Below are 56722 nucleotides of genomic sequence, written 5' to 3'. Positions count from 1 at the left end.
CTTGAGCCGCTCCTCGAGCTCGTGCTCGATGGTGCCGATGGCGCGCTGGACCGTCTCGGTGCCCGCGACGTAGTGGGATGCCGGGAAGATCGGCACGCTCTCGAGCCTCTGCACCACATCGCCGGTAAGCGGATGCAGCATGTACAGCGCTTCGATCTCGTCGCCGAAGAGCTCGATCCGCACGGCGTACTCCTCGTACACCGGGATGATCTCGATCGTGTCGCCGCGGACGCGGAAGTTGCCGCGCGAGAAGTCGACGTCGTTGCGGTTGTACTGCATCGCGATGAACTTGCGGATGAGGGCGTCGCGGTCGTACCGCTCCCCCACCTGCAGGGCGACCATCGCGCGCAGGTACTCCTCGGGCGCGCCGAGGCCGTAGATGCACGACACCGTGGACACCACGACGACGTCGCGCCGGCTCAGCAGCGAGTTGGTCGTCGAGTGGCGCAGCCGCTCCACCTCGGCGTTGATCGAGGAGTCCTTCTCGATGAAGGTGTCCGTCTGCGGGACGTACGCCTCGGGCTGGTAGTAGTCGTAATAGCTGACGAAGTACTCGACCGCGTTGTTCGGCATGAGGTCGCGGAACTCGTTGGCGAGCTGCGCCGCGAGCGTCTTGTTGTGCGCGAGCACGAGCGTCGGACGCTGCACCTGCTCGATCAGCCAGGCCGTCGTCGCCGACTTGCCCGTGCCCGTCGCGCCGAGCAGGACGACGTCGGTCTCACCCGCGTTGATGCGGGCGGCGAGGTCGGCGATCGCCTGCGGCTGGTCGCCGCTGGGCTGGTACTCGCTGACGACCTCGAAGGGGCGGACGGAGCGCGTGGTCTGCATGATTCCAGCGTAGGCGCGGCCTCCGACACCGGCTCCGGCGTTCGCCGTCGGCGTGGGTGTCAGCCGGCGAGGCGCTCCCAGAGGGCGTCGACCTGCGACAGCGTCTGCGCCATCGACCCCGACGTGTCGATGACCACGTCGGCGATCGCGAGGCGGCGCTCATCGTCGACCTGCGACGCGATGCGCGCGTCTGCATCGGCGGGGCTCATCCCCCGCAGGGAGACGAGCCGCTCCCGCCGCAGCTCGACGGGCGCGTGGGCCACCACGACGAGCTCCCAGGGGTCCTCCGCGCGCGCCTCGAGCAGCAGGGGGACGTCGTAGACGACGACCGCGCTCGGATCCGCGGCCTGCGCGGCCGCGAAGCGGGCCGCGGATTCGACCCGCACGGCGGGGTGGACGATCGCGTTGAGGCGGCCCACGGCATCCTCGTCACCGAAGACGCGTGAGGCGAGAAGGGGTCGGTCGAGCTCGCCGGTGCCCGTCAGGACGTCGTCGCCGAACGCCGCGGCGATCTCCGCGAGCACCGAGGACCCCGGCTGCTGCACCTCGCGGACGATCGCGTCCGCATCGACGATCACCGCCCCGTGCTCGGCGAGTCGACGCGCGATCGTGGACTTCCCCGACGCGATGCCGCCGGTCAATGCGATGAGTGTCACCCTCCGAGGATGCCACGGCGCCGTCACGCTCGAGGGGCGCCGCCGTCCTCGATCCCGCCGAAGAGAACGGATGCCTCGAGGCTGCGCGACGCGCGCTGCGCCGCGGCACGCGCGGCGTTGAGGAGGACCTCGGGGTCGTATCCGACCGTCTCCGTCAGCGCGACCCCGACGCCGACGATCGGGAGCAGACCCGTGGGATTGCCGGCGAGGTCGTCGATGCAGCCCCGGTAGATGGCCGCGGCCTGGCGACGCGCCTCGGCGGCCGTCCCGGAGACGACGCAGACCGACATCGTCGCGTCGCCGTCCTCCCCCACGAAGGCGGATGCCGGGGCGTGTCGACGCACGGACCGCCGCCATTGGGCCGCGAGCTCGTCCGTGGCATCCGTTCCGAAGGCCGCCGCCATCTCCTCCATCCCGTCGACCCCGACGACGACGACGCTCAGCAGGTCCTGTCGCCAGCTCGCCCGCTCGGCGACGTCACGGAGGGCGTCGCGGTAGGTTCCCGACAGCATCACCCCGTCGGCGGCCACCCCGTTCTCGCTCAACCATTCGAAGCGATGCGTCGCGCTCTTGGTCGATCGCAGGATCGACGTCACGACGACGGCGACCATCGTGAGCACGACGGTCGCGATGTTCGCGGACACCGATCCGAACCAGGTCGTGAAGAAGTCGCCCTCGGGTCCGTCCCACACGAAGGCGACGAGGCGTGCAGCGTAGTAGACCGCCGCCGCCAGGAGGACGACGGCGAACAGTCGCGCGTTGCCGACGCGCCCCATGGGCCGTCGCAACGCCTCGATGCCTCCGACCGCGAAGAGGCCGACGATGGTGACCACCATCACCGTCCACCCTCCCCAGCTGCCGTCCACGGGGACCCGCACCACCGTCGCAACGAACGTCGCGACGGTCAGGACCGCCACGATGACGGCGGGCCGCGCGATGGGTCGATCGTTGAAGCGGCGGTTCCCCAGCCAGATGAAGGCCGGCGTGAGCGCGAAGGAGGCGTTGCCGATCGCGATCGCCACGGAGCCGCCGATGCCGGACGCCCACGAGATGTAGGCGAACGTCGTGGCGGTGCCGCAGAGATAACCGACCGCCCAGAGGCGCCCGGCGCCCGTGTCCCGGCGTCGCAGGGTCTCGACGACGAAGATCCCCGCGGCCGTCAGCGCGACGATCGCCGTCATGACGGTCACCGAGAAGAGGTCGAGACTCATCACTCGCCGTCCCCGGCCGCGGAGCGCAGCGCGCCGTCGCTCGCCGTCTCCGCCGTCGCGGGCAGGCGGACCATGAACGTCGTCCCGAGACCCGGGGTCGATGTCACCGTGATGTCGCCGCCGTGCGCGCGCACGATCTCGCGGCTGATGGCGAGACCGAGCCCGGTTCCCGGCACACCGCTCTCCGCCCGGAAGAACCGCTCGAAGACCCGCTCCTGGTCCTCGGCCGACAGCCCGATCCCGGTGTCGCGCACGAGGAACCAGGAGTGCCGGCCGTCGGTCGAGGAGCCCACCGTGATCGTGCCGCCGTCGCGGTTGAACTTGATCGCGTTGCTGAGCAGGTTGTCGGCGACCTGCCGGATGCGTGCCGCGTCGATGAACGCGGGGGTCGGGAGGAGGTCGCTCGTGTCGATCCGGATCGCCCGGTCGCGCGCCACCGGTCCGAGATCGGATGCCGCTGCCGCCACGACGTCGGCGAGGTCTGTCTCCTGCGGCGAGAGGGTGACCTCGACCGACATCCGCGACGCCGTCGAGGCGGCGAGGATCCCCGACACGATCCCGAGGAGGCGCTCGCTGTTGCGGTAGGCGACATCGACCTGTCGGGCGATCTCCGGAGGCAGGTCCTCGTGGTCGAGGACGAGCTCGAGGTACCCGATGATCGAGGTCAGCGGCGTCCGCAGTTCGTGGGAGACCGACGCGACCAGACTGTCGCGCGCCTTGAGGGCGGTGCGCTCCTCACTCACGTCGCGCGCGACGAGCACGATGCCGGCGGGGCGACCGTCGGCATCCTTCATCCGCCGCGCGGTCAGGCTGATCGCGGCCCGTCGGGACTCGGAGACGGCGTACCAGACCACGAGGTCGCTGAACGTCTCGCCTCGGAGGATGCGGGCGAGCGGCCGCTCGTGCGGTGCGAGCGGGGTCTCGCCGTCCGCGGCGTAGATGGTCTGCGTGGCGTCGATGCGACCGAAACTCGGGATGCGCTGCTGGAACTTGCCGAGAGCGTCGTTGACGAACGTGATCTCGCCGTCGGTACCGATGCGGAGGACGCCGAAGTCGACGGTGTCCAGGACCTCGGTGAGCAGCTGCTCCTGCCTGCTGGCGTGGCGCAGCGCCGCCGCCAGACGGACGTTCTGCTTGTCGAGGAGGGCGCGTTGCGCCTGGAAACGGCGGGTGCCGTTGTAGGTGGAGACACCGATCGCGATGACCACGGCCGGGAGGACGATGATGCCCCAGGTGAACTCGAACGACGGCGCGAGGGCGAGCGCGATCCAGTAGGCGCTGATCGATCCGACGCAGCCCACGATCAGCCAGATCCGCCCGAGGCTCGACAGCCACATCGTGGGGAACGCCCACAGCAGAGCGATCCCCGGGACGTCGGAGGTGCGCATCAGTCCGATCGCGACGATGTCCACCACGGGGACGATCGCGACCCACGACGGGTTTATGCGGGACCACGGCACCGCGAGGCTCGCGAGGGCAGCGACGACGACGAGCACGACGCCGGCCGCGAACGAGGAGGCCTGCGCCAGCCAGCCGCCGGGGAAACCCGACAGGAAGATGCCCGCGACGATCGCGGTGAGGAGGATCTGGTTGTTCGCGACGACGCGGTCGCGCAGCTCCGTCAGCGGCACGCGCGGGCGCGACGCCCGGTGGGGGCGCTCGCCGGGGGCGGGCGAAGGCGCGGGCGCGCGGTCGGCGGAAGCCGCCTCCTGATCCGCATGTGCCACAGGAGAACGTTACCGGCCCGGATGCCCCGGCGTCAGACGCCCGGAAACGGCCGAGGGGCCAGAGCACATGGCTCCGACCCCTCGGTCGTGGTGGTGTCGATCAGCGACCGGACAGCTTCTCGCGGAGAGCAGCCAGCGCCTCGTCGTCGGCGAGGGTGCCGGCACCGCTCGAGACCTCGGACGAGAAGGACGACGAACCCGAGTCGGCGGGAGCGGCGGCCTCGGCCTCGAGGGCCTTGGCGACGGCGGCCTTGTGAGCCTCCCAGCGACCCTGAGCAGCGGCGTACTCGGCCTCCCAGGCGAGGCGGGCCTCGTCGAAGCCTTCCTTCCACTGGTTGGTCTCGGGGTCGAAGCCCTCGGGGTACTTGTACTCGCCGTTCTCGTCGTACTCGGTGACCATGCCGTAGAGGGCCGGGTCGAACTCGGTGCCGTTGGGGTCGACCGACTCGTTGGCCTGCTTCAGCGACAGCGAGATACGGCGACGCTCGAGGTCGATGTCGATGATCTTGACGAAGACCTCTTCACCGACGGAGACGACCTGCTCGGCGAGCTCGACGTGCTTGCCCGACAGCTCGGAGATGTGCACGAGGCCCTCGATGCCGTCGGCGACGCGGACGAACGCACCGAACGGAACGAGCTTGGTGACCTTGCCCGGCGCGACCTGACCGATCGCGTGGGTGCGGGCGAAGACCTGCCACGGGTCCTCCTGCGTCGCCTTCAGCGACAGGGAGACGCGCTCGCGGTCGAGGTCGACCTCGAGGATCTCGACGGTGACCTCCTGGCCGACCTCGACGACCTCGGATGCGTGCTCGATGTGCTTCCACGAGAGCTCCGAGACGTGGACGAGACCGTCGACGCCACCGAGGTCGACGAACGCACCGAAGTTGACGATCGACGAGACGGTGCCCTTGCGGACCTGACCCTTGTGGAGGTTGTTGAGGAAGTTCGAACGCGACTCGGACTGCGTCTGCTCGAGCAGGGCGCGGCGCGAGAGGACGACGTTGTTGCGGTTCTTGTCGAGCTCGAGGATCTTGGCCTCGATCTCCTGGCCGAGGTACGGCGTCAGGTCGCGAACGCGACGCAGCTCGATGAGCGACGCCGGGAGGAAGCCGCGGAGGCCGATGTCGACGATGAGACCACCCTTGACGACCTCGATGACGGAGCCGGTGACGACACCGTCGTTCTCCTTGATCTTCTCGACGTCTCCCCAGGCACGCTCGTACTGCGCGCGCTTCTTGGAGAGGATCAGGCGGCCTTCCTTGTCCTCCTTCTGGAGGACGAGGGCCTCGACCTGGTCGCCGACGTTGACGACCTCGTTGGGGTCGACGTCGTGCTTGATCGAGAGCTCACGCGAGGGGATGACGCCCTCGGTCTTGTAGCCGACGTCGAGGAGGACCTCGTCGCGGTCGATCTTCACGACGGTGCCTTCGATGAGGTCTCCGTCGTTGAAGAACTTCAGGGTCTTCTCGACCGCGGCCAGGAAGTCCTCAGCAGATCCGATGTCGTTGATGGCGACCTGCTTGGTGGCCGGGGCGGTCGTTGCGTTAGTCATGTAGGGGGTTGTCCTTGGATGGTGTTGTGTTCGGGCCACGGAGCCAGTCCGCACGAGGACGTGCGGCAGCCGATCGCGGCAGGGTGGTTGGTTCGTGCGATGTCACGCGGGCGCGGCACAAGGGCCACGCGTGTGACGCTCCAGGGTATCAGAGAGCGTCCGCGTAGTACCAGCGCCCCGCGCGCCGCACGAACCGGCTGTCCTCCTCGAGGACGCCCTGATCCCCGGTGTCGCCGTCGGACCATCGCGCTCGGAAGCTCACCCGCCCGGATCGGCCGTCGGCGGCCGTCTCGGAACGCAGGACCTCCAGCCCGAGCCAGGTGGTCGCGGCATCCACCGACACCTCGTCCGGACGTGTCGCGGGGAACCAGGTGTCGGCCAGATGCCGGGCGTCTCCCAAGGCGAACGCGGTGTAGCGCGACCGCATGAGATCCTCGGGCGTCTCGGCGGGAACGCCGGCGAGGACGGGCCCGCAGCAAGATCCAAACGCGCGTCGGCCGCAGGGGCAGAGCGAGTCCGGCGCGGGTCGACGCCCTCGATGAGCGGATGCCGCGGCTCCGAACGACATGATCCCCTCCCCACCCGGTGGATGACGCCAGCGAGCCTACGCGCTGTGGAGAACCGACCGAGTGAGCGCGCACGGTCACTACCGTGGTCGCATGACCGCTCGACGTTCTGCAGCGCTGCTCGCGGCGACCGCGCTCGCCGCCGCTCTCACCGCGTGCGCTCCGGCCTCCGCCCCGACGCCCTCCCCCACGCCGACCGGGTTCGCGTCGGAAGAAGAGGCGTTCGCCGCCGCCGAAGCGACCTACCGCGCGTACGTCGACGCCCTGAACCAGGTCGACCTCAGCGACCCCGCGACGTTCGAGCCGGTGTATGCGCTGCTGGACGGCGAGGCCCTCGCGAGCGAGAAGAAGACCCTAACGAAAATGCATGCGGACGGGTGGAGCGTGTCCGGAGAAACCGAGGTGCCGTCGATTTTCAAAGGGAACACGGCCGGAGAGATCCTGGTCTGTCAGGACGTTTCGAAAGTCGCGGTGATCAACGCTGCCGGAGAATCTCAAGTCTCGCCCGATAGGCCTGACGTCTTCGCACTCGACGTCACGGTTGTACACGATACGAGGTCATCGACAGGCGCCCGCGTCGTCGCGAGCAAGGCCATTGAGGACGACAGGTGCTGAGTAGGCCGCGCAAAGCGCTACTACTCGTCGGACTCCTCACTCTTGCCGGGATCGGGGGCGCAACTTCTGCTTCAGCCGCGGAGGGAGAATGCTTCGGCTCCAATACGTGGACCGATTGTGAAGTCTCATCGGACTCCTCCTCGGTGTCCATCGGAGCCACCCGCACGGAAACCACCACACCCCGCGCACCCTCACGCAACAACAACGGCAACAACAACGGCGGTGGCAGCGCCCCGATCCTCGCCCCGCCCCCGCCGCGCGACCCGAACGCGTACTACCCCGGCGGCCGCACACGCGATCAGTGGCTGGCGGACTGCGCCTTCGATCTCGCCTGCTCGGCTCCGATCACGGCCCCCGGCGGTGCGCCGCTGCCCGGCGCCGAGCAGGCCGATCAGGAGCCCGCCGAGCCGGCGCCGGCCCCCGCCGCACCCGACCCGACGACCGCCACGATCGACGACGTGGCGCAGTTCGCGCCGGCACCCCCGCGGGTCGTCGGCGAGCCCGACGGGTTCGGAGTGGTCGGCATGCCCACGAACTTCGTCGTCGGCGCCACGGAGCACACGGTCGACGGCGAGATCTTCGACGTCCCCGTGACCGTCCGGTTCACACCGGTGTCCTTCCTCTTCGACTACGGCGACGGCGCCACCCGCGAGACGACGACCCCCGGAACGTCCTGGCAGGACCTCGACGTCCCGCAGTTCACCGCCACCGACACGAGCCACAGCTACTCTGAGCCCGGTGAATACGAGGCCCGCGCGACGATCCGCTACGTCGCCGAAGCCGACGCCGGCGGAGGCTGGTTCGCCGTCCCCGGGATCCTCGAGATCGGCACCGCCGCGACCGTCATCCGCGTCGTGGACGTCGACACGGCCCTCGTCGAGCAGACCTGCGACGAAGACCCCGGCGGTCCCGGTTGCTGAATGCGAGGATGAGCGCGTGACCGGACGCCTCATGCTGCTCGACTCCGCCAGCCTCTACTTCCGCGCCTTCTACGGCGTGCCCGACACGGTGAAGGCGCCCGATGGTCGCCCCGTCAACGCCGCGCGCGGATTCCTCGACATGATCGCCAAGCTCGTCGGCACCTACGAGCCGACGCACCTCGTCGCCTGCTGGGACGACGACTGGCGTCCGCAGTGGCGCGTCGACCTGATCCCGTCGTACAAGGCCCACCGCGTCGCGCAGGAGGTGGAGTCCGCGCCGGACGTCGAGGAGGTCCCCGATCCCCTCGAGATCCAGGTGCCGGTGATCCGTGAGGCACTCGGCACCCTCGGCATCCCGATCATCGGCGCACCCGACCACGAGGCCGACGACGTCATCGGCACGCTCGCCTCGACCAGCGATATCCCCGTCGACGTCATCACGGGCGACCGCGACCTGTTCCAACTCGTCGACGACGCCCGCGGCGTCCGCGTCGTCTACACCGGGCGCGGAATGAGCAAGCTCGAAGAACTGACGGATGCCGTCATCGTCAGCAAGTACGGCATCCTCCCGACGCAGTACGCGGACTTCGCCGCGATGCGCGGCGATGCGTCCGACGGCCTCCCCGGGGTCGCGGGTGTCGGCGAGAAGACGGCCGCGACGCTCCTCGCCGCCCACGGCGACCTCGCCGGCATCAGGCGGGCAGCCGAAGCCGGCGAGGGGATGAGCGCCGGCGTGCGGAACAAGATCCTCGCCGCGGCCGACTACCTCGACGTCGCGCCCCGCGTCGTCGAGGTCGTCCGCACCCTCGACCTCCCCGCGGTCGACACCCGCATCACCGCTCCCGACGAGGCGGCCGTCGCACGCCTCGCGGAGGCGTGGTCGCTCGGATCCTCCGCCACGCGCGCCGCGTCGGCGCTGTCCGCGCGGGCCTGACTCAGCGCGACGCCTTCCACTCCCGCAGCCGCGCCAGCGGCCATGTGGTGATGATGCGTTCCGGGGGCACACCCGCGCGTTCCGCACGGACCGCGCCGTGATCGAGCAGCGACAGCTGACCGGGCGCGTGCGCATCCGAGTCGATCGAGAACAGGCATCCCACCTCGATCGCGAGGGCGAGCAGATCGTCCGGCGGGTCCTCGCGCTCGGGCCGGGAGTTGATCTCCACGGCGGTGCCGTGCGCGGCGCAGGCCTCGAAGACCGCCCGCGCGTCGAACACGGACGGCGGACGCGTGCCGCGTGATCCCGAGACGAGCCGCCCCGTCACGTGACCCAGCACGTCGACACGCGGATCGGATGCCGCGGCCACCAGCCGCCGCGTCATCGGACCGCGCTCCATCCGTAGCGCCGAATGCGCCGATGCGACGACGATGTCGAGGGATCGGAGCAGCCCGTCCTCCTGGTCGAGCGAGCCGTCGTCGAGGATGTCGACCTCGATGCCGCTGAGGAGAGTGAAATCTGCGTCGCAGAACCCCGGGAGGAGCGCCAGTTGCTCGCGCAGCCGCTCCGCGGACAGGCCCCGCGCGACGCGCAGCCGCGGCGAGTGGTCCGTGAGCGCGAGGTATTCGTGACCGAGCGCCCTGGCCGCCTCCACCATGAGGTCGATGGACGTCAGCCCGTCCGACCATTCGGAGTGCGCATGCAGGTCGCCGCGCAGCTGCGACCGCAGAGCGGATGCCTGTGGCGGCGCCACGCGCTCCCGGAGATCCGCCAGATACGTGGGGACGCGGCCCGAGACCGCCTCGCTGATCACGGCGAAGGTGGAGTCGCCGATGCCCTTCCGAGCACGGATCCCACGGAGGTCGGTCCGCTCGTCCGCGCTCAACTCCGCCAGGGTCTTCGCGGCGGCGCGGAACGCCTTCGACTTGTACCGCGAGGCGCGATCACGCTCCAGGAGCTCCGCGATCTCCGTCAGCGCCTCGACCGGGTCCATGTCGGCCTCAGCGCCCGGATGCCGCGACCCACGCGTCGAGCTTGGCTGCGGCCGCACCCGAGTCGACCGCCGCCGCCGCCTCGGCGTGGGCCTCGGCGAGGCGCTCGACAAAGGGTCGCTGGAGCTCGCCCGCATCCCGGAACAGTCGGTACGAAACGATCCCGGCGGCGGCGTTGAGCAGCACGATGTCGCGCACCGGACCGGACTCGCCCTGCAGCACGCGACGGACCACCTCGGCGTTGTGCGGGGCGTCGCCCCCGAGGAGGTCGGAGATCTCCGCCCGCGGGATCCCGAGATCACGCGGATCGAGGTCATGCTCGCGGACGTCGCCCCGGCTGATCTCCCACACCCGGCTGTGCCCGGTGGTGGTGAGTTCGTCCATGCCGTCGTCGCCGCGGAAGACGAGCGCCGTCGCACCGCGCGTTCGGAAGACCCCGGTGATGAGCGGCACACGGTCCAGGTGCGCAACCCCCACGGCGTTGGCCTCGGCACGCGCCGGATTGCAAAGCGGTCCGAGGAAGTTGAAGACGGTCGGGATGCCGAGCTCGGCGCGCGTGGGACCGGCATGGCGGAACCCGGGGTGGAACGCGGACGCGAACGCGAACGTGATCCCCACCTCGTCGAGCACCGCGGCGACCCGTTCGGGCGGATTCATCAGGTCGACACCGAGGGCCGCCAGCACGTCCGACGATCCCGACTTCGAGCTCGCGGCGCGGTTGCCGTGCTTGACGACGGGGATGCCGGTGGCCGCCACGACCACCGATGCGGTCGTCGAGACGTTCACGGTCCCGTAACGATCGCCGCCGGTGCCGACGATGTCGAGCACCTCGGCCGGCACCGGGAGGGGGACGGCCGCCTCGAGGATGGCGTCGCGGAAGCCGACGACCTCGTCGACGGTCTCACCCTTGGCGCGCAGCGCGACGAGGAACGCCGCGAGCTGCGACGGGGTCGCCGCGCCCTGCATCACCTGGCGCATCGCCCAGGTCGACTCGGACACGCTGAGGTCCTGACCGGAGAGCACCGAGGTGAGGATTTCGGGCCAGGAGTACATGTCCGCCATGCCTCCCGATCCTACTCAGCACTCTGTCAGCCGACTCGCGGCCCGTGCATCACGCGATCCGATGCCGGAGAAAGGGACGAGTACCTTCAGGAATGCGAAACCCTCCCCCAACATCGGCCATAATGGGGAGCGTGACGACCACTCCCGCGAAATACAACCAGGCACTGCGTTCGGTGAAACGACCGGACCCGGTGGCCGTCGGCACGATCGTGTGGCTCGGCAGCGAGGTCATGTTCTTCGCCGGCCTCTTCGCCATCTACTTCACGATCCGCAACACCTCGCCGGAGCTGTGGGCTGCCCGCACCGACCTGCTGAACATCCCGTTCGCCGCGGTGAACACCCTCATCCTGGTGCTGTCGTCGTTCACGGCGCAGGCCGGTGTCTTCGCGGCCGAGCGCTTCCAGCCCTACCGTCGCGGATCCCTCTGGAACTTCCGCCAGTGGGGCATGGTCGAGTGGTTCTACGTGACCTTCATCATGGGTGCGGTCTTCGTCTCGGGTCAGGTGTGGGAGTACGCCACCCTGATCGCCGAGGGCATGCCCATCAGCGCCGACTCCTACGCGTCGGCCTTCTACCTGACGACCGGCTTCCACGCCCTGCACGTGACGGGTGGCCTCATCGCCTTCCTGCTCATCATCGGGCGCGCCTTCGCCGTCAAGAACTTCGGCCGCAAGGAGATGACCTCCGCGATCGTCGTGTCGTACTACTGGCACTTCGTCGACGTCGTGTGGATCATCCTCTTCGCCGTCATCTACTTCATCCGGTAACACAGAGCGGAGCTGAGTTCCTCAATGGCATCCAAGACCCCGCGTCGGCAGACGGGCCGTCGCAGCAAGTGGGCGGCCGCCGCTCTGATCGGCGTCGGCCTGCTGCTCACGGGTGGCATCTACGCCGGTGCGTCCGCCGCCATGGCGTCGACGACGTCGACCGAGACGTCCACGCTCACCGTCGAGGACGGCAAGAAGCTGTTCCAGGCGAACTGCGCGACCTGCCACGGCCTCAACCTCCAAGGCACGCCCGACGGCCCCTCGCTCTACGGCGTCGGGGAGCTGTCCGTCGAGTTCCAGGTCGCGACCGGCCGTATGCCCCTGCAGAACCAGGGTCCGCAGGCACCGAAGAAGTCGCCGCAGTTCACCGAGGACCAGATCAAGGCGATGGCCGCCTGGGTGCAGTCCGTCGCCCCCGGACCCACCTACCCCGACGAGCGCACCCTCGACGGCGAGGGCAACCTGACCCAGGGCGCCGAGCTCTTCCGCATCAACTGCGCGATGTGCCACAACGTCGCCGCCGCCGGTGGTGCTCTGACCGAGGGCAAGTACGCTCCCGCGCTCACCGAGACCAGCCCGCTGCACATCTACGCGGCGATGGTCACGGGCCCGCAGAACATGCCCGTCTTCAACGACATGACCATCACGCCCGACGAGAAGCGCGACATCATCTCGTCCCTGATGTACCTGCAGAAGAGCGAACCCGTCGGTGGGTTCACGCTCGGTTCGCTCGGACCGGTCTCCGAAGGCCTGTTCATCTGGATCTTCGGCATCGGCACGCTGATCGGCATCTCGGTGTGGATCACCGCGAAGTCCAACTGACCCACCACTGACGCACAGAATTTCACGGACGAGGAGCAGAATGTCACACGAGGAAGAGCCGCAGGCGCTCGAGAAGGCTCCTCAGCCTTCGTCGGGTCTCGTCGTCGCGGTCGCCGACCCCGTGCAGAACCCGGGTCTGCCGCCGCACCGCGAGCGGATGACCGATAAGGACCAGGCGGCGATGGCCCGCGCGGTCCGCACCGTCTACACACTGTTCTACATCTCGCTCGCCGCCAGCCTCTGGGCGGTGGCCGCGTACATGCTGTTCCCGATCGAGAGCGGCGCCTTCGGCGACATCCGCGCGAACAACCTGTTCATCGGACTCGGGATCGGGTTCGCCCTCCTCACCATCGGCATCGCTGCGATCCACTGGTCGAAGGCGATCATGCCCGACAAGGAGCACATCGAGCAGCGCCACCCGACCCGCGGCAAAGAGTCCACCCGCGAAGCGGCCGTCGACGTCTTCCGCGAGGCCAACGAGGAATCCGGCTTCGGCCGTCGCACCGCCATCCGCGGTGGTCTCATCGCCGCCCTGGTCGCCTCGATCGTCCCGGGTGTGACGCTGTTCCGCGGCCTCGCTCCCCACGCATCCGAGGAGAACCCGCTCGCCGGTGACCCCGTCGCGCTGCTGAAGCACACGATGTGGAAGGAGGGTGAGCGCCTGGCGCACGACCCGTCCGGCCTCCCCATCCGCGCCGCCGACGTCGCGCTCGGCTCCGCCGTGCACGTCATCCCGGAGTCCCTCAAGGACGTCGACCACCTGGATGGATACCTCGAGGAGAAGGCCAAGGCCATCGTCCTCCTCATGCGGCTGCTCCCCGAGCAGCTGCCCGCCGAGTACAACCGCCTCGACTGGTCCTACGACGGGATCGTGGCGTACTCGAAGGTCTGCACGCACGTCGGATGCCCCGTCGCGCTGTACGAGCAGCAGACCCACCATCTGCTCTGCCCCTGCCACCAGTCGCAGTTCGACGTGTCGCGCGGCGCCGAGGTCATCTTCGGACCCGCCGCCCGCCCGCTCCCCCAGCTGCCCATCACGGTCGACGCAGACGGATATCTCATCGCCAAGAGCGACTTCGAAGAGCCCGTCGGGCCGAGTTTCTGGGAGCGTCGTTGAGCACCGTGACTGAATCCTCGTCTACCACAGCGGTGGCCAAGCCGGCGGAGAAGCCGCTCGGCGGCCGCTTCATCGGCGCCACGGCCAACTACCTCGACGAGCGAACGAGCATCTCCGGTCTCGTCAAGGAGATCGGGCGCAAGATCTTCCCCGACCACTGGTCGTTCATGCTCGGTGAGATCGCCCTCTGGAGCTTCGTCGTCGTCTTCCTGTCGGGCTCGTTCCTGACGTTCTTCTTCGAGGCGTCGATGGCGCCCACGCACTACAACGGCGCATACGTACCGCTGCGTGGCATCGAGATGTCGGCTGCCCTCGAGTCGACGCTGAACATTTCGTTCGACCTCCGTGGCGGTCTCCTCGTGCGGCAGCTTCACCACTGGGCGGCGCTGCTGTTCATCGCCGCGATCGGCGTGCACATGCTGCGCGTGTTCTTCACCGGCGCGTTCCGCAAGCCGCGTGAGCTCAACTGGGTGATCGGGTTCGTCCTGTTCATCCTCGCCATGGCACTCGGCTTCACCGGTTACTCGCTCCCCGACGACCTGCTCTCGGGCAACGGCCTCCGCATCATCGACGGCATGATCAAGGGTCTGCCGCTGATCGGCACCTGGACCTCGTATCTGCTCTTCGGCGGCGAGTTCCCGGGCATGGCGATCGTCGGTCGTCTGTACACGCTGCACATCCTGCTGCTGCCGCTGATCCTCATCGCGCTCATCGCCGCGCACCTCATGCTGATGATCATCAACAAGCACACGCAGTTCGCCGGCCCCGGCCGCACGAACGACAACGTCGTGGGCTACCCGATGGTCCCGATCTACATGTCGAAGATGGGCGGCTTCCTGTTCATCACGTTCGGTGTGCTCGTCCTCATCGCCTCGATGTTCACGATCAACCCGATCTGGAACTACGGCCCGTACGACCCGTCCCCCGTCTCGGCCGGCACCCAGCCCGACTGGTACATCGGCTTCGCGGACGGCGCGCTCCGTCTCGCGCCCTCGAACCTGGACCTCGTCCTGTTCGACCGCACCTTCTCGTTCGGCATCCTGCTGCCGGTCGCGGTGCTGGGCCTGTTCATCGTGCTCGTCGCGGTGTACCCCTTCATCGAGGCGTGGGTCACGGGTGACAAGCGCGAGCACCACATCGCGCAGCGTCCCCGCCACGCGCCGACCCGCACGGCCATCGGCGTCGCCGGCGTCATCTTCTACGCCGTTCTGTGGGCCGCCGCCTCCTCGGACATCATCGCCACGCACTTCTCGCTGACGATGGAGGGGGTCATCCACTCCCTCCAGGCGCTGCTGTTCATCGGCCCGATCGTCGGCTACTTCGTGACGAAGCGGATCGCGATCGCGCTCCAGAAGAAGGACCGCGAGATCGCCCTGCACGGGTACGAGTCGGGTCGCATCGTCCGCCTTCCCGGCGGCGAGTACATCGAGGTCCACCAGCCCGTCGACGCGTACGAGCGCGTGAAGCTGATCGACTTCGAGGTGCACGAGCCCCTGGTCGTCCGTCCGAACGACAACGGCCGGATCCCGTGGCACCAGAACGTCCGCGCCTCGCTGTCGCGCTGGTTCTTCGAGGACCGTCTGTCGCCGGTCACGCAGACCGAGCTGGATGCCGCGATCGCCCACCAGCACCACGCACTCGAGCACATCGAGCACGAGGAGCAGGAGGAGATCCGCGGTGCCCACGAGCGCGCCGGTGTCCCCGACGCGCCGCTGCACCCGATCGACGACGGTCACAACCCGGAGACCGCGAACCGCCCGTCGAACATCATCGTGGTCGACGACGCTCCGCGGAAGAAGGACGACGGCGCGAAGAGCTGATCCTCTCTGGCAGGATTGCGGCGGGGTCTGACCGAAAGGTCAGGCCCCGCCGCTTCTCTGTTCCCGTAGCGTCGAGACATGACCACCTCCCCCGTCGACGCACTCACCTACTTCCGGACGAAGCTCCACCACGAAACGGACCCCAGCGACGTCTACGCGGCGCAGAAGGCCGGCGAGCACTTCGTCCTCGTCGATGTGCGCAACCAGGAGGCCTGGGACCAGGGACACGCACGAGGCGCGCTGCACATGCCCCACCGCGAGATCGCGGCCCGCGCGCCGCAAGAGATTCCCGCGGACACCCCCGTCGTCGTGTACTGCTGGAGTCCCGGCTGCAACGGCGGCGCCCGTGGCGCCGTGGAGTTCGCGCAGCTCGGCTACAGCGTCCGCGAGATGATCGGCGGCTACGAGTACTGGGCACGGGAAGGGATGCCGGTGGACGCCGCATCCGGCTCACTCCCCCGCATCTTCGATCCGCTCGTCATGCCGGTCCGATCCGACTCCTGAGCGCCCCTGTGGGAGCGTTCAGGCGCTCGCCAGACCGGCCTCGATGACCTCGGTCCACCGGGAAGCTGCCGCGCCAGCGATGACGGGGACGGCGGCGATGTCGGGCACGCCGTCGATCACGTCGCACACGACCGCGGTGACGTTGTCGCGTGAGGCCGCCTGCAGCGCGAGCTCGACGATCATCCGCGACGCCGCGACGGGATCGGCGACGCCACCCACGATCTCGGCGAGGGCATCCTCGGGGACGTAGTCGGTGACGCCGTCGCTGCAGAGGAACCAGCGGTCGCCGATGCGCACGTCGCGCGTCTCGACCCGGATCACGTCCTCCTCGTTGCCGCCCAGCGAGGCCGTGATGATGTTGCGGCGCGGATGCGTCCAGGCATCCTCGGGACGGATGAGTCCGCGGTCGACCAACGCCTGCACGAAGGAGTCGTCACGCGTCTGCCGTGCCAGCTCACGGTCCCGCAGGAGATAGGCGCGGGAGTCCCCCGTGTGGGCGACGACGAGTCCGCCGTCCCCCGTGAGCCAGACGCCGGTCAGTGTGCTCGCCATACCCGCGAGGGCGGCGTCGCGGCGGATGTGAGCACCGATGTCCCAGTTGGCGGCCTTGACCCGGCCGATGAGGTCTTCGGCGCTGGGAAGAGCGCCGCGCAGCGTGATCAGCTTGTGGATGATCGCGGCCGACGCGAGATCACCGGAGGGACCACCGCCGACGCCGTCCGCCACAGCTGCGGCAAACGGCGAGGCGAAAGCGGCGTCCTGGTTGACGTCCCGGTAGCCTCCGACGTCGGAGAAGACGCCCGCATGGATGCGCATGGAGACTCAGCGGGCGAAGTAGCCCCGGTAGTACTCGTAGACCCACCCGACGATGGCGACGACGAAGATGGCGAAACCGATCGGGATCATGAACTCACCGACGGCGAGACCGATGAAGGCCACGGCCGCCGAGCCGGCGAGCACGAGCGGCCACCACGACCACGGCGAGAACTCGCCCATCTCAGGGTCGCCGTCGTCGATGTCGGCCGTGAGGGAGTCCTCGGGGAGGACGCCGCCCTGGGCCTTCTCGACGCGGCTCGTGTAGAACGCGATCATCGCAGCCATGGCCATCACGAAGACGAGTGCCACGGACCCGACCCACTCGATCCGGTTGAAGACCGGCAGCTGCGGGTGGGCGATGATGTTCCACACCACGTAGACGACGGCGACGAGGCCGAAGAACGCGGTCAGGATCCACCAGAGGTTGACGTTCGTCTTCACTTACTTGACCTCACCGTTCGTCAGCTCGACCACCGGGGCGTCGGGCGCGTCCTTGGCAGGACCCACACCGACGGGGATGCCGGCTTCGGGGTGGTTCAGGTCGAATGCGGGCCGCTCGCTGCGGATGCGCGGGATCGACGTGAAGTTGTGGCGCGGCGGCGGGCAGCTGGTCGCCCACTCGAGCGAACCGCCGTAGCCCCACGGGTCGTTGACCGTGACGCGCGGCGCGGTGCGTGCCGTGATCCAGACGTTCAGGAGGAACGGCACCATCGAGGCGGCGAGGATCATGGAGCCGATCGTCGACACCTGGTTCTGCCAGGTCCAGCCGTCCTGCATGGCGTAGTCGGCGTAGCGTCGCGGCATGCCGTCCGCGCCCAGCCAGTGCTGGATGAGGAACGTCATGTGGAAGCCGATGAACAGCAGCCAGAAGTGCACGAGACCCAGACGCTCGTTCAGCATCTTGCCCGTCCATTTGGGCCACCAGAAGTAGAAGCCCGCGAACATCGCGAAGACGACGGTTCCGAAGACGACGTAGTGGAAGTGCGCCACGACGAAGTACGAGTCGGAGACGGCGAAGTCCAGCGGCGGCGAGGACAGGATGACGCCGGTCAGACCACCGAAGACGAACGTTACGAGGAAGCCCAGGGCGAACACCATCGGCGTTTCGAAGGTGATGGATCCACGCCACATCGTGCCGATCCAGTTGAAGATCTTCACACCCGTCGGGACCGCGATGAGCATCGTCATGAGCGCGAAGAACGGCAGCAGGACGGCACCCGTGACGTACATGTGGTGAGCCCAGACCGAGACCGACAGCGCGGCGATCGCGATCGTCGCGTAGACGAGCGTCTTGTAGCCGAAGATCGGCTTGCGACTGAAGACCGGGAAGATCTCCGACACGATGCCGAAGAACGGCAGCGCGATGATGTACACCTCGGGGTGCCCGAAGAACCAGAACAGGTGCTGCCAGAGGAGGACGCCACCGTTGGCCGGGTCGTAGATGTGGGCGCCGAGGATGCGGTCGGCCGCCGCAGCGAAGATCGCCGCCGCCAGAACCGGGAAGGCCATCAGGATCAGGATGCTGGTGATCAGCGTGTTCCAGCTGAAGATCGGCATGCGCCACATCGTCATACCGGGCGCACGCATCGTCATGATCGTGGTGATGAAGTTGACACCACCGAGGATCGTGCCGAAACCGCTCATGCCGAGGCCCAGCATCCAGAGGTCACCACCGGCACCCGGGCTGAAGCTCTCGCTCGCCAGCGGCTGGTACGCGAACCACCCGAACGCGGCGGCACCCTGCGGGGTGAGGAAGCCGGCGACGGCGATGGTCGACCCGAACGTGAAGAGCCAGAAGGCGAAGGCGTTCAGACGCGGGAACGCGACGTCGGGCGCTCCGATCTGCAGCGGCAGCAGCACGTTGGCGAAACCGGCGAACAGCGGCGTCGCGAACATGAGCAGCATAATCGTGCCGTGCATCGTGAACAGCTGGTTGTACTGCTCCTTCGTCGGCACCACCTGCATGCCCGGCTCGAAGAGCTCGGCGCGGATGATCAGCGCCATCACGCCGCCGAGCATGAAGAACAGGACCGACGCGATCAGGTACATGTACCCGATGGTCTTGTGGTCGGTGGAGGTGATCCACTTCACCACGATGTTGCCCTTGTGCTCGACGCGCGAGCGGCTCAGCAGCGCCGCCTGGCGAGGGGGAAGGGTCTGTGCCGGAGGCGTGATGGTGGCCATCAGTTGTTCTCTCCCTCGGCGGCAGGTGCGCCGGTGCCCGGTGCGTTCTGCTGTCGGTCAAGGTCGTCATCGATGTCGCCGGTCTGACCCTTGGCCTCGAGCGACGCGATGTACGACTGGTATTCGGACTCGGAGACGACCTTCACGTTGAAGAGCATCATCGAGTGGTACTGGCCGCAGAGCTCGGCGCACTTGCCGACGTACTCGCCCTCCTTGGTGGGGACGAACGACCAGTAGTTGTCACGGCCCGGGATCATGTCCTTCTTGTAGAGGAAGTCCACGATCCAGAACGAGTGGATGACGTCGCGCGACTCGAGCTGCAGCGTCACCTTCTTGTCGACCGGCAGCACCAGCTCGGGGAGCTCGTTGGTGATGTTGCCCTGGGCGTCGGTCTGCGCCTGGACACCCATGGTCCAGACGGACTCTTCGGTGTCGTTGCAGTCGGAGCCGTTGTACTGGAAGTCCCAGGCCCATTGCTTGCCGATCGCGGTGATGCAGACATCGGGGGTCTCGTGCTGTTTCTCGATGATCGTCTGGTCGCGGGCGGTGAACGCGAAGAAGCCGAGCACCAGGATGACCGGCGCGATCGTGAAGAACATCTCGATCGGCATGTTGTAGCGCAGCTGCACCGGCAGCCCTGACTGGCCCTTGCGGCGCCGGTAGGCGATCGCGGCCCAGCCCATGAGGGCCCAGGTGATGACGCCGACGGCGAGGACGACGATCCACGACGTGGTCCAGAGGCCGGCGATCATCGACGTGCGGTTCGTCGCCTGGCCGCCCTCCTCATCGAAGCCGGGGAGGAAGCCGTTCGCTGTCGTGGGGCTGCAGCCCGCCAGCGCGACCGCGGAGGCGATCGTGAGCGGGAGAGCTACCCAACGGAGTCGGCGGTTGACGCGCACGGTGCACCTTTCGGGGACATGAAGGTCAGACTCATGCCAGTCTAGGGCAACCTCTTACAAAGTTCCGGCCATCCGCTCAGGATGCCGGGACCGATGGAGGCGACCCGGGATGGATCAGTGGAAGCTGTCGCCGCAGGCGCAGCTGCCGGCGGCGTTGGGGTTGTCGATCGTGAAGCCCTGCTCTGAGATCGTGTCCTTGAAATCGATCTTCGCGCCGTCGAGGTAGGGCACCGACATGTCGTCGACGATGACCTCGACGCCGTCGAAGTCGACCGTCTTGTCGCCGTCGAGATAGCGCTCGTCGAAGTACAGCTGATAGATCAGACCCGAGCAACCGCCCGGCTGGACGGCGACGCGGAGCCGGAGGTCGTCACGGTTCTCCTGCGACAGCAGGCTCTTCACCTTCTCGGCAGCGGCCTCGGTGAGGGCGACGCCGTGGGCGGGAACGGTCTCGGTGGACTGCGTGGCGATGTCGGTCATGACTCTCCCCATGGTCGGGCCGCCAGTGCTCTTGAGGAACGGCGGCGACGTGTTCTCTCGATTCTACGTCCCGGTGCGCCTCTCGGCCCGGCGACGCGGGTGATCGTGCCGCCGTTCAGTCGGAGGCGTCGAGCGAGGCGAGCAGCAGCGCCTCGGTCACCAGGGCGTTGCGGAACGTCTCGACGTGCAGCGACTCGTTGGGGCTGTGGGCCCGGGCGTGCGGGTCCTCGACACCGGTCACGAGGATCTCGGCCCCCGGGAACTCCCGCACGAGGTCGGCGATGAAGGGGATCGACCCTCCCACGCCGATGTCGACCGGAGTGCGGCCGTACCCGCTCTCGAGGGCGGCGCGCGCCGCTTCGACGGCGGGGCCGGACGTGTCGACGAGGAACGGGTCGCCGAAATCGACGTCGCGGAAGGTCAGCCGCGCCCCGAACGGCGCATGGCTGCGGAGGTGCGCCTCGATCGCGGCGAACGCGTCGGCGGCGGCCTGCCCCGGGGCGACCCGGGTGCTGATCACGACCGAGACCTTCGGTGTCAGCGTGTTGGACGCGTTCCGGACGCTCGGGGCGTCGATGCCGGTGATCGTGATCGACGGCTTGTTCCAGATGCGGCTGAGGATCTCGTCGCGTCCGATCGGCGACACCCCCTGGGGGAGACCAGCCTCGCTGCGAAGGGTCTCCTCCGAGTACGGCGGTGTGGCGGCATCCCGGGATTCCAGTCCGGCGACGGCGACGGCACCGTCCTCGTCCCAGAGCGTCGCGAGGAGGGTGACCGCTGCGAGCATCGCGTCGGGCACAGCCCCACCGAACATGCCGGAGTGCGAGGCGTGATCGAGCGTCTCGATGTCGAGGGTGAAGCGGGCGTTGCCGCGCAGCGACACCGTCAGGGCGGGCGTCTCGGAATCCCAGTTGCCGGAATCGGCGACGACGATCACGTCGGCGCGGAGCGCATCCGCGTTGTCGCTGAGGAACTGGGCGAAGGATGCCGACCCCGCCTCCTCCTCCCCCTCGAAGAAGAGGTTGACGCCGAGGTCGAAGTCCGTGCCCACGGCGTCGACGAGCGCACGCAACGCCCCGATGTGGGCCATGATGCCGGCCTTGTCGTCGGCCGCGCCGCGACCGTAGATCCGGCCGTCGCGCAGAGTCGGCTCGAAGGGCGGCGACTCCCACAGGGACTCGTCCCCGACGGGCTGCACGTCGTGGTGGGCGTAGAGGAGGATCGTCGGGCGACCGTTGCGGGCGGGGCGCGTCGCCAGCACCGCCGGCATCCCCTCCTCCCCCGTCTCGGGGACGACGGCGGTCGCGATCTCGACGCGTCCGAAGATGCCGAGGCCCTCGACGAGCGTCTTCACGGCCTCGGCGCTGCGCTGCACCTCGGCCCGGTCGAACCCGGGGAACGCGATCGAGGGGATGCGGACGAGCGAGCCCAGGTCGGCGAGGGCGGCGGGCACCTGGGTGAGGGCCGCTTCGCGCACCGCAGCGGACCGGGTGGTGTCGGAAGTCATGCGGGTAATCTTATGTCGCACGCCTTTTTCGCCGATTCCGAGGAACCGCCCCGTGGCAAAGACACCGCCCCCCGCCGACACCGCCCCCGACGCCCCCACCGGCGCGGGGAAGAACCGCCCGACGCCCACGCGCGCCGAGCAGGAAGCGGCGCGCAAGCGGCCCCTCGTCGCGAACACGAAGGAGGCGCGCGCCCGCGCCAAGGCCGAGCTCGCCGCCCAGCGCGAAAAGGCCCGGATCGGCATGGCCAACGGCGACGAGCGTTACCTCACGCCCCGCGACCGCGGGCCGCAGCGGCGGTTCGCCCGCGACTACACGGATGCCGGCTGGCACTTCGGCGAGCTCGTCATGCCGCTGCTGGTGATCGTCATCCTCTTCGCCCTGGTCCCGAACACCGCCGTCGTCTTCTACGCCTACATCGGCCTCTGGGCCTACCTCCTCTTCGTCGTCGCCGACATGATCATGCTCTCGCGCAAGGTCAAGAAGCTCGCCGCCGCGAAGTGGGGCGACCGCCGCGAGAAGGGCCTCGGCTGGTACGCGGCGATGCGCTCGGTGCAGATGCGGTTCATGCGTCTGCCCAAGCCCCAGGTCAAGCGCGGCGAGTACCCGAGCTGAGTCCGAGATCCGCAACGGGCCCGCACCGATAGGTGCGGGCCCGTTCTCGTGGGGGGCGGATGCCGAAGCTCAGCGCACCAGGCCGCGGTTGATCTCGCGCGCCCAGAGGGGGCCGCGGTACACGAACGCGCTGTAGCCCTGCACCAGGTCGGCACCGGCCGCGAGCCGCTCGCGGACGTCGGCCGCGGTCTCCACTCCCCCGGCGGCGATGACGCAGAAGTCGGCGGGGACGGCGGCACGGACCCGGCGGAGCACCTCGAGCGAACGCTCGCGCAACGGCGCGCCGGAGAGCCCGCCGGCGCCCATGGCCTCGACACGTGCGGCATCCGTCGTGAGGCCCGTCCGGGCGATCGTCGTGTTGGTCGCGACGATGCCCGCCAGCCCCGTGTCGACGGCGAGGGCCGAGATGCCGTCGATCTCGTCGTCGGTGAGGTCGGGGGCGATCTTCACGAGGAGCGGGGTGCCGCCGGCGGCATCCTTCACCGCTGACAGCAGCGGACGGAGCGTCTCGACGGCCTGCAGGCCGCGGAGCCCGGGCGTGTTCGGGGACGACACGTTCACGACGAGGTAGTCGGCGACCGGGGCGACGAGGCGCGTGCTGGCGACGTAATCGGCCGTCGCGTCGGCGACGTCCACGACGCGCGACTTGCCGATGTTCGCGCCGAGCACCGGACGCTTCGTGCGACGGCGCATGCGCGCGAGGCGGCCCGCCACGACGGCCGCGCCCTCGTTGTTGAACCCCATGCGGTTGATCAGCGCACGATCGGCGGGCAGCCGGAACAGCCGCGGCTTCGGGTTGCCGTCCTGCGGGATCGCGGTGACCGTGCCCACCTCGATGTGGCCGAATCCCAGCGTGTGCAGGCCGAGCGCTCCGATGGCGTTCTTGTCGAAGCCGGCGGCGACGCCGAAGGGCGAGTCGAAGACGAGACCGAGGGCCTCGGTGCGCAGCTGCGGGGCCGGGCGGGTGAGGGCGCGGGCGATCCACGAGAACGGCGGCACCGCGGCGAGACGGATGACGACCATCCCGAGGTGGTGGGCCGTCTCGGGGTCCAGGCGGCGGAGGACGAGGTCGAAGAGGAGTCGGTACATCGGCTCCCAGCCTAGGGCGAGGGGCGCACCCCCGTGATCAGACCTCTTCGCGCTGGGCCCGCTGCGCGTGATCCGCCCGCAGCAGCGCGATCGCCTCGTCGAAGTCGTCGAGGGTCTCGAACGCCTGGTAGACGCTCGCGAAACGCAGGTAGGCGATCTCGTCGAGCTCGCGCAGGGGCCCGAGGATCGCGAGTCCGATCTCATTCGTGTCGATCTGCGAGACACCGGTCTGACGGACCGCCTCCTCGACGGCCTGGGCCAGCATCGCGAGATCCGCCTCGGTGACGGGACGGCCCTGACACGCCTTGCGGACGCCCGACATGACCTTCTCGCGACTGAACGACTCGATCACGCCGGACCGCTTGATGACGTTCAGGCTCGCCGTCTCGATCGTCGAGAACCGACCGCCGCACTCGGGGCACTGACGCCGGCGACGGATGCTGAGCCCGTCGTCGCTCGTGCGGGAGTCGATGACACGGGAATCGGAGTGACGGCAGAACGGGCAGTGCATGGCGGCATCCAGCCTACGCGTCGAAGCGCGCCGTGACGGCTTCACCGTGCGCGGGCAGGACCTCGGCGTTCGCGAGCGTGACGATGTCGTCGTGGACCGCTTTCAGTGCGTCACGGTCGTACACGATCACCTGCTGCGGACGCAGGAAGGTGGATGCCGACAGTCCCGACGCATAGCGCGCCTGACCTCCCGTGGGCAGCACGTGATTGCTGCCGGCGAGGTAGTCGCCGAGGCTCACCGGGGTCCACGCGCCGACGAACACGGCACCGGCGTTGACGTACTCCTCAGGGCGCGGGTCGCGCAGGTGCAGCTCGAGGTGCTCGGGAGCGTAGGCGTTGCTGAACGCCGTCGCCGTGGCGATGTCGTCGACGAGCACGACGGCGGACTGCGGCCCCGACAACGCCTGCGCGACGCGGGCGGCGTGGTGCGTCGCGGCTGCGCGCTTCTCGACCTGGACCACGACCGCCTCCGCGAGCGCCGCGGAGTCGGTGACGAGGACGGCCGCCGCCTGCTCGTCGTGCTCGGCCTGGCTCACGAGGTCGGCGGCCACCAGCCGGGCATCCGCTGACTCGTCCGCGACGATGAGGATCTCGGTCGCGCCGGCTTCGGAGTCCGTGCCGACCATGCCCGCCACGACGCGCTTCGCCAGCGCGACGAAGTTGTTGCCGGGGCCCGAGATGACGTCGACCGGGTCGAGACCGAGGGCCGGGACACCGTGGGCGTAGGCGCCGATCGCCCCCGCGCCGCCCATCGCGTACACCTCGGTGATGCCGAGCAGACGAGCCGCGGCGAGGATGACGGGGTGCACTCGGCCGCCGTGGTCGCGCTGCGGCGGCGAGGCGAGGGCGACCTGTGCGACGCCGGCCACCTGCGCGGGGACGACGTTCATCACGACGCTCGACGGGTAGACCGCCTTGCCGCCGGGGACGTAGACACCGGCCCGCCGCACGGGTCGCCAGTGCTGCTCGACGCGGGCACCGGGACCGATGTCCGTCACGACGGATGCCGGGACCTGCGCGGCCGAGGCGCGCCGGACCCGGTCGATGGCGTTCTCGAGCGCCCGACGGATCGCCGGGTCGAGGGCGTCGAGCGCCTCCTCGAGGTGCGCGGCCGGGACGCGGACGTCGTGACCCTCCACGCCGTCGAAGCGGGCGGCCTGTTCGCGCAGCGACGCCTCCCCCCGCGCCGCGACGTCCGCGACGACGGCGGCCGCCGTCGCCAGCGCCTCGTCGCGGGCAGCGGTGGCCCGGGGGACGGCAGCGAGGAGGTCAGCCGGAGTGACGGCGCGACCCCGGAGGTCGATCGTGCGAAGCATCCCTCCAGGGTACCGGCGCGTCAGCCCCGGGTGACGCCCGAGACGTCGGTGAGGTAGCCGATCCGACCGTCCTCGTGGCGCACGACGAACGAGTCGCCGCGGTCCTCGATGACGAGGGCCCAGGCGGTCGGGCCGATGCGGAACAGGGGCGCGCCGTTCTCGTCGACGACGTCCCGTTCGACGGGTGCGAGCGCCCAGAACGCCTGCTGCGCCGAGGCCGGAGCCGGTGCCGGCTCGTCGTCGTCGATCGGGTCGCCGAGCGGTGCCGGGTCGGGGTCGACGGACGGCGCCGCCATCGTGAAGCGGGCGTCCGAGATCGGACGGGCGACGACCGGGCGGGCACCGCGGGCGACGCGGTGCGAGACCGTCTCGCTGCGGTGCAGGAAGTCCTCGTGGAACGGCGGGATGAAGGGGGCGATGACCGTGAGGGCGACACCCGCCGCCATCAGGATGACCTCGACCCAGACGACCCAGCTGCTCAGCCAGACACCCGTCGCGGCGCCGCGGGCGATGTTGATCCAGAGCCAGCTGAGCCAGAGCACCGCCGAGACCGAGAAGGCGACGGAGGCGAACTGGTCGATACCCAGGGAACCGACCCGGCGGATGCCGGTGGGCGAGAAGCGACGCAGGACGATGAGGAACACCGCGACCGTCGGCACGCCGATGGCGAGGATCCAGTCGATGCCCGAGCCCCAGACGTTCCCGCCGCCGAGGAGCTGCGTGTACGGGCCGTCGCTGTAGAGCGGGAAGAACGAGAAGAGGAAGGCGAGCGCCCAGACGCCCAGCAGCGACACCTCACGCAGCGAGAACGGGCCGATCCCGTACTGCGGCGGGACGTGGCCCGCCTCGGGAGCCTGGTCGACATCGGCGGGGGTGGTGTCGACGTACGGCGCAGGAGCCGCCGCGGCGGCCGGGGCGTCGTCCACGGGGGCGGATGCCTCGGCTGCCGGCGCGTCGGCTGCGGCCGGCGCGGAGGACGCCGCATCCCTCTCGAAGTCGTACGCCTCGGTCTCACTGTCGACGCGGGACGCGTCGTACACCGCGGTCTCGGGCTCCCGGACGACGGTGATGTCGAGGTCCTCGACGGTGCCCCCCGTCTCGTCGGGCGTTTCGGGGGTCGGCTTCTGGTCGGTCACGATGCTCCTTCCGCACAGCGCCGGGGGGGCGCCGCCTGCGATCCTACCCCGCGGGCTGTGGACGACTCAGCCGAGACACTGGGGTCCCAGCAGACCCTTCAACTCGCCGTAGAGGTCGACCGTCACGCCCACCTGCGCGGGCACCTCGAAGACCTTCGCGACGCCGCCGCGGTGGAGCTTCAGGGTCACCTCGGTGCTGCCCGGATGCCGGTCGAGGACGGCGGCGAGCTGACCGATCGTCGTCTCGGTCGCCCGGTGCTCGGGGAGCAGGAGGACGAGCGGGCCGGCGGCATCCACCGATCCGAGGTCGGGGACGAACGCGGACTGCCCGTGGAGGTTGCGCCCGTCGTCGCGCTGCGAGACGCGTCCGCGCACGACGAGGATCGAGTCGGCCTGCAGCATCGACTGGAACTCGGTGTACGTCTTGCCCATGAACATGACGGTCACCTCGCCGTCGAAGTCCTCGACGGTGATCATGCCGTACGGATTGCCGCTCTGCTTCGCGACGCGGTGCTGCACGCTGGTGACCAGGCCCGCGATCGTGACGATGTCGCCGTCGGAGATGTCCTCGGAGACGAGCAGGTCGTGGATCGAGGTCGACGCGTGTTTGGCGAGCGGGATCTCGAGCCCGGCGAGCGGGTGGTCCGACACGTAGAGCCCGAGCATCTCGCGTTCGAAGGCGAGCTTGTCCTTTTTGGTCCACTCGGGACGCTCCGGGACGCGGGCGACCTGCTGCGGCTCGTCGTCGCCCCACAGGCTGTCGAAGTCGAAGCCGACCTCGCCATTGGCCTCGCGCCGTTTGTCGAGCACGGCCTGCTCGGTGGCGTCCTCGTGTATCTCCATGAGCGCGCGCCGCGTCGAGCCGAGCGAGTCGAACGCGCCGGCCTTGATGAGAGACTCCACCGTGCGTTTGTTGGCGACGTGGGCGGGGACCTTTGCGAGGAAGTCGTGGAAGCTCGTGTAGGGACCGTCGGCCCGCGCCGCGACGATGCCGTCGACGACGTTGCTGCCGACGTTGCGGACGGCGCCCAGACCGAAGCGGATGTCCTCACCAACGGCCGCGAAGTAGCGGATCGACTCCCCCACGTCGGGCGGGAGGACGCGGATGCCCATGCGGCGGCACTCGTTGAGGTACACCGCCATCTTGTCCTTCGAGTCGCCGACGCTCGTGAGGAGCGCGGCCATGTACTCGGCGGGATAGTGGGCCTTCAGGTACGCGGTCCAGTAGGAGACGAGGCCGTAGGCGGCGGAGTGGGCTTTGTTGAAGGCGTAGTCGGAGAACGGCAGCAGGATGTCCCAGAGGGCCTTGATCGCTGCCTCACCGAAGCCGCGTTCCTTCATGCCGCCCGAGAAGCCCTCGTACTGCTTGTCGAGCTCGGACTTCTTCTTCTTGCCCATCGCGCGGCGCAGGATGTCCGCCTGACCGAGCGAGAAGCCGGCCACCTTCTGCGCGATCGCCATGACCTGCTCCTGATAGATGATCAGGCCGTAGGTCGTGTCGAGGATCTCACGCAGCGGCTCTTCGAGCTCGGGGTGGATGGGTGTGATCGGCTGCACGCCGTTCTTTCGCAGTGCGTAGTTGGTGTGCGAGTTCGCGCCCATCGGACCCGGTCGGTACAGCGCGATGACGGCCGAGATGTCCTCGAAGTTGTCGGGCTTCATGAGGCGCAGGAGCGAGCGCATCGGGCCGCCGTCGAGCTGGAAGACGCCGAGCGTGTCGCCGCGGCTGAGCAGGTCGTACGCGGCGCGGTCGTCGAGTTCGAGGTGCTCGAGGTCGAGTTCCTCGCCGCGGTTGCTGCGGATGTTGTCGAGGGCGTCGGAGATGATCGTGAGGTTGCGGAGCCCCAGGAAGTCCATCTTGATGAGCCCGAGGGTCTCGCACGACGGGTAGTCGAACTGCGTGACGATCTGGCCGTCCTGCTCGCGGCGCATGATCGGGATGATGTCGATCAGCGGTTCGCTCGACATGATGACACCGGCCGCGTGGACACCCCACTGCCGCTTCAGGCCCTCGAGGCCGATCGCGCGGTCGAAGACGGTCTTCGCCTCGGGATCGGTGTCGATGAGCGAGCGGAACTCGCTCGCCTCCTTGTACCGCGGATGCTTCGGGTCGAACATGCCGCCGAGCTCCATGTCCTTGCCCATGACGGGCGGCGGCATGGCCTTGGTGAGCCGCTCGCCCATGGAGAAGGGGAAGCCGAGGACACGACCGGCATCCTTCAGCGCCTGCTTCGACTTGATCGTGCCGTACGTGACGATCTGTGCGACGCGCTCGGAGCCGTACTTCTCGGTCACGTAGTCGATGACCTCGCCACGGCGACGGTCGTCGAAGTCGACGTCGAAGTCGGGCATCGAGACGCGGTCGGGGTTGAGGAACCGCTCGAAGATCAGACCGTGCTCGAGCGGGTCGAGGTCGGTGATGCGCATGGCGTACGCGACCATCGAACCGGCACCGGAACCGCGGCCGGGACCGACGCGGATGCCGTTGTCCTTGGCCCAGTTGATGAAGTCGGCGACGACGAGGAAGTACCCCGGGAAACCCATCTGGAGGATGATGCCGGTCTCGTACTCCGCCTGCTTGCGCACCCGGTCGGGGATGCCGTCGGGGTACCGGTAGTGGAGGCCGGCCTCGACCTCCTTGATCAGCCAGCTGTCCTCGGTCTCGCCCTCGGGCACCGGGAAGCGCGGCATGTAGTTGGCGGAGGTGTTGAACTCGACCTCGCAGCGCTCGGCGATGAGGAGCGTGTTGTCGCTGGCCTCGGGGTGGTCGCGGAAGAGCTGCCGCATCTCCTGGGCCGTCTTGATGTAGTACCCGTCGCCGTCGAACTTGAAACGGTTCGGGTCGTCGAGGGTCGAGCCGGACTGCACGCAGAGGAGGGCGGCGTGCGCGTCGGCCTCGTGCTGATGCGTGTAGTGCGAGTCGTTGGTCGCGACGAGCGGGATGCCGAGGTCCTTCGAGAGCCGGATGAGGTCGGTCATGACACGACGCTCGATCGACAGCCCGTGGTCCATGATCTCGGCGAAGTAGTTCTCCTTGCCGAAGATGTCCTGGAACTCTGCGGCCGCGGCACGGGCCGCCTCGTACTGCCCGAGACGCAGGCGGGTCTGCACCTCCCCCGACGGGCAGCCGGTCGTGGCGATCAGTCCCTTGCCGTAGGTCTGCAGCAGCTCGCGGTCCATGCGCGGCTTGAAGTAGTAGCCCTCGATGCTCGAGAGCGAACTGAGCCGGAAGAGGTTGTGCATCCCCTCCGTGCTCTGGCTCCACATCGTCATGTGGGTGTAGGCACCGGAACCCGAGACGTCGTCGCTCTTCTGGTCGGGCGAGCCCCAGGCGACGCGGGACTTGTCGCTGCGGTGGGTGCCCGGGGTGACGTAGGCCTCGAGACCGATGATCGGCTTGACGCCCGCGGACTGGGCGGCACGGTAGAACTCGAACGCCGCGAACGTGTTGCCGTGATCGGTGACGGCGATCGCCGGCATCCCGTACTCGGCTGCCGCCTGCGTCATCGCGCCGATCTTCGCGGCCCCGTCGAGCATCGAGTATTCGCTGTGCACGTGCAGATGGACGAAGGAATCGGATGCCACGGATCGAGTCTACGTTCCGGGTCCGACACGGGACCTAGGCTGGTCGGCATGGCCACTCCCGAGTTCGTCCTCGCCCTCCGCGAGAAGATCGGCACCGCTCCCCTCCCCCTCGTCGGCGTCACCGCGATCGTCTTCCGTGACGAGAAGGTGCTCATCGGACGGCGGGCGGACAACGGCTCGTGGCAGCCCGTCTCGGGCATCGTCGACCCCGGCGAGGAGCCCGCCGACGCGGCGGTCCGGGAGTGTCGCGAGGAGGCGGGGATAGTCGTCCGAGCGACCCGACTGGCCGCCGTGCAGCAGATCCCCCGCATCGAGTACGCCAACGGCGACCAGGTCGACTACCTCGACCTCGTCTTCCGCTGCGACTGGGTCTCGGGCGAGCCGCATCCCGCCGACGGAGAACTCACCGACGTCGGGTGGTTCGGGCTCGGCGAGCTGGTCGACGTCGATCAGACCCACGTCCGGAAGATCGCGCTCGCGATCGCGGAGGACGACCCCGCGAGCTTCGCCGGCGGCCGCTGACCGTCAGCGCAGATCGAACAGGCTTCGGGTGCCGACCTAGGCCATCGTGAGGTCGACCTTCTCGCCCCTGTCGTCGACGGGGTACCCCCCGATCGCCGGCGCACCCTGCGACCTCGCGAACTCCACCACGCCCGCCAGCAGGGCGTGGGAGATACCCTTCCCGCGACGCCCCGGGCGGCCCCTCCGCCACGAGGTCCCGCACCCGCCCGCCGCGTGCGGGACCGGAGAGGGCCCGATGCTCGGGACCCGGAAGCCGGTAGGTGAGGCACCAGCAGACGTTGGCGTCGGGACGCTTCGGTCCCACCATCGTCGCGACGTCGTCGAAGGAGGTGGCGGGGCGGACGTCGACGGTCATGACAGCAGGATGCCGCGGGCCGCCGACGTTCGCACCCCCTTCCGCCGAGTCGGCTCACGCGTGGTCGCGCAGCATTTCCAGGGCGTGAGCGAGGTCCGCCGGGTACTCCGAGCGGAAGGTCGACCACTCCCCCGTCGCGGGGTGCGCGAATGACAGTTCGTGGGCGTGGAGCCACTGCCGCGTCAGCCCCAAGCGCTGGGCGAGCGTCGGGTCGCCTCCGTAGAGGGGATCGCCGACGCACGGATGCCGGTGGGCGGCCATGTGGACGCGGATCTGGTGCGTGCGTCCGGTCTCGAGGTGCACCTCGAGCAGCGAGGCACGGGGGAAGGCCTCGAGCGTCTCGTAGTGCGTCACCGAGGCCTTGCCGTCGGGCGTGACCGCGAACTTCCACGAGTGGCTGGGGTGACGGCCGATGGGTGCCTCGATGGTCCCCACCAGCGGATCGGGGTGGCCCTGCACGACCGTGTGGTAGATCTTGTCGACCTCGCGTTCCTTGAACGCCCGCTTCAGCGCGGTGTAGGAGCGCTCGGTCTTCGCGACGACCATCAGGCCGCTCGTGCCCACGTCGAGGCGGTGCACGACGCCCTGACGCTCGGGAGCGCCGGAGGTGGCGATGCGGAACCCCGCGGCGGCGAGGGCGCCGACGACCGTCGGACCCTCCCATCCCAGCGAGGGGTGCGCGGCGACACCGGCGGGCTTGTCGACGACGACGATCTCGTCGTCGTCGTGGACGATGCCGAGGTCGGGTACCGCGATGGGGACGATCTCGGGACCGCGCTTGTCCTCCCAGTCGACCTGCAACCAGCCCCCGGCGACGAGCTTCTCGGACTTGCCGACGGTGCGCCCGTCGAGTTCGACTCCCCCACCCTCGGCGACCTCGGCCGCGAACGTGCGTGAGAAGCCGAGCAGCTTGGCCAGCGCGGCGTCGACCCGGGTGCCGTCGAGGCCGTCCGGGACGGGGAGGCTACGGCTGGGCATGGGGATCGGCGGATGCCGGCTGCGCCTCGTCGTCCGCCGTCGCCGCGGCATCCTTCTCCCGCGACCCGTCGAAACGGACGCCGAGCAGGACCAGGATCGCGACGGCGAGCATCATCGTGACGATGAAAGAGTCGGCGACGTTGTAGATGGCCGACGGGAAGCCCAACCAGAGCCACGGCGTGTGGATGAAGTCGACGACGTGCCCGACGAGGAACCCGGGTGCGCGGAACAGTCGGTCACCCAGGTTGCCGAGGATGCCGCCGAGCAGCAGCCCGAGGACGATGGCCCACGCCCGCGACCGCACGCGGGTCACGGCGAGGACGATGATCGTGACGGCAGCGGCGGCGAGCACGAGGGTGAAGACCCAGGTGACGCCCTCCCCGAGCGAGAACGCCGCGCCGGGGTTGAAGGTCAGATAGAGCTGGAGGAAGTCCCCGAGCACCGGGACGGCCTGCCGCTCGGGCAGGTTCTCGAGAGCGAGGAACTTCGTGAACTGGTCAGCGGCCAGCACCAGCACCGCGAGGATCGCGATGGTGGTGCCGGCCGCTGCGGCGCGCAGTGTCGTCCGCGACGCGGACGTTCGGCTCGACAACGTGCGAGCGGTCAGGACGCGGGGATGGGCGTCGAGCCCGAGGTGCCGGCGACGTCGAGATCGCGCAGCTTCTCCTCGATGAAGCCGCGCAGCTGGACGCGGTAGTCGCGCTCGAACTGACGCAGCTCGCTGATGCGACCCTCGAGGGTGCCGCGCTCGCTCTCGAGGCGGGTGAGCTCGTCCTTGGCCTTGGTGCGGGCCTCGTTGAGGATGGCGTCGGCCTCGGCCTGCGCCTCGGAGATGAGCTTCTCCTTCTGCGCCTTGCCCTCGGCGACGTGCTCGTCGTGCAGGCGCTGCGCCAGCTCGATGATGCCGGCGGACGCGGCCGCGGGAGCGGTCGCTCCGGCTGCGGGGGTCTCGGCGACGGGCTCGGCCTGAGCCGGGGCCTCCTCGACGACCTCTTCCTCGGCGGCGGGGGCGGCGGCCTCCGGAGCGGGGGTCTCGCCGGACTCGTACGCGGCGAGCTTCGCCTTCAGCTCCTCGTTCTCGGCGATCGTCTTGCGCCACTCGACGACGATCTCGTCGAGGAAGTCATCGACCTCGTCCGGGTCGAAACCCTCCTTGAAACGAACATGCTGGAACTGCTTGGTGACGACGTCTTCGGGAGTCAAAGGCATGTGTCTTTCCTCTTTCGGGGCTCAGGAAGCGGGCCGGTCAACGAAGACCCGCGAGGCGCGAGCCGTACCCCGACAGCATAGTCCGCGGCTGTCGTGGGTGCGACGACGACGACCTCACACGCGGCTCAGCACCTGCGTGACGGACAGGAGCACGAAGCAGCACAGCATCGTGATCGGGAAGGCGAGATCGAGCGCGATGGGACCGATGCGCAGCGGCGGGATGAAGCGGCGGAAGAACTTCAGCGGCGGGTCGGTCACGGTGAACACGACCTCAGCGAAGACGAGCCAGCCGCCGCGCGGACGCCACTCCCGGTTGAACATCGGGATGTACTCCAACACCAGACGTGCCAGGAGGAACAGCACGTAGATGAGCAGGAGCGCGTTGAGGATCCCGGCGATGAGGCCGATGGCCGACACGACGTCAGTGCGTGAAGGGGGCGGAGTCGGCGTCGCCCTGGGCGATCGCCCCCTCGCCGGATACCGCGACGTTCTCGGGCGAGAGCAGGAAGACCTTGCTCGTCACGCGCTCGATACGGCCGTACAGACCCAGCGAGAGTCCGCTCGCGAAGTCGATGAGGCGGCGGGCGTCCGCATCGCTCATCTGCGAGAGGTTGATGATGATGGGGATGCCGTCGCGGAAGTTCTCGGCGATCATCTGCGCGTCGCGGTACTGCTTCGGGTGCACCGTGACGATCTCGCTCACGGTGGCCGGAGCGGGCTGGCGCACGACGGCTGGACGGTGGATGGGCGTCACCGGGGCGGTCTTGTTCTCGACCTGCTTCTCCCGGCTCTCGCGGCGGGGAGCCGGCTCCTCGTAGACCTCTTCCTCGTCGGCGAGGCCCAGGTACACCATGGTCTTCTTGAGCGGGTTCGACATCGCATCCTCCGTATTGCTCGTCTGTGATGAGGCTAACCGTGCAGGGGCCTCGGGCCTGTGATTGCCGAACCGATGCGCAGGTGTGTCGCACCCGCGGCGATCGCCTCGGCGAAGTCGCCGGTCATTCCGGCGGAGATCCAGTCGGCATCCGGCACCACACGGCGCAGCCGTGCGGCATGATCCGCGAGCCGGGCGAAGGCCGCGGCGGGGTCCTCGTCGAGCGGGGCGACGGCCATCACGCCCCGCAACCGCAGCGAGGCGCAGGATGCGGCGACGTGCTCGGCGAGCTCCTCGACACCCGACGGCTGGACTCCCCCGCGACCGGGGTCGTCGGTGAGGTTGACCTGGATGAGGACGTCGAGCACGCTCTCGTCGCCTTCGGCGCGGGCGCCGTGGAGCGCGTCGGCGAGCCGCGCGCGGTCGAGGGAGTGCACCGCGTCGGCATCCCGACGCACCGCTTTCGCCTTGTTCGTCTGCGCCTGGCCGATGAAGTGCCAGCGCAGCGCCGGGCCGTCGTAGTCGGCGCGTTTGGCGCTGAGTTCCTGCTGCCGGTTCTCGCCGACGTCGGTGACGCCGAGGGCAGCGAGACCCTGCACGAGCTCGACGGGGTGGAACTTCGTGACGACGATCCGCGTGATCGTCGCGGGATCGCGGCCCGCCGACCGAGCGGCATCCGAGATGCGCGCGTCGATGTCGGCGAGCCGCGAACGAAGATCCACGACGGCGTTACTTCAGGAAGTCGGGGATGTCGAGGTCGTCATCGCCGAAGGCCGAGTCGTAGTCGCTCGACGACGACGCGGGCGCCGACACCGACACCGACTCGCGTCCGCTGTTCTCCGCCGCGGCGAGGTCGCGCGCGACCGTGTCGGCGGGCAGCGGCGGCAGCACGGGGGCGGATGCCGGGCGGCTGGCCGTGATCGGCTCGACCTTCACCTGGGGCTCGCCGCCGTCGAAGCCGGCCGCGATGACCGTGACCCGGACCTCGTCGCCCAGGGTGTCGTCGATGACGGTACCGAAGATGATGTTGGCCTCGGGGTGCGCGGCTTCCTTGACGAGCTGCGCGGCGTCGTTGATCTCGAAGATGCCGAGGTTCGAACCACCCTGGATCGACAGCAGCACGCCGTGCGCGCCCTCGATCGACGCCTCGAGCAGCGGCGACTCGACGGCCAGTTCGGCGGCCTTGATCGCACGGTCGGCGCCGCGGGCCGAGCCGATGCCCATGAGTGCGGAGCCCGCGCCCTGCATGACCGACTTGACGTCGGCGAAGTCGAGGTTGATGAGACCGGGCGTCGTGATGAGGTCGGTGATGCCCTGCACACCGGCGAGCAGCACCTGGTCGGCCGTGGCGAAGGCCTCGATCATGGAGATGCCGCGGTCGCTGATCTCGAGCAGGCGGTCGTTCGGCACCACGATGAGGGTGTCGACCTCTTCCTTGAGCTTCGAGACGCCCGCCTCGGCCTGGGTCTGGCGACGACGACCCTCGAAGGAGAAGGGCTTGGTGACGACACCGATGGTGAGGGCGCCGATCGACTTCGCGATCCGCGCGACGACCGGGGCGCCACCGGTGCCCGTACCGCCGCCCTCGCCGGCCGTGACGAAGACCATGTCGGCGCCCGCGAGGGCCTCCTCGATCTCCTCGGCGTGGTCCTCGGCGGCACGACGGCCGACCTCGGGGTCGGCGCCCGCGCCGAGACCGCGCGTGAGCTCGCGGCCCACGTCGAGCTTGATGTCGGCGTCGCTCATCAGCAGCGCCTGGGCGTCCGTGTTGACGGCGATGAACTCGACGCCGCGAAGGCCGAGCTCGATCATGCGGTTGACGGCGTTGACACCGCCACCACCCACGCCAACGACCTTGATCACAGCAAGGTAGTTCTGGTTCTGGCTCACGCCGGCCTCCGTATCGTCCTGAACCTCGAGTGCAAACCTTCAACCTCAACCAGAGGTTTAAAAAATTGCCGAGTATGCAATTCCCGATTCCGAACGTAGGCGGCGCAGCGCCGCTCAGCCGCAGCGTCGTGGGCGTGTCGCGCGATCTGATTCCGCGTCAGCGGATGACGACCGCGTCCGGCGACGAGATGTCGTACTCGTCGACCTCGGACGGCGGCTTCGCGGTCATCGCGGCCTGCAGGACGCGAGCCTTCTCGACGGGGTCGTCGGAGCTCCCCCACACGACCTCCGCCCCCTCGATCGTGAGGGTGACATCGTCGGGCGTCGTCGCCGCCATCGCCGTCACCTGCGTGCGCAGGTCGGCCGGGAGCGAGCGGTAGACGGCCCCCACGGCGCGGAACGCGCGCGACCCGGCCCCGCCGGTCGCCTCGATCACCGGGTACCCCTCGGGCGCGTTCTCGCTGGTGGAGAGGACGACGCCGGCCGCGTCGACGAGCGAGAATGCGCCGCGCGTCGACACCACCCCCACGGGGGTGCGTTCGATGATCCGCACGACGAGCTCCTGCGGCGGACGCGCTTCGATCGAGTAGCTCTCGACGAGCGGGAACCCGACCAGCGCAGCCTTGACCGCGCTGGAGTCGACGAGCGCGAGCGGGGTGCCCTTCTCCCCCGCGAGCGCCTGCTCGACGGCACCGCGATCGAGCCGATCGGTGCCCAGGACGGTGATCTTCGAGACGGCGAACAACGGGCTGTAGGCGGTCGCCACGGCCCCGAGCCCGACGAGCACGACGGCGGCGAGCGACGCCAGCCACGCGTAGCGACGCCGCCGCTGACGGACGGTGAACCGTCGTACCTCGCGGCGGAGGGCACGCCGGCGGGCGCGGGCCGCCGCCCAGACGTCGCGCAGACCGAGCGGGCGGTCGCCCTCGGCATCCGGAGTCCGTTCGTCGCGCCCGACGTCGTCGACCTCGGCCACCGGCTGAGCGAACGGGACGAGGCGGCCCGGCCGCGAGGGCTCGATGACCTCGGTGACCTGCTCCTCCGCCGGTTCAGGATCGTGCACGGGCTGCTCCGCCCGAGGCTGCGGGACGGGCTCCGACTGCGGAGCCGCCGTCGGGGCGGATCGACGTGCCGGCGGCGTCGTCGGCAGGGGGGACGGCCGCCGCACGGTCAGTCCTGCCCGAGGGCGTCGAGGACCTGCGGGATGATGCGGTACACGTCACCGCAGCCGAGGGTGATGACGTAGTCGCCGGGACGGGCGATGGATGCCGTGTACTCGGCCGCCTGCTGCCAGTCCGCCACGAAGCGCACCCGGTCCTGGTCGGCGAAGGCACCGCTGACGAGGGCGCCGGTCACCCCGGGGACGGGATCCTCGCGGGCGCCGTAGACGTCGAGGACGACCGTGTGGTCGGCGCGGGATTCGAGGACCTCCGCGAACTCGCGGTACATGGCCTGCGTGCGGGAGTAGGTGTGGGGCTGGTGGACAGCGATGATGCGTCCCTCCCCGACGACGGTGCGCGCCGCTGCGAGGGCGGCGTCGACCTCGGTCGGGTGGTGGGCGTAGTCGTCGTAGACCGACACGCCCGCGCGGACGCCGTGCAGCTCGAACCGGCGGATCGTGCCGCCGAACTGCTCGACCGCGCGCAGCGCCGGCTCGAGCTCGAATCCGAGGGTGAGGAGGACGGCGACCGCGCCGGCCGCGTTGACCGCGTTGTGCGCTCCGGGGACGCTCAGGGCGCCCGACGCCGAGCGTCCGTCGTGGTGGAGAGTGAAGGAGACCGGGCCCTCGGTGACGATGTCGCTCACGCGGACGTCCGCCTCGGCGGCCGTGCCGAAGGTGACCACGGTGCGGTGGGACAGCGAGGCGGCGACCTCGCGGGCACCGGGGTCGTCGGAGGAGATGACGACGGCCTGGGATGCGGCATCCGCGAATCGGACGAAACCCTCGTAGAAGGCCTCGCGCGACCCCCAGTGGTCGAGGTGGTCGGGATCGACGTTCGTGATGAGGGCGACCGCGGTGTCGTAGAGGAGGAACGAGCCGTCGGACTCGTCGGCCTCGATGACGAACAGGTCGTCGGACCCGGTGCCGCTCGAGACGCCGAGGGAGGCGATGACGCCGCCGTTGACGAACGTCGGATCGGCGCCGATCGCGCGGAGGCCCGTGACGATCATCCCGGTCGAGGTGGTCTTGCCGTGCGCGCCCGCGACGCTCACCAGTCGACGACCGCCGACCAGCCAGTGCAGCGCCTGCGAGCGGTGCAGCACGGGCACGCCCCGCTCCTGAGCACGCAGGTACTCCGGGTTCTCGGGCCAGATGGCGCCCGTGAACACGACCGCATCCACGTCGTCGGGGAGATTCGCCGCGTCGTGGCCGACGTGGACCTCCGCGCCGCGCGCCGCGAGCGCCTGCATGGCCGCGCTGTCGGAGCGGTCGGAACCCGACACGCGGATGCCGCGATCGAGGAACATGCCGGCGAGCCCCGACATCCCGGAACCGCCGATCCCGATGAAGTGGGCGGCGGTGATGTCCGCGGGGATGGGGAGCGTGAGATCGGGGCGAATCATGGCCCGACAAGTCTAGGTCGGGGTGGGCGGCGGGGACGCCGCGGCGCGCTGTGCCGGGCTGCTCAGCGGGTCAGGGCGCGGTCGATCAGTCCGACGACGTTCTCACTCCCCGAACGGGTGCCGACCTGCGCCGCGGCGGCGCGCATGTGCTCGAGCGACGCCGCATCGGACAGGAGCGGCACGACGGTCGAACGGATGCGGTCCCCGGTCAGCTCGGCATCGGGGATCAGCACCGCCGCCCCCGCCGCGACCGCGGACGCGGCGTTGAGGGCCTGCTCGCCGTTGCCGACCGCGTAGGGGACGTAGACGGCCGGGATCCCGAGCGCGCTGAGCTCGCTCACGGTCGCCGCCCCCGACCGCGAGACGACGGCGTCGGCGAGGGCGAACGCGAGGTCCATGCGATCGATGTAGGGCACGATCCGGTAGGACGGGTCGTCGGGGTCGGCGATGTCGTTGCGCTCCCCCGCGGCGTGCAGGATCTGCCACCCCGCCGCGACGACGTCCTGCCACGCATCGGCGAAGGCGCGATTCAGCCGCACCGCCCCGAGCGATCCGCCGAAGACGAGGAGGACGGGCCGGTCGGCATCCATCCCGAAGGCCGCAGCCGCCTCCTCGCGCAGCGCGGCGCGGTCGAGGTTCACGATCTCGGGGCGCAGCGGCATCCCGACGACCTCGGCACCGCGCAGCGGCGTTCCCTCGAAGGCGACACCGGATGCCGCGGCCCCCCGCGCGCCGAGCACGTTGGCGAGCCCCGGCTTGGCGTTCGCCTCGTGGACGACCACGGGGACGTGGGTGCGGCGGGCGGCGACGTAGGCGGGCGCCGAGGCGTACCCGCCGAAGCCGACGACGACGTCGACGGCGCGATCGCGGATGTGGTGCCGGACCTGGCGCACGGCGCGGGCGAACCGTGCCGGAAAGCGGAGCGCCGCGGCATCCGGTCGACGCGGGAAGGGGACCTTGTCGACGAACAGCAGCTCGTATCCCCGCTGCGGCACCAGTCGGGCTTCGAGGCCCTCACGGGTGCCGAGGACGAGGACGGTCGCGCCCGGGTCACGAGCCATCAGGGTGTCGGCGACGGCGAGCAGCGGATTGACGTGGCCCGCGGTGCCACCGCCGGCCAGGAGGTACGTGGTCACCGGATCGAGCCTACCGGCGGGTCGGAGCGGTGACCGGCGCCGAGGTGGGCAGCGTCCGCGCGAAGGCGAGGAGCACCCCGCACGCCATCAGCACCGAGACGAGCGACGTACCACCCTGTGACATGAACGGCAGCGGCACACCCAGCACCGGGAACACCCGGAGCACGACGCCGATGTTGATGAGCGCCTGCCCGACGATCCAGACGGTGATGCCGCCGGCGGCGATGCGGATGAACGGATCGTGGGTCTTGCGGATGACGTGGAAGGCGCCGACCGCGAACAACGTGAACAGCGCGAGCACGACGATGCACCCGATGAGGCCGAGTTCCTCGCCCACGATCGCGAAGATGTAGTCGTGGGATGCCGCGGGCAGCCACGCGTACTTCTCGCGGGAGTTGCCGAGCCCGAGGCCGAAGACACCGCCGCTCGCCAGACCCCAGATCCCGTGGAGAGGCTGGTAACAGCCGTCGTAGTAGTCGTCGATGCAGTTCGGGTCGAGGAAGCTCGTGATGCGCGCCATGCGGTTCGCACTCGTGAGCGCCAGGACAGCGACGACGACGGCGGCGGCGACGACCGGGATGATGAACACCCGGAGCTTCACTCCGGAGAAGAACAACGCCCCCAGCAGGATCAGCACGAGGATCATCGCCGTACCGAGGTCCTTACCTGCCAGCACTGAGCCGATGACCATGATCGAGACCGGGACGACCGGGATGAAGACGTGACGCCACAGGCCGAGGAGGGTGTGCTTGCGATAGAGGACGTACCCGAGCCAGAGCGCGAAGGCCAGCTTCAGGAACTCCGACGGCTGCGCCTGGACACCCGCGATCGAGATCCAGTTGCGGTTCCCGTCGAAGTCGTAACCGAGCCCGGTGAACACGAGCAGCTGGAACGCCTGAGCGAGGCCCAGCGCGATCCACGAGATCCGCTTCCAGAACAGCACTGGCAAGCGACTGAACACGAACATCAGCGGCACGCCGAGGATCGCGAACATGGCCTGCCGCATGACGGTCTGGAAGGGCCCGCCCTCGCCGGACGTGGCCATCGTCGCCGACAGCACCATGACGAGTCCGAAGATCGTGAGGATCAGCGCCGTCGAGGCGATGAGCAGGAACTCGCTCGGGACCGGCGCGAAGACCTTGCCGAGGGCGACGCGCGCCGTGAAGGCGGAGGAGCCGCGGTCAGCCGGATCCGACGGGGCCGGACGGTCGGTCGTGGTCGTCACCGGCGTCCTTTCCCATCCGTGCGTTCACCGCGTCGGCGAAGCGCCGGCCGCGATCCGAGTACGAGGCGAACTGGTCGAACGATGCCGCAGCCGGAGCGAGGAGGACCACGTCTCCGTCCTGCGCGACGTCCGACGCCAACGCGACGACCTCGGTCATGACGTCCTCAGTCTGAGCGTGATCGACCTCGAACAGCGGCACCGCCGGCGCGTGTCGCGCGAATGCCGCGACGATCGTGGACCGTTCGACGCCGATGACGATCGCGGCCTTCACCCCGGGACCGCGCGCGGCGACGAGGTCGTCGATGTCGACGCCCTTCAGCAGCCCGCCGAGGACCCAGACCGCGCCGGGGTACGCCTGGAGGGAGGATGCCGCGGCGTGCGGATTCGTCGCCTTGGAGTCGTCGATCCAGGTGACACCGTCGGCGACGCCCACGACCTCGATCCGGTGCGGGTCGAGGCGGAAGCCACGGAGAGCGTCGCGGATCGCCGCGGGCGGGACGTCGAGGGACCGGGCGAGCGCGGCGGCAGCGAGGATGTTCGCAACGACGTGCGGAGCGGCGAGCCCGGCGTCGGCGAGCTCCGCCACGGTCGCGAGCTCGAGCGCGTTGGTGCGCCGCTCCTCGAGGAACGCACGGTCGACGAGGATGCCGTCCACGACGCCGAGATCGCTCGGCCCCGGGACGCCGAGATCGAAGCCGATGGCGCGGCATCCTTCGATCACCTCCGCGTCCTCGACCATCTCGCGGGTCGCAACGTCGCTCTTGTTGTAAACGCAGGCGACCCGGGTGAGCTGGTAGACGACGGCCTTCGCGTCGCGGTACGCGTCGAAGGACCCGTGCCATTCGAGATGGTCGGCGGCGAGGTTCAGGCAGACGCTGGCGTACGGCGAGACGCGGTCGTCGCCGTCCTGGAGGCCGAGGTACCAGAGCTGGTGGCTCGAGACCTCGATGACGAGCACGTCGAACCCGGCCGGGTCGCGCACCGCGTCGAGCACCGGGACGCCGATGTTGCCGCACGGCGCTGCCCGCAGGCCGCCGGCGACGAGCATCGTGGCCGTCAGTTGCGTCGTGGTGGTCTTGCCGTTCGTCCCCGTGATGAGCACCCAGTCCGCGGGCGACCCGTCGGCGCGCAGCACCTTGTCGCGGACGCGCCAGGCGAGCTCGATGTCGCCCCAGACAGCGACACCCGCCTCGCGGGCCCACGTGACGACGGGGTGGTGCGGCGGGAATCCGGGCGAGGCCACGACGACGTCGGGACGGTGCGCCGTGAGCTCCTCGGGGACGGTGTCGAGCGGGCCCTGCCACATCCGCGCCCCGATGACGGGGACGAGTCGGGCATACTCCTCGGCGGCGTCCTCGGTCACGACCAGGACGTCGGCGCCGAGCTCGGCGAGCGTGTCGGCGACGGAGAATCCCGTCATCGACAACCCGAGGACGACGACCCGGAGCCCCGACCAGTCGGCGTGCCAGCTCGTCAGCCGGCGGAGGTCGGCGGTCATACGGCGGCCAGCCAGCCGACGTAGAAGAGGGCGACACCGAAGATCGCGAAAATGCCGGCGATGACCCACATCCGGACGACGATCGTGATCTCGGGCCACCCGCGCATCTCGAGATGGTGGTGGAACGGGCTCATGAGGAAGAGGCGTTTGCCACCGGTCGCCTTGAAGTAATACCGCTGCAGGATCACCGAGGCCGGGGCGATGATGAAGACGCCCGCGAGGATGACCGAGAGGATCTCGGTGCGGCTGAGGACGGCCATCGCGACGATCACGCCGCCGATCGCCATCGAGCCCGTGTCACCCATGAACAGCTTCGCCTTGGGCGCGTTCCACCAGAGGAAGCCGACAAGGGCTCCGACGAAGGATGCCGCGACGATCGTCAGGCCCATCGGGTCGCGGGTGTCGTAGCAGGCGGCGGTGTACTCGGTGGCGAGCGCGGCGGAGTGGCAGCGCTGCTGCAGCTGCCAGAACGTGACCAAGCTGTACGCCGAGACGGTGAAGATCCCCGCACCGGTCGCCAGACCGTCGAGGCCGTCGGTGAGGTTCGACGCGTTGGACCAGGCCACCGACATGAACGAGATCCACAGGAGGTAGAGGATCCATCCGGCGACCGCCCCGAGCGCCATGAAGGAGAGCGTCGGGATGTCGCGGAAGAAGGAGATGTAGGCGGAGCCCGGGGTCTCGCCGTACTGGTTCGGGAAGTTCAATGCCATCACGCCGAACGGGACGGCGACGGCCACCTGTCCGACGATCTTGCGCCAGCCCGAGAGCCCGAGGCTGCGCTGCGACCGGACCTTCATGTAGTCGTCGATGAAGCCGATGATGCCGAGACCCACCATCATCCAGAGGACGAGCAGGCCGGACACGGTGGGTTCCGTGCCCCCCGTGTAGCTGCCGACGAAGAAGCCCACCATCGTCCCCACGATGAAGACGATGCCGCCCATCGTGGGCGTCCCGCGCTTGGTGTGGTGGCTCGGGTTGTTGATGTCCTCCGGCGTGCGGATGACCTGGCCCCACCCGATCTTCCGGAAGACCCGGATGAACAAGGGCGTGAGGAACAGGGTGAATGCCAGCGAGATCGTCGCAGCGGCCAGCAGGGATCTCACGAGAACGATTCTCCCAGACGATCGCCCAGGAACCTGAGCCCCGCCGCGTTCGAGGACTTCACGAGAACCCGGTCGCCGTCGCGGAGCTCGGTCATCAGGTAGTCGTAGGCCTCATCGGCGGTCTCGAAGAACACGGCCTCACCGTCCCAGGAGCCTTCGCTGATGGCGGCGAGGTACAGGCGCCGGGCGGCGGAACCGACCACGACGATGCGCTCGTAGCGGAGGCGGACGGCCTGGAGTCCGATGCGGTCGTGCTCCTCCCCCGCCTGCTCACCGAGTTCGGTCATCGCCCCGAGGACGGCGACCTTGCGCTGCCCGGGTGCGGTGATCTGCGCGACGGTACGGAGGGCTGCGGCCATGGAGTCCGGGCTGGCGTTGTAGGCGTCGTTGATGACACGCACGCGCTCGCTCCCGAGCGGCTGCATCCGCCAGCGCTCGGCGATCTCGACCGTGCCGATCCGTTCGATGGCATCGGCGGGATCCACCCCCAGCAGTTGGGCGACGGTGATGGCGGCCAGCGCGTTCATGACGTGGTGCTCACCCAGCACCCGCAGGTGCAGCGGCAGGCGCCGACCGTCGACGAGGATCGTCGCGGTCGTGCCGGATGCCGTGACGTCGACGTCCTCGGCGCGCACGTCGGCCGACGGGCCCCGCCCGAACCAGCGGACGGCGACGGCGCGCTCCTCGGCGACGGCGGCCATCGCCGCGACGCGGGCGTCGTCGGCGTTGAGGACGGCCGTGCCGCCGGGACGGAGCGCCTGGACGAGTTCGGTCTTCGCCTTCTGCGTCGCCTCGACACCGCCGAACCCGCCGGCGTGGGCGAGGCCCACCATGAGGACGGCACCGATGTCGGGCGTGATGAGGCCGGCCAGTTCGGCGATGCGGCCGGGACGGGACGCCCCGAGCTCGCTCACCAGGAAGCGGGTGTCTTCCGTGACGCGCAGCATCGTCACCGGAGCGCCGACCTCGTTGTTGAACGACGCCCGGGGGGCGACGGTGGGGGCTTCGTCCTGCAGGATGCGGGCGAGCAGGTTCTTCGTCGTCGTCTTGCCGTTCGACCCGGTGATCCCCACCACCTGCAGGCCTCCGTGCGCGCGGACGCGGGCGACCACCTCACGGGCGAGGGCGCCGAGGGCGGCGACGGCGTCGGGCACCACGATCTGCGAGACCGGCGCGCCGACGGGGCGCTGCACGATCGCGAGGGACGCCCCCGCCGTGACGGCGGCGTCGACGAACAGGTGGCCGTCGGTCGCGTCGCCGGGCTTGGCGACGAAGACGGAGCCGGGCCCCATCTCGCGGGAATCGGTGTCGACCGTGCCCGAGACGACGGTCTCCGGGGTGTCGGTGCCGTGGAGCTGAAGGGTGCCGCCGACGGCGTGCGTCACCTCGGCGAGCGTCATCCGGATCATGCTGGGGTGTCTCCTCGTGCGCTCGGGTTCAGCCTGTGACGGGCAGGAGGGGGGTCTCCGAGCCCGACGGCATGACGCGGTAGTGCGTGAGCACCTGCGCCATCGCCTTCTTGAACACCGAGCGGTTGGCCGACGACATCCGCTGCTTCTTGGGCTCGTCGAAGACCGTCAGGACAACATACTTCGGATCCTCGGCGGGAGCGAAGCCGACGAGGGACGTGAAGTACAGGTTCGGCTTGTATCCGCCCTTGCCGTCGGAGATCTGCGCCGTGCCGGTCTTGCCGCCCATCCGGTAGCCGGGGAGGGCGATGTCGTCGGCGAGCGTCCCCTGCGCGAAGACGTTCTCGAGCATGAGCGAGACCTCGTCGGCGGTCTCCTTCTTGATGACCTGCTCAGGGGCGGCGAGCTTCGGCTCGACGACGGTGCCGTCGGGCTTCGTGCAGGACTCGACGAGCGATGCCGGCATCCGCAGACCGTGGTTGGCGAACGTCTGGTACGCGCTGGCGACCTGGACGGCGGTGACGGTGAAGGCCTGCCCGAAGGTGGTCGCGTAATTCGTCTGGTTGTCCCACGTGTCCGCGGGGGCGATCGTCGTCTTCGGCTCACCCGACCAGTCCAGACCGGTCGGCTGACCGGCGCCGAACTTGGTCAGGTACTCGTACCGCGTCTGCGGGTCGACCATGCCGCCGAACTGCGACATCGCGACGTTCGACGAGGTGACCAGACCGCCGTTGAGCGTCAGGTTCTCGGTCGCGTGGTTCTCGGAGTCGTTGACGACCGCGCCGTTGTCGAACACCATCCGGTCGGGCACCCTGACCGTCGATTCCGGCGTCACGCCGGCCTGCTCGATCGCCGTCGCCGCAGTGACCGGCTTGAAGGTGGAACCCGGCTCGAAGGAGAACCGGAGCAGCCGCGATCCGCGGTCCTCAGGCTCGCTGGCGCCGGGATCGTTCGGGTCGACCGTGGGGGTCTCCGCGAGCGCGCGGATCTTGCCCGTCGCGACCTCCATCACGATGATCCCGCCCCAGTCCGCCTGGTAGCGCGAGGTCTCCTCGGCGATGAGCTGCTGCATGTACCACTGCAGGTCGGCGTCGATCGTGAGGGCGAGGGTGCCGCCGTTCTTCGCGGGCTGCTCGACCGCCGTTCCGGGGATGACCACCCCGTCGGCGCCCTTCTGATAGCGGATGCTGCCGTCGGTGGGTGCGAGGCAGGAGTTCTGGAGCGACTCGACGCCTTCGAGGGGCTTGCCGTCGGAACCGACGAAACCGAGGATGTTGCCCGCGACCGCGCCGTTCGGGTACGCGCGCGAGGCGACCGGGTCGAACGAGATGAAAGGGATCTGCAGGTCGGCCAGGGCGCGGAACTCCGCCGTGGGGACCGATCGTTTGATCCGCGCCCAGCGCGAACCCGCGTCTTTCGCGATCGCGTCGTCGGCGATGGCCTGGACCTCGGCGGCATCCTGGCCAGTGATCTCGGCGATCTGCGCCGCGATCTCCGGCCACGTCGCACGGACCGCCGTCTTGCCGTCGTCCTCCTTGACGAGGGAACCGTTTTCGTCGCGCAGGGACATACCCTTCTCAGCCAGCATCGGGTCGACGATCACGTCATAGCGCAGCAGGCTCGTCGCGAGCGGGGTGCCGTTCGTGTCGACGATCGTTCCCCGCGCTCCCTCGAGCTTCGAGGTGACCCGCATCCCCTTGCTGAAGGCGTCGCCGACGTGCTGGCTCGCGTTGACGATCTGGATGTCGACCAGGCGGACGACGAAGGAGACCAGGACCACCAGGACGACGGCGAGGGCGACGACGGTGCGACGGCGCGGGCCTCGGGTTGCTCGTGTCGTCATGTTCTCAGTGTGTGCTGGGGGTCGGCAGTCCGTCGGTGATCGAGGGGGGTGTCGGCGTATTGGCCAGCAGGTCCTCGTCGATGGACACACCCGAGTCCAGGCTCGCCTCGGGGTCCGTCACGAGCGGGACATCCGCAACGAGGGCGTTGGAGACCGCCGCCCGCGACAGCGCCTCGATCGAGGAGGCATCCGACGCGCCCTTCTGCGGACCGAGGGTCGCGCCGTCGCTCAGGCGCAGGTAGTTGGGCTCGCCGCCGGCGACGAGGCCGAGGGCGGCGGCGTTGGCGGCGAGGAACTGCGGCGAGCTGAGCCCCGCGATCTCCTCCTCGAGGATCTGCTTCTGGTAGTTCGCGTCCCGCTGCTGCGCCGTGAGGTCCTTGACCTCGTAGGCGCCCTGCGTCGTGACGATCGACAGCCCCATCTGCACACCGGCGATGGCGAGGGCGCCGGCGACCGCGACGAGGCCGAACACGAGCCGCGGACGGCGTCGCGGCTGCGGCGCGATGCCGACGCCGGGGCGACCCAGCGGACGGAGGACCGGTGCCGCCGAACCGAGGACGACCTCATCGCCTGCGCTGTCGATGGCAGTGGTGGCCAGGGCCGGAACGGTCATGACGCCTCCCTCACTCGCTCTGCCGCACGCAGACGCACCGGTGTGGCGCGCGGGTTGCGGGACTTCTCTTCGTCTGATGCCACTTCGGCGCCCTTGGTGAGGAGGCGGAAGCGGGGGGCGTGCTCGGGTGGTTCGATCGGGAGGCCCGCCGGCGCCGTGGACCGCGTCGCCTCGGCGAACACCCGCTTGACGAGGCGGTCCTCGAGGGACTGGTACGACATGACGACGATGCGACCGCCGACGGGCAGGATGCCGAGGGCCTCGGGCAGGGCGCGTTCGAGCACCGCGAGCTCGCCGTTGACCTCGATGCGCAGCGCCTGGAACACACGCTTGGCGGGGTGACCGCTGCGCTCGCGCTGCACGGCCACCGGCGTCGCGGCGATGAGGATCTCGACGAGGCGGGCGGAACGGTCGATGGGCGCCTCCTCGCGCGCGGCGATGATGGCTCGGGCGTACCGGCCGGCGAGCTTCTCCTCGCCGTACCGCTCGAAGATCCGGCGGAGGTCGCCCTCACCGTAGGTGGCGACGATGTCGGCCGCCGTGGTCGAGGCGGTCTGGTCCATCCGCATGTCGAGCGGGGCATCCTTCGCGTACGCGAACCCGCGGTCCGCCTCGTCGAGCTGGAGGGAGGACACCCCCAGGTCGAACAGGATGCCGTCGACCTTCGTCGCTCCGGCGCTGCGCACCGCGTCGGCGATGTCGTCGTACACGGTGTGGACGAGGGTCACGCGGTCCCCGAACCGGGCGAGCCGCTCCCCCGCGATCCGAAGGGCGTCGGTGTCGCGGTCGAGGCCGATCAGCCGCACCTGGGGGAAGCGCTCGAGGAGCGCTTCGGAGTGGCCGCCCATGCCCTCGGTGGCGTCGACGACGACGGCGCCGTCGCGCTGGAGCGCGGGTGCGAGCAGCTCGACGCAGCGGTCGAGGAGGACGGGGGTGTGGATGTCGTCGTAGGCCATGGTGCGTTCGGTTCTGCAGAGGCCCTCGGCCCCGATCCCCATCCGCTCCGACCTGGCGCCGGGGAAGTGCGTCAGGGCGAGCGGCTGGGAGTCGCGGTCGAGGATCAGAAGAGTCCCGGGATCACCTCCTGCTCCATGTCCGAGTACGTGTCTTCGTTGCTGTCCGCGTAGGCGTTCCAGGCATCGGCGTTCCAGATCTCGGCGTGCGCGCCGACACCCGTCACGACCAGTTCGCGCTCCAGAGCCGCGTAGGTCCGAAGGTGCGGCGGGATCGTGATCCGGTTCTGCGAATCGGGCTTCTCCGCACTCGCGCCGGAGAGGAACATGCGCTGGAAGTCGCGCGCCTGCTTGTTGGTCAAGGGGGCTTCGCGGATGCGCTCGTACACCCGCTCGAACTCCGCCGAGCTGAAGACGTAAAGGCAGCGCTCCTGGCCGCGGGTGATCACGACGCCGGGGCCGAGGTCGTCGCGAAACTTCGCCGGCAGGATGACCCGACCTTTGTCGTCCAGCTTCGGGGTGTGGGTGCCCAACAACATCGCTCGGTCACCCCCTTCGTCCGGCCCGCTCCAGGATGACGCCACTTTACTCCACTTTCCTCCACTCCGCGACAGATTCCCGCCCCGATGCGCTCTCGTCTGCGCTCATCGGGGTCGGCCACGCCGGGCGGGCCCCGCCCGCGCTCCCTGCGAGGGCACAAAAAAAGCACCGACCCGGAGGTCGGTGCTTCAGAAGTGGAGGAGTGTGGAGGAACTCAGATCATCGATCGTCGTTGCGTCGATCCCACCGGTCGTTCATGCGATCCATGAAGGAGGCGGATGCCGGCGCCTTCGCGGCGCGCGGCTTGCGCGACCCCGTCGCGGCCCGGGCTGCAGCGGCACCCTTAGCCGGGGTGAAGGCGAGGACGACACCGCCCACCATCACGACAAAGGCGATGACGCCGATGACGACGAGGGACGTGGCCACGCCGACGACGAGCCCGGCGATGCCGAGGAGGACGATGACGGACCCGTAGACGATGTTGCGATAGCTGAGGGGGGCCGCGCCCCGGTCCGCGCTGACAACATCGGCGTCGTTGCGCATGAGATGGCGTTCCATCTCGTCCAGCAGACGCTGCTCCTGCTCTGACAGTGGCATGCATCCCCCTCGGGTCGGTCCATCAAGTGTACGCGTGCGCGCGATCACTAGGCTAGGCCCGTGTCCTCTTCCCCCGACCCGATCGTGGCCGTTTCCCAGCGAGTCGAGAGGTTCCTGCAGGCGCAGCGCGATGCGGTCGCGGATTTCGGCGAGGAGGCCCGGTCGTTCGTGGATTCCGGCGCCGCCGCCGCCACCGGCGGGAAGGGCTTCCGCGCCCGCTTCTGCCTCGCCGGATGGCGCGCGGTGGCCACGGCCGAGGCGCCCGCGCCCGGCCACGTGCCGGAGGTCGTGACCGCGGCATCCGCGGCATTGGAGGTCTTCCACGCCGCCGCCCTCGTGCACGACGACGTCATCGACCGTTCCGACACCCGCCGAGGGCGCCCCGCCGCCCACCGCGCGTGGGAGGCGGCGCACCGCGCAGGCCGCTGGGCGGGCGACGCGGCGGGCTTCGGCACGTCGGCGGCCATCCTCCTGGGCGACCTCCTGGTGGCGTGGAGCGACGACCTCCTCGAAGAGGGCCTGCTGGCCGCCGAACCGAGCGCCGCCGCCCGCGCGCGCGCCGAGTTCGCCCGCATGCGCCGGGAGGTCACCGTCGGTCAGTTCCTCGACATCGCCGAGGAGTCGGTCCACGTCGTCGCGCCCGTCGACACGCACCCCGACCGCGCCCTGCGCGTGGCGTCGCTGAAGTCCGCGCGCTACAGCGTGCAGCATCCTCTCCAGCTCGGCGCGGTGCTCGCAGGCGCGGACGACGACCAGTACGCCGCCCTCGCCGCGTTCGGTCACCCCGTCGGCCTCGCCTTCCAGTTGCGGGACGACGTGCTCGGCGTCTTCGGCGACACGACCGTCACGGGTAAGCCCGTGGGAGACGACCTGCGCGAAGGCAAACGGACGCTCCTCGTCGCCTACACCCGGGCCGCCCTGGCACCGGGGGCCCTCGCCGTCTTCGACGAGCTGATCGGCGACCGGGACCTGACGCCCGAACAGGTGTCGCACCTGCAGCAGACGATCGTCGACACCGGTGCGCTCGCGCGCGTCGAGGATCGGATCGCGGGATGGGCAGCCGAGGCCGACCGTGCCTTCCGCGGCGCACGCCTGGGGCACGCAGCCGTCAGCGAACTCCGCGACCTGGCGCGCGCGGCGACCGTCCGCACCGCCTGAGCGACGACCGCCCCGGCGTCAGACCCCGCGAGGGGTCAGGCCAAGGACTGCGCGACGCGACGGACCTCGCTCTTGCGCCCCTGCCGGAGGGCATCGATCGGTGCGACGCCGATCGAGTCCTCGGGCGCCAGCAGCCAGTCGATCGCCTCGTCGTCCGAGAACCCCGCGTCCTGCAGGACGATGATCGTCCCCCGGAGGGCGGAGATCGGCGCTCCGTCCACGAGGAAGACGGAGGGGACCCGAGGCGCCCCGAATCGCCGCGACGCGATCAGCTGGTGCTCGTCGAGCATCCGGCGCACGCGTCCGAGGGGTTCGCCGGTCAGCTCGACCAGCTCGGGAAGACTCAGCCAATCAGTGGACACGATCGCGTCAGAACTCACCCCTCCACTATCGCATCCGCGCCGACGCGGCGTTCATCACACAAGTCACATGCGCCTCATCCATTGACACCAGCAACACGGCCGTGACACGGTTCTGCGGGGGGGATCGACGAGCTGGGACCGAACGAAGGAACACCTGTGCGCCGTAACGACCTCCTGTCCACCGCCCTGCGCGACAAGCGCACCCCTGCCGTCATCGGCTCGATAGCACTCTCGATGTCGCTCCTGCCGATGGACGCCGCACAGGCCGAGGAGCCCCGGCGGAACACCCCGGAACCCGTCACGGCCAGATCCGCGACCGAGTCCGCCACCGCGGCCACCGTCGTCGGCAGCCCGGCGGCGCGGAAGGCCGTGAAGACCCACGTCGTCGCCCGGGGCGACACGGTCAGCGCCATCGCCGCGGCGAACGGCGTGCGCACCGCCGACGTCCTGGCCTGGAACGGCCTGGGCTGGCGGTCGATCATCCGACCCGGTGACGTCCTCCGTCTCGGACCGAAGAGCTCGGGGCGGGATGCCGGGCGCACACCGGCAGCGGCGGGTCCGGCATCCACCTACACGGTGAAGCGGGGCGACACCCTCTGGTCCATCGCCACCCGCCACGGCATGGGCGTCGCCGCCCTCGCTCGGGCCAACGGACTGGGATCGTCGACGATGATCCACCCGGGGCAGAAGCTGACGATCAGGTCGGTGGCCGCCACTCCTACCGCCGCCTCCCGCCCCAGCGCACCCCGACCCGAGAAAGCCGGCCCCGTGCACGAGGTGTCCGCGGGCGAGACGGTCTGGGCGATCGCGCAGCGCAGCGGTGTCAGCCTCGGGCGACTGCTCGCCGCCAACGGCCTGGACGAGGGCTCGATCATCTATCCGGGACAGAAGCTCCGCATCCCGACCGCCGCGGCGCCCTCCCCCGCCTCGAGTGGCGCGGCTTCCGTCGCCCTGGACGCCGAGCAGATCGCCAACGTCAAGACGATCATCGCGGTCGGACGCGAGCGCGGCGTCTCGCGCGACGGCATCGCGATCGCCCTGGCCACGGCGATGGTGGAGTCCTGGATCCGCAACCTCGACGGCGGCGACCGCGACTCGGTCGGCCTCTTCCAGCAGCGCCCGAGCGCGGGCTGGGGCTCGGTGGCCGAGATCCGCGACCCGCGACGGTCCGCGGCGGCGTTCTACGGCGGCTCCGCGGACCCCAACGGCGACCGGACCCGCGGCCTGCTCGACATCGAGGGGTGGGAGGACATGGCCTTCGGCGACGCGGCCCAGGCCGTGCAGATCTCCGCCTACCCCGAACGGTACGGCCCCTGGGAGGCGCAGGCGTACCGCTGGCTCGAGACGTACAGGTGATTTCGTCGGCCGACCGGCTCCGGGGGTGAGGCGTTACCCGGGCTCGCAGGGTCCGCTCCGTAGACTTCTGACGTGAACGCCACCCCGCAGACCGACCCGCTGATCGGCCGCCTGGTCGACAGCCGGTACCGGGTCCGCGGGCGCATCGCCCGAGGCGGCATGGCCACCGTGTACGTCGCGACGGACCTGAGGCTCGAGCGGCGCGTCGCGCTCAAGGTGATGCACGGCCACCTCTCCGACGACACCGTCTTCCAGAACCGCTTCATCCAGGAAGCACGGTCGGCCGCGCGTCTCGCCGACCCCCACGTCGTCAACGTCTTCGATCAGGGCCAGGACGGCGAGATGGCGTATCTCGTCATGGAGTACCTCCCCGGGATCACGCTGCGCGAGCTGCTGCGCGAGCAGAAGCGGCTCACGCTCCCCCAGACGATCACGATCATGGATGCGATCCTGTCGGGTCTCTCGGCGGCGCACCGCGCGGGGATCGTGCACCGCGACGTGAAACCCGAGAACGTCCTGCTCGCCGAGGACGGCCGGATCAAGATCGGCGATTTCGGCCTTGCCCGCGCGTCGAGTGCGAACACCGCCACCGGACAGATGCTGCTCGGGACGATCGCCTACTTGGCGCCCGAGCTGGTGACGCGGGGGACGGCGGACGCCCGCAGCGACATCTACGCGCTCGGCATCATGCTTTACGAGATGCTCGCGGGCGAACAGCCCTACAAGGGCGAGCAGCCGATGCAGATCGCCTACCAGCACGCGACCCACTCGGTTCCGCGCCCGAGCGTGAAGAACCCCGCCGTGCCGGAGCAGCTCGATGAGCTCGTGCTGTGGGCCACCGAGCGCTCGCCCGAGGACCGTCCGAACGACGCGCGCGAGATGCTCGACCGCCTGCGCGAGATCGAGAAGCAGCTGGGCGTGTTCCCGCAGGTGGTGCGCTCCACCCCCACCGGGACGAAGGTCGTCGTCGACGACTCGCTCGACTCCGACGAGGTGACCCGCGTCATGCCCGGCACGTTCACGGCACCGAGCGTCACGACGGAGGTCGACAACGCCACCCGCCTGCGGCGACGCACGCACCGCAACGCGGTCAAGGGCGGTTGGCTGCTCGCCGTGGTCCTCGTGCTGGCCGCCGGTGCCGGCCTGGCCGGATGGTGGTTCGGCAGCGGTCCCGGTTCACTCGTCGCCGTCCCGACGGTGGTCGGGATGAGTTTCGACGACGCCGAGGACCTGCTGGCCGAGAACACCCTCGTCGCCCGCCGCAGTGACGTCCACAGCCTGGAGGTCCCCGCCGGGAAGGCGATCGGGACGGACCCCGGCACCGGCGAGTTCGTCGACCGCGACTCCCCGGTGACGGTGCAGATCTCCGCCGGTCCCGCCACCGCCGAGTTGCCGGCCCTGCAGGATCGGGCGCGCGCCGAGGTCGAGTCGCTCCTGCGGGAGAACAGCATCACGGTCGCCGAGACCAAGAACTACTTCACGAGCTTCGCGGCCGACCGGGTCGTCCGCGTCTACGTCACTCAGGCGGGATCGCCGGATCCGGTCGAATGCACCGAGGGCTGCTCGGTCCTTCAGGGCTCGACGGCGGAGCTCCGCGTCTCGCTCGGCCCGCTCCCCGACGTCGCCGGAACGCCGGCGGACGAGGCCGCGAAGACCCTCCGGGACGTGGGGATGGAGGTCGAGGAGACCCGCGAGTACAGCAACGACGTCGCCGACGACCTCGTCATCCGCGTCGCCGATCGACCCGGCGGCGGCTCCTGGCAGCAGGGCGAGAAGCTGACGCTGGTCGTCTCCGACGGCCCGCGCCCCGTCGAGGTGCCCAACGTCGTCGGCGAGACGGTGCGCACCGCCGTCGACCGGTTGCAGTCGGCCGGATTCGAGGTCAACCCGAACATCCAGGACCTCGAACTCCCGCTCGGCGGACGCTACTGGGACGTCTACCGGGTGCAGGCCATGACGCCGGACGGCGGGACGCTGCAGCGCCCCGGCACGACCGTCAGCCTCACACCGCAATTCCAGCCCTTCGGCTGATCCCCGGCATCCGTTCTTCGCAGACGACGAGGGCCCGGCGGTCGATCACCGCCGGGCCCTGGTGTCGCCTCGTCAGCGGTTGCCGAGCTCCTCGGCGACGAGGAAGGCGAGCTCGAGCGACTGCATGTGGTTCAGCCGCGGGTCGCACAGCGACTCGTAACGCGTCGCGAGGGTCGCCTCGTCGATCATCTCGGAACCGCCCAGGCACTCGGTCACGTCGTCGCCCGTGAGCTCGACGTGGATGCCGCCCGGGAACGTACCGACCGCGCGATGCGCCTCGAAGAAGCCGCGGACCTCGTCAACGACGTCGTCGAAGCGACGCGTCTTGTAGCCGGTCGGCGTCGTGATGCCGTTGCCGTGCATCGGGTCGGTCACCCAGAGCGGCGTGGCACCGGCATCCTTCACCGCCTCGAGCAGCGGCGGGAGCGCGTCGCGGATCTTGCCGGCGCCCATCCGCGTGATGAAGGTGAGCCGCCCCGGCTCGCGCTCGGGGTCGAGCTTGTCGATGAGGGCCAAGGCTGTCTCGGGCGACGTGCTCGGTCCGAGCTTGACCCCGATGGGGTTGCGGATCTTCGAGAAGTAGTCGACGTGGGCGCCGTCGAGGTCGCGGGTGCGCTCCCCGATCCACAGGAAGTGCGCCGACGTGTTGTACGGCGTGTCCGTGCGCGAGTCGATGCGCGTCATCGGGTGCTCGTAGTCCATGAGCAGACCCTCGTGACCGGTGTAGAACTCCACGCCGCGCAGCTCGTCGAAGTTCGCCCCGGCGGCCTCCATGAACTTGATGGCCCGGTCGATCTCGCCCGCGAGACGCTCGTAACGCTGGTTCGCGGGGTTCTTCGCGAAGCCCTGGTTCCAGCTGTGGACCTCGCGGAGGTCCGCGAACCCGCCCTGCGTGAAGGCGCGGATGAGGTTCAGTGTCGACGCCGCCGTGTGGTACCCCTTCAGGAGCCGCTGCGGGTCGGCGGTGCGCGAGGCCTCGGTGAAGTCGTAACCGTTGACGATGTCGCCGCGGTACGCGGGCAGGGTGACGTCGCCGCGCGTCTCGGTGTCGCTCGAGCGCGGCTTGGCGAACTGACCCGCCATACGCCCCATCTTCACGACCGGCATCGACGCGCCGTAGGTGAGGACGACGGCCATCTGCAGGACCGTCTTGATGCGGTTGCGGATCTGCTGCGCCGTGGCACCCGCGAAGGTCTCGGCGCAGTCGCCACCCTGCAGCAGGAAGGCCTGGCCCGCGGCGGCGTTCGCCAGGCGGGCGCGGAGATTGTCGACCTCGCCGGCGAAGACGAGGGGCGGAAGGGTCGCGATCTCGGCGGAGACGGCGGCGACCGCATCCGCGTCGGGCCACAACGGCTGCTGCTTGATCGGGAGCGAGCGCCAGTGGTCGAGAGGAGTGGGCATCCGCCAATTCTAGCGGCGGCGGACGGCGCCCCCGGCCGTGTGACGGAGGGCCGCGACGGCGCAGCGAGAGCTCAGGACGCGGATGCCGGGCGCCGGTGCTTCACCGTGGAGGCGTAGACGTCCTCGTACTCCTGCTCCCCCATGCGCTGAAGGGCCACCATGATCTCGTCGGTCACCGAGCGCAGGACGAAGCGGTCGGACTCCATGCCGTGGAAGCGGCTGAAGTCGAGGGGCTCGCCGATGACCATGCCCACCCGGCCGACCCGCGGGATCGACCGGCCGATCGGCATGACGTCGTCGGTGCCGATCATGACGACCGGGATCACCGGGACGCGCGCCGTCAGCGCCATCCGCGCGAGGCCCGTGCGGCCGCGGTACAGCTTGCCGTCGGGGCTGCGGGTGCCCTCGGGGTAGATCCCGAGCAGGTCGCCGCGACCGAGCACCTGGAGTCCGGTGTTCAGGGATGCCTCGGAGGCCTTGCCGCCCGTGCGGTCGATCGGGATCTGGCCGGTCCCCTGCATGAAGACGCGCGTGGCCCAGCCCTTCAGCCCCTTACCCGTGAAGTAATCGCTCTTGGCGAGGAAGGACATCGGCCTGTCGATCATCAACGGCAGGAAGATCGAGTCGCTGACCGACAGGTGGTTGCTGGCGATGATGGCGGCCCCGGTCGCCGGGATGTTGCTCCGACCCACGATCCACGGACGGAAGATCGCCTTCACGATCGGTCCGATGATGAGGTACTTCAGGACCCAGTAGACCATCTCAGACCCGGCCACCCGCGAGGTCGGCCACGCCGATCAGGCCGGCGTCGTTGCCGAGGGTGGCGATGGCGAAGGATGCGACCGGTCGCTCGCCGTAGCCCGGCAGCGCCGT

Annotated in this window: 55 protein-coding genes and 1 pseudogene (2 of these 56 only partly in view); 13 read left to right on the top strand and 43 right to left on the bottom strand. The window is 69.6% G+C overall.

Annotated elements, in window-relative coordinates:
* The 6 genes from uvrB to ACPEH2_RS10155 all read right to left on the bottom strand — a co-directional run.
* On the bottom strand, positions 1-828 hold the 5' end (the start) of the coding sequence (gene uvrB, locus ACPEH2_RS10180; RefSeq protein WP_253034476.1) for an excinuclease ABC subunit UvrB. 1254 nt of this gene lie to the left of the window's left edge; the window shows 828 of its 2082 coding nt (coding positions 1-828); the start codon lies at positions 826-828; its stop codon lies beyond the left edge, outside the window.
* 59 nt (positions 829-887) lie between these two features.
* Entirely contained in the window at positions 888-1484 is a 597-nt protein-coding gene (coaE, locus tag ACPEH2_RS10175; RefSeq protein ID WP_359919266.1) for a dephospho-CoA kinase, read from the bottom strand.
* Between the two features lie 23 nt (positions 1485-1507).
* Positions 1508-2695 carry a diguanylate cyclase gene (locus tag ACPEH2_RS10170; protein WP_359919264.1) on the bottom strand — a complete coding sequence of 396 codons (1188 nt, stop codon included), beginning with the start codon at positions 2693-2695 and terminating at the stop codon, positions 1508-1510.
* Positions 2695-4422 carry a sensor histidine kinase gene (locus ACPEH2_RS10165; protein WP_359919262.1) on the bottom strand — a complete coding sequence of 576 codons (1728 nt, stop codon included), beginning with the start codon at positions 4420-4422 and terminating at the stop codon, positions 2695-2697. The genes ACPEH2_RS10170 and ACPEH2_RS10165 overlap by 1 nt, the downstream gene beginning before the upstream one ends.
* A gap of 100 nt (positions 4423-4522) precedes the next feature.
* Complete coding sequence (gene rpsA / locus ACPEH2_RS10160; protein ID WP_064002307.1) at positions 4523-5974, bottom strand: 30S ribosomal protein S1; 1452 nt, start codon at positions 5972-5974, stop codon at positions 4523-4525.
* 148 nt (positions 5975-6122) lie between these two features.
* Positions 6123-6542: a YchJ family protein gene (locus ACPEH2_RS10155; RefSeq protein ID WP_359919260.1), complete on the bottom strand. Its 420-nt coding sequence runs from the start codon at positions 6540-6542 to the stop codon at positions 6123-6125.
* 91 nt (positions 6543-6633) lie between these two features.
* Here ACPEH2_RS10155 and ACPEH2_RS10150 point away from each other — a divergent pair, with 91 nt between their 5' ends.
* The 3 genes from ACPEH2_RS10150 (at position 6634) to ACPEH2_RS10140 (ending at position 9009) form a co-directional block, all read left to right on the top strand.
* The gene (locus tag ACPEH2_RS10150; RefSeq protein WP_359919258.1) at positions 6634-7155 is read left to right on the top strand and encodes a hypothetical protein; all 522 of its coding nucleotides are present in this window, start codon (positions 6634-6636) and stop codon (positions 7153-7155) included.
* Positions 7156-7298: 143 nt separating this feature from the next.
* The gene (locus tag ACPEH2_RS10145) at positions 7299-8075 is read left to right on the top strand and encodes a hypothetical protein (RefSeq protein ID WP_359919256.1); all 777 of its coding nucleotides are present in this window, start codon (positions 7299-7301) and stop codon (positions 8073-8075) included.
* A 16-nt stretch (positions 8076-8091) separates the two neighbouring features.
* Positions 8092-9009, top strand: a complete 918-nt coding sequence (locus ACPEH2_RS10140; protein ID WP_359919254.1) for a 5'-3' exonuclease — start codon at positions 8092-8094, stop codon at positions 9007-9009.
* Position 9010: 1 nt separating this feature from the next.
* Here ACPEH2_RS10140 and ACPEH2_RS10135 read toward each other — a convergent pair whose 3' ends face one another.
* Both ACPEH2_RS10135 and trpD read right to left on the bottom strand, forming a co-directional pair.
* Positions 9011-10003, bottom strand: coding sequence for a PHP domain-containing protein (locus tag ACPEH2_RS10135; protein WP_217531306.1), 993 nt, complete (start codon positions 10001-10003; stop codon positions 9011-9013).
* A 7-nt stretch (positions 10004-10010) separates the two neighbouring features.
* Complete coding sequence (gene trpD / locus ACPEH2_RS10130; protein ID WP_217531305.1) at positions 10011-11063, bottom strand: anthranilate phosphoribosyltransferase; 1053 nt, start codon at positions 11061-11063, stop codon at positions 10011-10013.
* A gap of 122 nt (positions 11064-11185) precedes the next feature.
* On the opposite strand from trpD, the gene ACPEH2_RS10125 reads away from it, so the two are divergent.
* The 5 genes from ACPEH2_RS10125 (at position 11186) to ACPEH2_RS10105 (ending at position 16093) form a co-directional block, all read left to right on the top strand.
* Entirely contained in the window at positions 11186-11830 is a 645-nt protein-coding gene (locus ACPEH2_RS10125; protein WP_217531304.1) for a cytochrome c oxidase subunit 3, read from the top strand.
* A 24-nt stretch (positions 11831-11854) separates the two neighbouring features.
* Positions 11855-12652 (top strand): cytochrome c, encoded by a 798-nt coding sequence (locus tag ACPEH2_RS10120; RefSeq protein WP_253034485.1) that lies wholly within the window; start codon positions 11855-11857, stop codon positions 12650-12652.
* A gap of 40 nt (positions 12653-12692) precedes the next feature.
* On the top strand, positions 12693-13769 hold the full coding sequence (locus ACPEH2_RS10115) for a ubiquinol-cytochrome c reductase iron-sulfur subunit (protein ID WP_359919250.1): 1077 nt from the start codon (positions 12693-12695) through the stop codon (positions 13767-13769).
* A gap of 32 nt (positions 13770-13801) precedes the next feature.
* Positions 13802-15589: a cytochrome b gene (locus ACPEH2_RS10110; protein ID WP_217531339.1), complete on the top strand. Its 1788-nt coding sequence runs from the start codon at positions 13802-13804 to the stop codon at positions 15587-15589.
* Positions 15590-15667: 78 nt separating this feature from the next.
* Positions 15668-16093, top strand: coding sequence for a rhodanese-like domain-containing protein (locus tag ACPEH2_RS10105; RefSeq protein ID WP_217531301.1), 426 nt, complete (start codon positions 15668-15670; stop codon positions 16091-16093).
* Positions 16094-16111: 18 nt separating this feature from the next.
* Here the strand turns inward: ACPEH2_RS10105 and ACPEH2_RS10100 are convergent, their stop codons facing one another.
* The 6 genes from ACPEH2_RS10100 to ACPEH2_RS10075 all read right to left on the bottom strand — a co-directional run bounded on the left by ACPEH2_RS10100 (position 16112) and on the right by ACPEH2_RS10075 (position 21979).
* On the bottom strand, positions 16112-16909 hold the full coding sequence (locus tag ACPEH2_RS10100; RefSeq protein ID WP_217531300.1) for a PP2C family protein-serine/threonine phosphatase: 798 nt from the start codon (positions 16907-16909) through the stop codon (positions 16112-16114).
* A gap of 6 nt (positions 16910-16915) precedes the next feature.
* Positions 16916-17350, bottom strand: a complete 435-nt coding sequence (locus tag ACPEH2_RS10095) for a cytochrome c oxidase subunit 4 (protein ID WP_359919248.1) — start codon at positions 17348-17350, stop codon at positions 16916-16918.
* Entirely contained in the window at positions 17351-19093 is a 1743-nt protein-coding gene (ctaD, locus tag ACPEH2_RS10090) for a cytochrome c oxidase subunit I (RefSeq protein ID WP_359919246.1), read from the bottom strand.
* Entirely contained in the window at positions 19093-19992 is a 900-nt protein-coding gene (gene coxB / locus ACPEH2_RS10085) for a cytochrome c oxidase subunit II (protein ID WP_359919244.1), read from the bottom strand. The genes ctaD and coxB overlap by 1 nt, the downstream gene beginning before the upstream one ends.
* A 114-nt stretch (positions 19993-20106) precedes the next feature.
* Entirely contained in the window at positions 20107-20472 is a 366-nt protein-coding gene (gene erpA / locus ACPEH2_RS10080) for an iron-sulfur cluster insertion protein ErpA (RefSeq protein ID WP_064002321.1), read from the bottom strand.
* A gap of 115 nt (positions 20473-20587) precedes the next feature.
* Positions 20588-21979, bottom strand: a complete 1392-nt coding sequence (locus ACPEH2_RS10075; RefSeq protein ID WP_359919242.1) for a dipeptidase — start codon at positions 21977-21979, stop codon at positions 20588-20590.
* A gap of 52 nt (positions 21980-22031) precedes the next feature.
* On the opposite strand from ACPEH2_RS10075, the gene ACPEH2_RS10070 reads away from it, so the two are divergent.
* A complete protein-coding gene (locus ACPEH2_RS10070) occupies positions 22032-22592 on the top strand; it encodes a DUF3043 domain-containing protein (RefSeq protein WP_217531295.1) in 561 nt (186 codons plus the stop codon).
* Positions 22593-22661: 69 nt separating this feature from the next.
* On the opposite strand, the gene ACPEH2_RS10065 is transcribed toward ACPEH2_RS10070, so the two are convergent.
* The 5 genes from ACPEH2_RS10065 to dnaE form a co-directional block, all read right to left on the bottom strand.
* Complete coding sequence (locus tag ACPEH2_RS10065) at positions 22662-23681, bottom strand: quinone-dependent dihydroorotate dehydrogenase (protein ID WP_359919240.1); 1020 nt, start codon at positions 23679-23681, stop codon at positions 22662-22664.
* 37 nt (positions 23682-23718) lie between these two features.
* Complete coding sequence (gene nrdR / locus ACPEH2_RS10060) at positions 23719-24192, bottom strand: transcriptional regulator NrdR (protein ID WP_064002325.1); 474 nt, start codon at positions 24190-24192, stop codon at positions 23719-23721.
* 13 nt (positions 24193-24205) lie between these two features.
* Complete coding sequence (gene hisD, locus ACPEH2_RS10055; protein WP_359919238.1) at positions 24206-25507, bottom strand: histidinol dehydrogenase; 1302 nt, start codon at positions 25505-25507, stop codon at positions 24206-24208.
* Between the two features lie 20 nt (positions 25508-25527).
* Complete coding sequence (locus tag ACPEH2_RS10050) at positions 25528-26643, bottom strand: hypothetical protein (RefSeq protein ID WP_217531292.1); 1116 nt, start codon at positions 26641-26643, stop codon at positions 25528-25530.
* 66 nt (positions 26644-26709) lie between these two features.
* A complete protein-coding gene (dnaE, locus tag ACPEH2_RS10045; protein WP_359919236.1) occupies positions 26710-30228 on the bottom strand; it encodes a DNA polymerase III subunit alpha in 3519 nt (1172 codons plus the stop codon).
* Between the two features lie 48 nt (positions 30229-30276).
* Between dnaE and ACPEH2_RS10040 the strand changes: the two genes are divergently transcribed.
* Entirely contained in the window at positions 30277-30750 is a 474-nt protein-coding gene (locus tag ACPEH2_RS10040; protein ID WP_217531290.1) for an NUDIX hydrolase, read from the top strand.
* Positions 30751-30789: 39 nt separating this feature from the next.
* On the opposite strand, the pseudogene ACPEH2_RS10035 reads toward ACPEH2_RS10040, so the two are convergent.
* The 20 genes and pseudogenes from ACPEH2_RS10035 to ACPEH2_RS09940 form a co-directional block, all read right to left on the bottom strand.
* Positions 30790-31105, bottom strand: a pseudogene (locus ACPEH2_RS10035) (GNAT family N-acetyltransferase); the annotation flags it as partial.
* Between the two features lie 54 nt (positions 31106-31159).
* A complete protein-coding gene (locus ACPEH2_RS10030; RefSeq protein WP_359919234.1) occupies positions 31160-32083 on the bottom strand; it encodes an RluA family pseudouridine synthase in 924 nt (307 codons plus the stop codon).
* Entirely contained in the window at positions 32070-32675 is a 606-nt protein-coding gene (gene lspA / locus ACPEH2_RS10025) for a signal peptidase II (protein ID WP_217531287.1), read from the bottom strand. Before lspA ends, ACPEH2_RS10030 begins: the two co-directional genes overlap by 14 nt.
* A gap of 11 nt (positions 32676-32686) precedes the next feature.
* Entirely contained in the window at positions 32687-33292 is a 606-nt protein-coding gene (locus ACPEH2_RS10020; RefSeq protein ID WP_359919232.1) for a DivIVA domain-containing protein, read from the bottom strand.
* Positions 33293-33406: 114 nt separating this feature from the next.
* On the bottom strand, positions 33407-33709 hold the full coding sequence (locus ACPEH2_RS10015) for a YggT family protein (RefSeq protein ID WP_359919230.1): 303 nt from the start codon (positions 33707-33709) through the stop codon (positions 33407-33409).
* A gap of 4 nt (positions 33710-33713) precedes the next feature.
* Entirely contained in the window at positions 33714-34169 is a 456-nt protein-coding gene (locus ACPEH2_RS10010) for a cell division protein SepF (protein ID WP_064002335.1), read from the bottom strand.
* Positions 34170-34201: 32 nt separating this feature from the next.
* Complete coding sequence (locus ACPEH2_RS10005) at positions 34202-34888, bottom strand: YggS family pyridoxal phosphate-dependent enzyme (protein WP_311283532.1); 687 nt, start codon at positions 34886-34888, stop codon at positions 34202-34204.
* Positions 34889-34895: 7 nt separating this feature from the next.
* Positions 34896-36056: a cell division protein FtsZ gene (gene ftsZ / locus ACPEH2_RS10000; RefSeq protein ID WP_064002337.1), complete on the bottom strand. Its 1161-nt coding sequence runs from the start codon at positions 36054-36056 to the stop codon at positions 34896-34898.
* Positions 36057-36213: 157 nt separating this feature from the next.
* Positions 36214-37119, bottom strand: coding sequence for a cell division protein FtsQ/DivIB (locus ACPEH2_RS09995; RefSeq protein WP_308210382.1), 906 nt, complete (start codon positions 37117-37119; stop codon positions 36214-36216).
* A gap of 107 nt (positions 37120-37226) precedes the next feature.
* Entirely contained in the window at positions 37227-38621 is a 1395-nt protein-coding gene (murC, locus tag ACPEH2_RS09990; RefSeq protein ID WP_217531282.1) for a UDP-N-acetylmuramate--L-alanine ligase, read from the bottom strand.
* A gap of 62 nt (positions 38622-38683) precedes the next feature.
* Positions 38684-39757 (bottom strand): UDP-N-acetylglucosamine--N-acetylmuramyl-(pentapeptide) pyrophosphoryl-undecaprenol N-acetylglucosamine transferase, encoded by a 1074-nt coding sequence (locus ACPEH2_RS09985; RefSeq protein ID WP_359919227.1) that lies wholly within the window; start codon positions 39755-39757, stop codon positions 38684-38686.
* Between the two features lie 10 nt (positions 39758-39767).
* Entirely contained in the window at positions 39768-40982 is a 1215-nt protein-coding gene (gene ftsW, locus ACPEH2_RS09980; RefSeq protein ID WP_217531280.1) for a putative lipid II flippase FtsW, read from the bottom strand.
* Positions 40939-42480 carry a UDP-N-acetylmuramoyl-L-alanine--D-glutamate ligase gene (gene murD / locus ACPEH2_RS09975; protein WP_359919225.1) on the bottom strand — a complete coding sequence of 514 codons (1542 nt, stop codon included), beginning with the start codon at positions 42478-42480 and terminating at the stop codon, positions 40939-40941. The genes ftsW and murD overlap by 44 nt, the downstream gene beginning before the upstream one ends.
* Positions 42477-43586: a phospho-N-acetylmuramoyl-pentapeptide-transferase gene (mraY, locus tag ACPEH2_RS09970; protein WP_064002343.1), complete on the bottom strand. Its 1110-nt coding sequence runs from the start codon at positions 43584-43586 to the stop codon at positions 42477-42479. The genes murD and mraY overlap by 4 nt, the downstream gene beginning before the upstream one ends.
* Positions 43583-44995: a UDP-N-acetylmuramoyl-tripeptide--D-alanyl-D-alanine ligase gene (locus ACPEH2_RS09965; RefSeq protein WP_253034501.1), complete on the bottom strand. Its 1413-nt coding sequence runs from the start codon at positions 44993-44995 to the stop codon at positions 43583-43585. Before ACPEH2_RS09965 ends, mraY begins: the two co-directional genes overlap by 4 nt.
* A 28-nt stretch (positions 44996-45023) precedes the next feature.
* Positions 45024-46838 carry a peptidoglycan D,D-transpeptidase FtsI family protein gene (locus ACPEH2_RS09960; RefSeq protein WP_359919222.1) on the bottom strand — a complete coding sequence of 605 codons (1815 nt, stop codon included), beginning with the start codon at positions 46836-46838 and terminating at the stop codon, positions 45024-45026.
* 4 nt (positions 46839-46842) lie between these two features.
* On the bottom strand, positions 46843-47451 hold the full coding sequence (locus tag ACPEH2_RS09955; RefSeq protein WP_359919220.1) for a hypothetical protein: 609 nt from the start codon (positions 47449-47451) through the stop codon (positions 46843-46845).
* A complete protein-coding gene (rsmH, locus tag ACPEH2_RS09950; protein WP_423718638.1) occupies positions 47448-48449 on the bottom strand; it encodes a 16S rRNA (cytosine(1402)-N(4))-methyltransferase RsmH in 1002 nt (333 codons plus the stop codon). Before rsmH ends, ACPEH2_RS09955 begins: the two co-directional genes overlap by 4 nt.
* A 62-nt stretch (positions 48450-48511) precedes the next feature.
* On the bottom strand, positions 48512-48943 hold the full coding sequence (gene mraZ / locus ACPEH2_RS09945; RefSeq protein WP_064002348.1) for a division/cell wall cluster transcriptional repressor MraZ: 432 nt from the start codon (positions 48941-48943) through the stop codon (positions 48512-48514).
* A 220-nt stretch (positions 48944-49163) separates the two neighbouring features.
* Positions 49164-49541, bottom strand: coding sequence for a DUF3040 domain-containing protein (locus ACPEH2_RS09940; RefSeq protein ID WP_217531274.1), 378 nt, complete (start codon positions 49539-49541; stop codon positions 49164-49166).
* A 60-nt stretch (positions 49542-49601) separates the two neighbouring features.
* Between ACPEH2_RS09940 and ACPEH2_RS09935 the strand changes: the two genes are divergently transcribed.
* Entirely contained in the window at positions 49602-50699 is a 1098-nt protein-coding gene (locus ACPEH2_RS09935) for a polyprenyl synthetase family protein (protein WP_359919216.1), read from the top strand.
* A 35-nt stretch (positions 50700-50734) separates the two neighbouring features.
* On the opposite strand, the gene ACPEH2_RS09930 is transcribed toward ACPEH2_RS09935, so the two are convergent.
* The gene (locus ACPEH2_RS09930) at positions 50735-51061 is read right to left on the bottom strand and encodes an Rv2175c family DNA-binding protein (RefSeq protein ID WP_217531338.1); all 327 of its coding nucleotides are present in this window, start codon (positions 51059-51061) and stop codon (positions 50735-50737) included.
* A 234-nt stretch (positions 51062-51295) separates the two neighbouring features.
* Between ACPEH2_RS09930 and ACPEH2_RS09925 the strand changes: the two genes are divergently transcribed.
* Both ACPEH2_RS09925 and pknB read left to right on the top strand, forming a co-directional pair.
* Positions 51296-52417, top strand: a complete 1122-nt coding sequence (locus ACPEH2_RS09925; RefSeq protein WP_423718660.1) for a LysM peptidoglycan-binding domain-containing protein — start codon at positions 51296-51298, stop codon at positions 52415-52417.
* A gap of 72 nt (positions 52418-52489) precedes the next feature.
* Positions 52490-54448, top strand: coding sequence for a Stk1 family PASTA domain-containing Ser/Thr kinase (gene pknB, locus ACPEH2_RS09920; RefSeq protein WP_359919212.1), 1959 nt, complete (start codon positions 52490-52492; stop codon positions 54446-54448).
* Positions 54449-54520: 72 nt separating this feature from the next.
* On the opposite strand, the gene ACPEH2_RS09915 is transcribed toward pknB, so the two are convergent.
* The 3 genes from ACPEH2_RS09915 to ACPEH2_RS09905 all read right to left on the bottom strand — a co-directional run.
* Positions 54521-55849, bottom strand: coding sequence for a class II 3-deoxy-7-phosphoheptulonate synthase (locus ACPEH2_RS09915; protein ID WP_064002353.1), 1329 nt, complete (start codon positions 55847-55849; stop codon positions 54521-54523).
* A 71-nt stretch (positions 55850-55920) separates the two neighbouring features.
* Positions 55921-56610, bottom strand: a complete 690-nt coding sequence (locus ACPEH2_RS09910) for a lysophospholipid acyltransferase family protein (protein ID WP_064002354.1) — start codon at positions 56608-56610, stop codon at positions 55921-55923.
* Between the two features lies 1 nt (position 56611).
* A protein-coding gene (locus tag ACPEH2_RS09905) for an ROK family glucokinase (protein ID WP_217531271.1) crosses the window boundary here: on the bottom strand, positions 56612-56722 show its 3' end. 825 nt of this gene lie beyond the right edge of the window; 111 of the gene's 936 nt are visible here — the last part of the coding sequence; its start codon lies off the right edge, out of view — the gene reads right to left on this strand; its stop codon occupies positions 56612-56614.

It is taken from the genome of Microbacterium sp. NPDC064942 (genome assembly GCF_049545525.1).
Taxonomy (GTDB): domain Bacteria; phylum Actinomycetota; class Actinomycetes; order Actinomycetales; family Microbacteriaceae; genus Microbacterium; species Microbacterium gawkjiense.
The sequence above is the reverse complement of the archived record's forward strand: the minus strand, read 5'-3'. Positions and strand labels throughout refer to the sequence as shown.

What these genes read in the sequence shown, in the direction of transcription:
- ACPEH2_RS10170 (WP_359919264.1), bottom strand. Translation starts at nt 2,695, where the DNA reads ATGAGTCTCGACCTCTTCTCGGTGACCGTCATGACGGCGATCGTCGCG.
- rpsA (WP_064002307.1), bottom strand. Translation starts at nt 5,974, where the DNA reads ATGACTAACGCAACGACCGCCCCGGCCACCAAGCAGGTCGCCATCAAC.
- ACPEH2_RS10155 (WP_359919260.1), bottom strand. Translation starts at nt 6,542, where the DNA reads ATGTCGTTCGGAGCCGCGGCATCCGCTCATCGAGGGCGTCGACCCGCG.
- ACPEH2_RS10150 (WP_359919258.1), top strand. Translation starts at nt 6,634, where the DNA reads ATGACCGCTCGACGTTCTGCAGCGCTGCTCGCGGCGACCGCGCTCGCC.
- ACPEH2_RS10135 (WP_217531306.1), bottom strand. Translation starts at nt 10,003, where the DNA reads ATGGACCCGGTCGAGGCGCTGACGGAGATCGCGGAGCTCCTGGAGCGT.
- trpD (WP_217531305.1), bottom strand. Translation starts at nt 11,063, where the DNA reads ATGGCGGACATGTACTCCTGGCCCGAAATCCTCACCTCGGTGCTCTCC.
- ACPEH2_RS10125 (WP_217531304.1), top strand. Translation starts at nt 11,186, where the DNA reads ATGGGGAGCGTGACGACCACTCCCGCGAAATACAACCAGGCACTGCGT.
- ACPEH2_RS10120 (WP_253034485.1), top strand. Translation starts at nt 11,855, where the DNA reads ATGGCATCCAAGACCCCGCGTCGGCAGACGGGCCGTCGCAGCAAGTGG.
- ACPEH2_RS10115 (WP_359919250.1), top strand. Translation starts at nt 12,693, where the DNA reads ATGTCACACGAGGAAGAGCCGCAGGCGCTCGAGAAGGCTCCTCAGCCT.
- ACPEH2_RS10105 (WP_217531301.1), top strand. Translation starts at nt 15,668, where the DNA reads ATGACCACCTCCCCCGTCGACGCACTCACCTACTTCCGGACGAAGCTC.
- ACPEH2_RS10100 (WP_217531300.1), bottom strand. Translation starts at nt 16,909, where the DNA reads ATGCGCATCCATGCGGGCGTCTTCTCCGACGTCGGAGGCTACCGGGAC.
- ctaD (WP_359919246.1), bottom strand. Translation starts at nt 19,093, where the DNA reads ATGGCCACCATCACGCCTCCGGCACAGACCCTTCCCCCTCGCCAGGCG.
- erpA (WP_064002321.1), bottom strand. Translation starts at nt 20,472, where the DNA reads ATGACCGACATCGCCACGCAGTCCACCGAGACCGTTCCCGCCCACGGC.
- ACPEH2_RS10075 (WP_359919242.1), bottom strand. Translation starts at nt 21,979, where the DNA reads ATGACTTCCGACACCACCCGGTCCGCTGCGGTGCGCGAAGCGGCCCTC.
- ACPEH2_RS10065 (WP_359919240.1), bottom strand. Translation starts at nt 23,681, where the DNA reads ATGTACCGACTCCTCTTCGACCTCGTCCTCCGCCGCCTGGACCCCGAG.
- nrdR (WP_064002325.1), bottom strand. Translation starts at nt 24,192, where the DNA reads ATGCACTGCCCGTTCTGCCGTCACTCCGATTCCCGTGTCATCGACTCC.
- hisD (WP_359919238.1), bottom strand. Translation starts at nt 25,507, where the DNA reads ATGCTTCGCACGATCGACCTCCGGGGTCGCGCCGTCACTCCGGCTGAC.
- ACPEH2_RS10040 (WP_217531290.1), top strand. Translation starts at nt 30,277, where the DNA reads ATGGCCACTCCCGAGTTCGTCCTCGCCCTCCGCGAGAAGATCGGCACC.
- ACPEH2_RS10030 (WP_359919234.1), bottom strand. Translation starts at nt 32,083, where the DNA reads ATGCCCAGCCGTAGCCTCCCCGTCCCGGACGGCCTCGACGGCACCCGG.
- ACPEH2_RS10020 (WP_359919232.1), bottom strand. Translation starts at nt 33,292, where the DNA reads ATGCCTTTGACTCCCGAAGACGTCGTCACCAAGCAGTTCCAGCATGTT.
- ACPEH2_RS10010 (WP_064002335.1), bottom strand. Translation starts at nt 34,169, where the DNA reads ATGTCGAACCCGCTCAAGAAGACCATGGTGTACCTGGGCCTCGCCGAC.
- murC (WP_217531282.1), bottom strand. Translation starts at nt 38,621, where the DNA reads ATGATTCGCCCCGATCTCACGCTCCCCATCCCCGCGGACATCACCGCC.
- murD (WP_359919225.1), bottom strand. Translation starts at nt 42,480, where the DNA reads ATGACCGCCGACCTCCGCCGGCTGACGAGCTGGCACGCCGACTGGTCG.
- ACPEH2_RS09965 (WP_253034501.1), bottom strand. Translation starts at nt 44,995, where the DNA reads ATGATCCGGATGACGCTCGCCGAGGTGACGCACGCCGTCGGCGGCACC.
- ACPEH2_RS09960 (WP_359919222.1), bottom strand. Translation starts at nt 46,838, where the DNA reads ATGACGACACGAGCAACCCGAGGCCCGCGCCGTCGCACCGTCGTCGCC.
- ACPEH2_RS09955 (WP_359919220.1), bottom strand. Translation starts at nt 47,451, where the DNA reads ATGACCGTTCCGGCCCTGGCCACCACTGCCATCGACAGCGCAGGCGAT.
- rsmH (WP_423718638.1), bottom strand. Translation starts at nt 48,449, where the DNA reads ATGGGGATCGGGGCCGAGGGCCTCTGCAGAACCGAACGCACCATGGCC.
- mraZ (WP_064002348.1), bottom strand. Translation starts at nt 48,943, where the DNA reads ATGTTGTTGGGCACCCACACCCCGAAGCTGGACGACAAAGGTCGGGTC.
- ACPEH2_RS09940 (WP_217531274.1), bottom strand. Translation starts at nt 49,541, where the DNA reads ATGCCACTGTCAGAGCAGGAGCAGCGTCTGCTGGACGAGATGGAACGC.
- ACPEH2_RS09925 (WP_423718660.1), top strand. Translation starts at nt 51,296, where the DNA reads ATGTCGCTCCTGCCGATGGACGCCGCACAGGCCGAGGAGCCCCGGCGG.
- ACPEH2_RS09915 (WP_064002353.1), bottom strand. Translation starts at nt 55,849, where the DNA reads ATGCCCACTCCTCTCGACCACTGGCGCTCGCTCCCGATCAAGCAGCAG.
- ACPEH2_RS09910 (WP_064002354.1), bottom strand. Translation starts at nt 56,610, where the DNA reads ATGGTCTACTGGGTCCTGAAGTACCTCATCATCGGACCGATCGTGAAG.